General features: G+C 44.8%; 51 protein-coding genes, 9 tRNA genes, 1 rRNA gene, 2 riboswitches and 1 other annotated feature. Of the genes, 44 read left to right on the top strand and 17 right to left on the bottom strand.

Annotated elements, in window-relative coordinates; translation table 11 throughout:
• Nucleotides 1-179 precede the first annotated feature (179 nt).
• The 11 genes from rrf (at nucleotide 180) to rocF (ending at nucleotide 2,570) form a co-directional block, all read left to right on the top strand.
• A 5S ribosomal RNA gene (rrf, locus tag V8G47_RS17745) occupies nucleotides 180-296 on the top strand.
• A gap of 8 nt (nucleotides 297-304) precedes the next feature.
• A tRNA-Asn gene (locus V8G47_RS17740) sits at nucleotides 305-379 on the top strand.
• Between the two features lie 2 nt (nucleotides 380-381).
• Nucleotides 382-454 (top strand) — tRNA-Thr (locus V8G47_RS17735).
• 19 nt (nucleotides 455-473) lie between these two features.
• Nucleotides 474-548 (top strand) — tRNA-Glu (locus V8G47_RS17730).
• 33 nt (nucleotides 549-581) lie between these two features.
• Nucleotides 582-657 (top strand) — tRNA-Val (locus V8G47_RS17725).
• 74 nt (nucleotides 658-731) lie between these two features.
• Nucleotides 732-807, top strand: a tRNA-Thr gene (locus tag V8G47_RS17720).
• Between the two features lie 13 nt (nucleotides 808-820).
• Nucleotides 821-904 (top strand) — tRNA-Tyr (locus V8G47_RS17715).
• Nucleotides 905-972: 68 nt separating this feature from the next.
• Nucleotides 973-1,047, top strand: a tRNA-Gln gene (locus V8G47_RS17710).
• Between the two features lie 4 nt (nucleotides 1,048-1,051).
• A tRNA-Lys gene (locus tag V8G47_RS17705) sits at nucleotides 1,052-1,124 on the top strand.
• 44 nt (nucleotides 1,125-1,168) lie between these two features.
• Nucleotides 1,169-1,244: transfer RNA gene (locus tag V8G47_RS17700), tRNA-Ala, on the top strand.
• Nucleotides 1,245-1,667: 423 nt separating this feature from the next.
• The gene (gene rocF, locus V8G47_RS17695; RefSeq protein ID WP_034765818.1) at nucleotides 1,668-2,570 is read left to right on the top strand and encodes an arginase; all 903 of its coding nucleotides are present in this window, start codon (nucleotides 1,668-1,670) and stop codon (nucleotides 2,568-2,570) included.
• A 56-nt stretch (nucleotides 2,571-2,626) separates the two neighbouring features.
• On the opposite strand, the gene V8G47_RS17690 is transcribed toward rocF, so the two are convergent.
• Nucleotides 2,627-2,776, bottom strand: coding sequence for an aspartyl-phosphate phosphatase Spo0E family protein (locus tag V8G47_RS17690; RefSeq protein WP_257141040.1), 150 nt, complete (start codon nucleotides 2,774-2,776; stop codon nucleotides 2,627-2,629).
• A 178-nt stretch (nucleotides 2,777-2,954) separates the two neighbouring features.
• Here V8G47_RS17690 and sigW point away from each other — a divergent pair, with 178 nt between their 5' ends.
• From sigW to glmS, 6 genes are all read left to right on the top strand, one after another.
• Entirely contained in the window at nucleotides 2,955-3,518 is a 564-nt protein-coding gene (sigW, locus tag V8G47_RS17685) for an RNA polymerase sigma factor SigW (protein ID WP_336201246.1), read from the top strand.
• Nucleotides 3,519-3,533: 15 nt separating this feature from the next.
• Entirely contained in the window at nucleotides 3,534-4,163 is a 630-nt protein-coding gene (locus V8G47_RS17680; RefSeq protein ID WP_336201245.1) for an anti-sigma factor family protein, read from the top strand.
• A gap of 236 nt (nucleotides 4,164-4,399) precedes the next feature.
• Nucleotides 4,400-5,236: a diadenylate cyclase CdaA gene (gene cdaA, locus V8G47_RS17675; protein WP_336201244.1), complete on the top strand. Its 837-nt coding sequence runs from the start codon at nucleotides 4,400-4,402 to the stop codon at nucleotides 5,234-5,236.
• The gene (locus tag V8G47_RS17670; protein ID WP_336201243.1) at nucleotides 5,229-6,470 is read left to right on the top strand and encodes a CdaR family protein; all 1,242 of its coding nucleotides are present in this window, start codon (nucleotides 5,229-5,231) and stop codon (nucleotides 6,468-6,470) included. Before cdaA ends, V8G47_RS17670 begins: the two co-directional genes overlap by 8 nt.
• A 25-nt stretch (nucleotides 6,471-6,495) precedes the next feature.
• A complete protein-coding gene (gene glmM, locus V8G47_RS17665) occupies nucleotides 6,496-7,845 on the top strand; it encodes a phosphoglucosamine mutase (RefSeq protein ID WP_336201242.1) in 1,350 nt (449 codons plus the stop codon).
• Between the two features lie 505 nt (nucleotides 7,846-8,350).
• Nucleotides 8,351-10,153 (top strand): glutamine--fructose-6-phosphate transaminase (isomerizing), encoded by a 1,803-nt coding sequence (gene glmS, locus V8G47_RS17660; RefSeq protein ID WP_336201241.1) that lies wholly within the window; start codon nucleotides 8,351-8,353, stop codon nucleotides 10,151-10,153.
• 52 nt (nucleotides 10,154-10,205) lie between these two features.
• Here glmS and V8G47_RS17655 read toward each other — a convergent pair whose 3' ends face one another.
• A complete protein-coding gene (locus V8G47_RS17655; RefSeq protein ID WP_336201240.1) occupies nucleotides 10,206-11,708 on the bottom strand; it encodes a M1 family metallopeptidase in 1,503 nt (500 codons plus the stop codon).
• Between the two features lie 358 nt (nucleotides 11,709-12,066).
• Here V8G47_RS17655 and V8G47_RS17650 point away from each other — a divergent pair, with 358 nt between their 5' ends.
• Complete coding sequence (locus V8G47_RS17650) at nucleotides 12,067-14,250, top strand: FUSC family protein (protein WP_336201239.1); 2,184 nt, start codon at nucleotides 12,067-12,069, stop codon at nucleotides 14,248-14,250.
• Nucleotides 14,251-14,411: 161 nt separating this feature from the next.
• Entirely contained in the window at nucleotides 14,412-15,107 is a 696-nt protein-coding gene (locus V8G47_RS17645) for a YqcI/YcgG family protein (RefSeq protein ID WP_336201248.1), read from the top strand.
• Nucleotides 15,108-15,142: 35 nt separating this feature from the next.
• Here the strand turns inward: V8G47_RS17645 and liaG are convergent, their stop codons facing one another.
• Nucleotides 15,143-16,006, bottom strand: a complete 864-nt coding sequence (liaG, locus tag V8G47_RS17640; protein ID WP_336201238.1) for a LiaG family protein — start codon at nucleotides 16,004-16,006, stop codon at nucleotides 15,143-15,145.
• 244 nt (nucleotides 16,007-16,250) lie between these two features.
• On the opposite strand from liaG, the gene V8G47_RS17635 reads away from it, so the two are divergent.
• The 6 genes from V8G47_RS17635 (at nucleotide 16,251) to V8G47_RS17610 (ending at nucleotide 22,192) form a co-directional block, all read left to right on the top strand.
• On the top strand, nucleotides 16,251-16,835 hold the full coding sequence (locus V8G47_RS17635) for a DNA-3-methyladenine glycosylase (RefSeq protein ID WP_336201237.1): 585 nt from the start codon (nucleotides 16,251-16,253) through the stop codon (nucleotides 16,833-16,835).
• A gap of 104 nt (nucleotides 16,836-16,939) precedes the next feature.
• Nucleotides 16,940-17,020: riboswitch (cyclic di-GMP riboswitch) on the top strand.
• Nucleotides 17,014-17,802 carry an EAL domain-containing protein gene (locus V8G47_RS17630; RefSeq protein ID WP_336201236.1) on the top strand — a complete coding sequence of 263 codons (789 nt, stop codon included), beginning with the start codon at nucleotides 17,014-17,016 and terminating at the stop codon, nucleotides 17,800-17,802. It overlaps the preceding riboswitch by 7 nt.
• Before the next feature lie 130 nt (nucleotides 17,803-17,932).
• Nucleotides 17,933-19,912 (top strand): ABC transporter permease subunit, encoded by a 1,980-nt coding sequence (locus tag V8G47_RS17625; RefSeq protein ID WP_336201235.1) that lies wholly within the window; start codon nucleotides 17,933-17,935, stop codon nucleotides 19,910-19,912.
• Between the two features lie 14 nt (nucleotides 19,913-19,926).
• Nucleotides 19,927-20,388 (top strand): helix-hairpin-helix domain-containing protein, encoded by a 462-nt coding sequence (locus tag V8G47_RS17620; protein ID WP_336201234.1) that lies wholly within the window; start codon nucleotides 19,927-19,929, stop codon nucleotides 20,386-20,388.
• A gap of 137 nt (nucleotides 20,389-20,525) precedes the next feature.
• Nucleotides 20,526-21,311 carry a divergent polysaccharide deacetylase family protein gene (locus V8G47_RS17615; RefSeq protein WP_442970873.1) on the top strand — a complete coding sequence of 262 codons (786 nt, stop codon included), beginning with the start codon at nucleotides 20,526-20,528 and terminating at the stop codon, nucleotides 21,309-21,311.
• Nucleotides 21,312-21,436: 125 nt separating this feature from the next.
• Nucleotides 21,437-22,192, top strand: a complete 756-nt coding sequence (locus V8G47_RS17610) for a (S)-benzoin forming benzil reductase (RefSeq protein WP_336201233.1) — start codon at nucleotides 21,437-21,439, stop codon at nucleotides 22,190-22,192.
• Nucleotides 22,193-22,299: 107 nt separating this feature from the next.
• Here V8G47_RS17610 and V8G47_RS17605 read toward each other — a convergent pair whose 3' ends face one another.
• On the bottom strand, nucleotides 22,300-23,619 hold the full coding sequence (locus V8G47_RS17605) for a Na+/H+ antiporter NhaC family protein (RefSeq protein WP_336201232.1): 1,320 nt from the start codon (nucleotides 23,617-23,619) through the stop codon (nucleotides 22,300-22,302).
• An 82-nt stretch (nucleotides 23,620-23,701) separates the two neighbouring features.
• A riboswitch (SAM riboswitch) is annotated at nucleotides 23,702-23,806 on the bottom strand.
• Between the two features lie 260 nt (nucleotides 23,807-24,066).
• Between V8G47_RS17605 and V8G47_RS17600 the strand changes: the two genes are divergently transcribed.
• Together V8G47_RS17600 and V8G47_RS17595 are read left to right on the top strand one after the other, a co-directional pair.
• A complete protein-coding gene (locus tag V8G47_RS17600; protein WP_336201231.1) occupies nucleotides 24,067-25,239 on the top strand; it encodes an MFS transporter in 1,173 nt (390 codons plus the stop codon).
• 477 nt (nucleotides 25,240-25,716) lie between these two features.
• A complete protein-coding gene (locus V8G47_RS17595; RefSeq protein ID WP_051758445.1) occupies nucleotides 25,717-25,989 on the top strand; it encodes a DUF2187 family protein in 273 nt (90 codons plus the stop codon).
• Between the two features lie 86 nt (nucleotides 25,990-26,075).
• Here V8G47_RS17595 and V8G47_RS17590 read toward each other — a convergent pair whose 3' ends face one another.
• From V8G47_RS17590 to safA, 6 genes are all read right to left on the bottom strand, one after another.
• Nucleotides 26,076-26,333, bottom strand: a complete 258-nt coding sequence (locus tag V8G47_RS17590; protein ID WP_336201230.1) for a YpbS family protein — start codon at nucleotides 26,331-26,333, stop codon at nucleotides 26,076-26,078.
• 81 nt (nucleotides 26,334-26,414) lie between these two features.
• On the bottom strand, nucleotides 26,415-27,863 hold the full coding sequence (gene cls / locus V8G47_RS17585; RefSeq protein WP_336201228.1) for a cardiolipin synthase: 1,449 nt from the start codon (nucleotides 27,861-27,863) through the stop codon (nucleotides 26,415-26,417).
• A gap of 115 nt (nucleotides 27,864-27,978) precedes the next feature.
• Nucleotides 27,979-29,412, bottom strand: coding sequence for an alanine/glycine:cation symporter family protein (locus V8G47_RS17580; RefSeq protein ID WP_336201227.1), 1,434 nt, complete (start codon nucleotides 29,410-29,412; stop codon nucleotides 27,979-27,981).
• 332 nt (nucleotides 29,413-29,744) lie between these two features.
• Complete coding sequence (locus tag V8G47_RS17575; protein WP_160316896.1) at nucleotides 29,745-29,912, bottom strand: hypothetical protein; 168 nt, start codon at nucleotides 29,910-29,912, stop codon at nucleotides 29,745-29,747.
• Nucleotides 29,913-30,123: 211 nt separating this feature from the next.
• Nucleotides 30,124-30,537 (bottom strand): CBS domain-containing protein, encoded by a 414-nt coding sequence (locus V8G47_RS17570; protein WP_336201226.1) that lies wholly within the window; start codon nucleotides 30,535-30,537, stop codon nucleotides 30,124-30,126.
• A 104-nt stretch (nucleotides 30,538-30,641) separates the two neighbouring features.
• Nucleotides 30,642-31,274: a SafA/ExsA family spore coat assembly protein gene (gene safA, locus V8G47_RS17565; RefSeq protein ID WP_336201224.1), complete on the bottom strand. Its 633-nt coding sequence runs from the start codon at nucleotides 31,272-31,274 to the stop codon at nucleotides 30,642-30,644.
• Nucleotides 31,275-31,439: 165 nt separating this feature from the next.
• Between safA and V8G47_RS17560 the strand changes: the two genes are divergently transcribed.
• The 3 genes from V8G47_RS17560 to V8G47_RS17550 all read left to right on the top strand — a co-directional run bounded on the left by V8G47_RS17560 (nucleotide 31,440) and on the right by V8G47_RS17550 (nucleotide 33,031).
• On the top strand, nucleotides 31,440-31,589 hold the full coding sequence (locus tag V8G47_RS17560; RefSeq protein ID WP_098351100.1) for an Lmo0850 family protein: 150 nt from the start codon (nucleotides 31,440-31,442) through the stop codon (nucleotides 31,587-31,589).
• Nucleotides 31,590-31,674: 85 nt separating this feature from the next.
• Nucleotides 31,675-31,959: a hypothetical protein gene (locus tag V8G47_RS17555; RefSeq protein WP_286162901.1), complete on the top strand. Its 285-nt coding sequence runs from the start codon at nucleotides 31,675-31,677 to the stop codon at nucleotides 31,957-31,959.
• Between the two features lie 172 nt (nucleotides 31,960-32,131).
• Nucleotides 32,132-33,031: a diacylglycerol/lipid kinase family protein gene (locus V8G47_RS17550; RefSeq protein WP_336201223.1), complete on the top strand. Its 900-nt coding sequence runs from the start codon at nucleotides 32,132-32,134 to the stop codon at nucleotides 33,029-33,031.
• Nucleotides 33,032-33,076: 45 nt separating this feature from the next.
• On the opposite strand, the gene V8G47_RS17545 is transcribed toward V8G47_RS17550, so the two are convergent.
• From V8G47_RS17545 to V8G47_RS17535, 3 genes are all read right to left on the bottom strand, one after another.
• On the bottom strand, nucleotides 33,077-33,658 hold the full coding sequence (locus V8G47_RS17545) for a YqaA family protein (protein WP_336201222.1): 582 nt from the start codon (nucleotides 33,656-33,658) through the stop codon (nucleotides 33,077-33,079).
• A gap of 180 nt (nucleotides 33,659-33,838) precedes the next feature.
• Nucleotides 33,839-35,527, bottom strand: coding sequence for an arginine--tRNA ligase (argS, locus tag V8G47_RS17540; protein ID WP_336201221.1), 1,689 nt, complete (start codon nucleotides 35,525-35,527; stop codon nucleotides 33,839-33,841).
• A 47-nt stretch (nucleotides 35,528-35,574) separates the two neighbouring features.
• Nucleotides 35,575-35,779, bottom strand: a binding site (T-box leader).
• A gap of 52 nt (nucleotides 35,780-35,831) precedes the next feature.
• Entirely contained in the window at nucleotides 35,832-37,007 is a 1,176-nt protein-coding gene (locus tag V8G47_RS17535; protein WP_336201220.1) for an FtsW/RodA/SpoVE family cell cycle protein, read from the bottom strand.
• Nucleotides 37,008-37,283: 276 nt separating this feature from the next.
• Between V8G47_RS17535 and V8G47_RS17530 the strand changes: the two genes are divergently transcribed.
• From V8G47_RS17530 to sfsA, 3 genes are all read left to right on the top strand, one after another.
• Entirely contained in the window at nucleotides 37,284-37,406 is a 123-nt protein-coding gene (locus tag V8G47_RS17530) for a hypothetical protein (protein WP_336201219.1), read from the top strand.
• Between the two features lie 190 nt (nucleotides 37,407-37,596).
• Entirely contained in the window at nucleotides 37,597-38,370 is a 774-nt protein-coding gene (locus V8G47_RS17525) for a hypothetical protein (protein ID WP_336201218.1), read from the top strand.
• Nucleotides 38,367-39,110: a DNA/RNA nuclease SfsA gene (gene sfsA, locus V8G47_RS17520; RefSeq protein ID WP_336201217.1), complete on the top strand. Its 744-nt coding sequence runs from the start codon at nucleotides 38,367-38,369 to the stop codon at nucleotides 39,108-39,110. Before V8G47_RS17525 ends, sfsA begins: the two co-directional genes overlap by 4 nt.
• Nucleotides 39,111-39,152: 42 nt before the next feature.
• Here the strand turns inward: sfsA and V8G47_RS17515 are convergent, their stop codons facing one another.
• A complete protein-coding gene (locus V8G47_RS17515; protein WP_336201216.1) occupies nucleotides 39,153-39,641 on the bottom strand; it encodes a BsuPI-related putative proteinase inhibitor in 489 nt (162 codons plus the stop codon).
• 214 nt (nucleotides 39,642-39,855) lie between these two features.
• Between V8G47_RS17515 and V8G47_RS17510 the strand changes: the two genes are divergently transcribed.
• From V8G47_RS17510 to V8G47_RS17480, 7 genes are read left to right on the top strand one after another with little or no spacing between them, the layout of a single operon-like run.
• A complete protein-coding gene (locus V8G47_RS17510; protein WP_336201215.1) occupies nucleotides 39,856-41,085 on the top strand; it encodes an ABC transporter substrate-binding protein in 1,230 nt (409 codons plus the stop codon).
• Nucleotides 41,066-41,926: an ABC transporter permease gene (locus tag V8G47_RS17505; RefSeq protein WP_336201214.1), complete on the top strand. Its 861-nt coding sequence runs from the start codon at nucleotides 41,066-41,068 to the stop codon at nucleotides 41,924-41,926. Before V8G47_RS17510 ends, V8G47_RS17505 begins: the two co-directional genes overlap by 20 nt.
• A gap of 10 nt (nucleotides 41,927-41,936) precedes the next feature.
• On the top strand, nucleotides 41,937-42,734 hold the full coding sequence (locus V8G47_RS17500) for an ABC transporter permease (RefSeq protein WP_336201213.1): 798 nt from the start codon (nucleotides 41,937-41,939) through the stop codon (nucleotides 42,732-42,734).
• Nucleotides 42,731-43,699 (top strand): ABC transporter ATP-binding protein, encoded by a 969-nt coding sequence (locus V8G47_RS17495; RefSeq protein ID WP_336201212.1) that lies wholly within the window; start codon nucleotides 42,731-42,733, stop codon nucleotides 43,697-43,699. Before V8G47_RS17500 ends, V8G47_RS17495 begins: the two co-directional genes overlap by 4 nt.
• A 12-nt stretch (nucleotides 43,700-43,711) precedes the next feature.
• A complete protein-coding gene (locus tag V8G47_RS17490; protein ID WP_336201211.1) occupies nucleotides 43,712-44,371 on the top strand; it encodes a TVP38/TMEM64 family protein in 660 nt (219 codons plus the stop codon).
• 14 nt (nucleotides 44,372-44,385) lie between these two features.
• Nucleotides 44,386-44,967, top strand: coding sequence for a CDP-alcohol phosphatidyltransferase family protein (locus V8G47_RS17485; RefSeq protein WP_034763105.1), 582 nt, complete (start codon nucleotides 44,386-44,388; stop codon nucleotides 44,965-44,967).
• Between the two features lie 12 nt (nucleotides 44,968-44,979).
• Nucleotides 44,980-46,404 (top strand): dihydrolipoyl dehydrogenase family protein, encoded by a 1,425-nt coding sequence (locus V8G47_RS17480; protein WP_336201210.1) that lies wholly within the window; start codon nucleotides 44,980-44,982, stop codon nucleotides 46,402-46,404.
• 54 nt (nucleotides 46,405-46,458) lie between these two features.
• On the opposite strand, the gene V8G47_RS17475 is transcribed toward V8G47_RS17480, so the two are convergent.
• The 3 genes from V8G47_RS17475 to V8G47_RS17465 all read right to left on the bottom strand — a co-directional run bounded on the left by V8G47_RS17475 (nucleotide 46,459) and on the right by V8G47_RS17465 (nucleotide 49,426).
• Nucleotides 46,459-47,547 carry an NAD(P)/FAD-dependent oxidoreductase gene (locus V8G47_RS17475; protein ID WP_336201209.1) on the bottom strand — a complete coding sequence of 363 codons (1,089 nt, stop codon included), beginning with the start codon at nucleotides 47,545-47,547 and terminating at the stop codon, nucleotides 46,459-46,461.
• Between the two features lie 14 nt (nucleotides 47,548-47,561).
• Complete coding sequence (locus V8G47_RS17470) at nucleotides 47,562-48,113, bottom strand: GNAT family N-acetyltransferase (protein ID WP_336201208.1); 552 nt, start codon at nucleotides 48,111-48,113, stop codon at nucleotides 47,562-47,564.
• Between the two features lie 125 nt (nucleotides 48,114-48,238).
• Nucleotides 48,239-49,426 (bottom strand): dicarboxylate/amino acid:cation symporter, encoded by a 1,188-nt coding sequence (locus V8G47_RS17465; protein WP_336201207.1) that lies wholly within the window; start codon nucleotides 49,424-49,426, stop codon nucleotides 48,239-48,241.
• Nucleotides 49,427-49,725: 299 nt separating this feature from the next.
• On the opposite strand from V8G47_RS17465, the gene V8G47_RS17460 reads away from it, so the two are divergent.
• From V8G47_RS17460 to V8G47_RS17445, 4 genes are all read left to right on the top strand, one after another.
• Nucleotides 49,726-50,796 (top strand): D-alanine--D-alanine ligase, encoded by a 1,071-nt coding sequence (locus tag V8G47_RS17460; protein ID WP_336201206.1) that lies wholly within the window; start codon nucleotides 49,726-49,728, stop codon nucleotides 50,794-50,796.
• Between the two features lie 75 nt (nucleotides 50,797-50,871).
• Nucleotides 50,872-52,248, top strand: coding sequence for a UDP-N-acetylmuramoyl-tripeptide--D-alanyl-D-alanine ligase (locus V8G47_RS17455; RefSeq protein ID WP_336201205.1), 1,377 nt, complete (start codon nucleotides 50,872-50,874; stop codon nucleotides 52,246-52,248).
• A gap of 87 nt (nucleotides 52,249-52,335) precedes the next feature.
• Nucleotides 52,336-53,025 carry an alpha/beta hydrolase gene (locus V8G47_RS17450; protein ID WP_336201204.1) on the top strand — a complete coding sequence of 230 codons (690 nt, stop codon included), beginning with the start codon at nucleotides 52,336-52,338 and terminating at the stop codon, nucleotides 53,023-53,025.
• 261 nt (nucleotides 53,026-53,286) lie between these two features.
• A complete protein-coding gene (locus tag V8G47_RS17445) occupies nucleotides 53,287-54,807 on the top strand; it encodes a DEAD/DEAH box helicase (protein WP_336201203.1) in 1,521 nt (506 codons plus the stop codon).
• The last annotated feature ends 337 nt before the right edge of the window (nucleotides 54,808-55,144 follow it).

Below are 55,144 nucleotides of genomic sequence, written 5' to 3'. Positions count from 1 at the left end.
GATACTAATCGATCGAGGACTTAACCACAAAGAGTCATATTTATATGAACAACAATTGGTCGATATTCGGCTTTCTTGACATCAATTCTTTATCTAGTTTTCAGGGAATAAATTTTCATTTATACCTTGATTTTTACCGAAAATATTATATAATAATATTTGTCATTGTAAGCAATATGTCTGGTGATAATGGCGAAGAGGTCACACCCGTTCCCATGCCGAACACGGAAGTTAAGCTCTTCAGCGCCGATGGTAGTTGGGGGATCTCCCCCTGCGAGAGTAGGACGTCGCCAGGCCAAATCATTCCGCAGTAGCTCAGTGGTAGAGCTATCGGCTGTTAACCGATCGGTCGCAAGTTCGAATCTTGCCTGCGGAGCCATTGCTTCCATAGCTCAGCAGGTAGAGTGCTTCCATGGTAAGGAAGAGGTCACCGGTTCGAGCCCGGTTGGAAGCTTTTATTTTTTTTACAAACCGGCCCATTGGTCAAGCGGTTAAGACACCGCCCTTTCACGGCGGTAACACGGGTTCGAATCCCGTATGGGTCACCATTTTCTTTCAAGAAGAATTTAATTTTACATAGTGGAGGATTAGCTCAGCTGGGAGAGCATCTGCCTTACAAGCAGAGGGTCGGCGGTTCGATCCCGTCATCCTCCACCAAAGATTTTTGCGTCAGCGAAATATCTTTCCATGAACTGCTTTCATTACGCAGGATTCATCACAAGTTTATATATGCCGGTGTAGCTCAACTGGTAGAGCAACTGACTTGTAATCAGTAGGTTGGGGGTTCAAGTCCTCTTGCCGGCACCATTGTTTTTTAGCTGGAGGGGTAGCGAAGTGGCTAAACGCGGCGGACTGTAAATCCGCTCCTTCGGGTTCGGCAGTTCGAATCTGCCCCCCTCCACCATTTTGTATATTTCAGTGTAAAATGGACATCCTATAAATGTCCCTTTTTTATGCCATTCACGTAATTATTGGGCTATAGCCAAGCGGTAAGGCATCGCACTTTGACTGCGACATGCGTTGGTTCGAATCCAGCTAGCCCAGCCATTACGAGCCATTAGCTCAGTTGGTAGAGCATCTGACTTTTAATCAGAGGGTCGAAGGTTCGAATCCTTCATGGCTCATCACACATTTTCTCACATCTCTTGGTGTGAGAATTTCTCTATATGGGGCCTTAGCTCAGCTGGGAGAGCGCCTGCTTTGCACGCAGGAGGTCAGCGGTTCGATCCCGCTAGGCTCCACCAAAGTTATCTGCAATAACGAACTAACTATACATACGACATGATCAGACCTTGAATCTTTTAGGAGATTTGAGGTTTTTTTGTTATTTTTCAGAAGGATATTATCATTTTAGACAGATTTATTCTCAAAACTTCGGTTTTATTTTCAATTCGACATCTTATATTTTCAAAAACAGAATTTTATTTTCAAAACGAATCCAAATCGTCAGTACAGTCGTCATTCGACTCTCCCGTTAACTTTGATTTCCCTGATGTTCTTCAAACCGTTCTCTAGCAGATTCCCCTTTCCTACATAATCTTACAACCCTTACTACCAAAACCCTTCTGCCTACGCATATATATACACAATCCTGTCCAGTTGAGTCATCGGTCCTACTAGGGATACAATAGGGACAGGACGTAAATTTTGAATAGGGGGAATTTTTGATGAAAAGAAATATTTCAATTATTGGTGTACCGATGGATTTAGGTCAAATGCGCAGAGGTGTGGACATGGGACCGAGTGCGATTCGTTATGCCGGTATCGTTGAGAGACTTGAGAATCTCGGATATGACATCAAGGACCTGGGTGATATCGAGATTGGTCAAGCTGAGCGTGTACATAATAATCCTGATACAAATTTACGAAATTTGAAAGCGGTTGCTGAAGCGAGTGAAACGCTTGCCGGTAAGGTGAATGATGTCATCGGCAGCGGGGATTTTCCATTGATCTTTGGTGGGGATCACAGTATTGCAATTGGAACATTGGCAGGGGTTTCTCCTCATTATGAGAACTTAGGGGTGATCTGGTATGATGCCCACGGTGATTTGAATACGGGAGACACCTCCCCGTCCGGAAATATTCATGGGATGCCCCTGGCAGTGAGCCTCGGGATCGGCCATGAGGATTTAACGGGTATCGGACAAAGTTCGCCTAAGATCAAGCCAGAGAACATCGTCATCATCGGAGCGCGTTCTTTAGATGAAGGAGAAAGAGAGTTAATTAAGGAAAAAGGCATCAAAGTGTATACGATGCATGAAATCGACCGCCTGGGAATGACAAGGGTAATGGAAGAATCCATTGATTACTTGAAGGGAAGAACGGATGGGGTTCATCTATCACTTGATTTAGACGGGCTGGATCCAAGTGATGCCCCTGGAGTAGGAACTCCTGTCCTTGGAGGGATCAGCTACCGTGAGAGTCATCTGGCGATGGAGATGCTTGAGGAGTCTGGATTGATTACGTCTGCTGAATTCGTGGAGGTAAATCCTATCCTGGATGAGAAGAATAAGACGGCTACGGTTGCCGTTGCGTTAATGGGATCTCTTTTTGGAGAGAAGTTACTATAATTAGTTTCAAAAAAGGCTGGAACCCTCTAAGGATTCCAGCCTTCATCTATTTCCCTTTAATGGTGCTTGACCACTTGATATTGATTTAAAAGATCGTCAAGACGAGTACTCAAATCAACTACTTGCTCATCGGCAAAGGAAGACTTTAATGCTAGTTCGACCATTTGGCGACGGCAGTCTTCAATTTGAAATAATAAATCATTCATTCTTCTCCTCATTTCGAGATCCTCCCGCAATAGAAATATTAGTTCCTTTATACCCCTTTTCTAATAAATGTAAACACATTTCCCTAAAAATTTGTTAGGATAATAATATAAAAAAATTGAAACCTTTTGATAGGGTACTACGTATATAAATATAGCCGCATAGAGCGGAGGTTGTGAAATGGAAGCATTAGTGAATAAACGGATAAAACAAGTATTGAAAGGTGATCAAAATGCCTTTGCAGAATTGGTCGAGCTTTATAAAGATAAAGTGTTCCAAATTTGCTTCCGGATGCTTGGGAATCGTCATGAAGCAGAGGATATCGCCCAAGAGGCATTTATTAGGGCATATGTAAATATCGAAACTTTTAATCAAAAGAGAAAGTTTTCGACCTGGCTGTTCAGGATTGCGACGAATCTTTGTATCGACCGGATCCGGAAGAAAAAGCCCGATTACTTCCTGGATGCAGAGGTGGCAGGAACGGAAGGTTTGACCATGTACTCACAGGTGGCTGCTGATGTTCAGCTCCCGGAAGAAGAAGTGGAGAATATGGAGTTGCAGGAGACCATACAAAAAGAAATTTCCAAGTTACCGGAGAAATATCGATCGGTCATCGTTCTAAAATACATTGAAGAGCTCCCGCTTCAGGAAATCAGCGAAATACTGGATTTACCGTTAGGAACGGTTAAAACGAGAGTACATAGAGGGCGGGAAGCTCTCAGAAAACAATTACGATCACTGTAGAGAGGGTGAGTGAATATGAAGCCTTGTCCTGAAGAAATCATCGACTATATGCACGATTATTTAGATGGAGACTTAAATAGGGAAAATGAAGAAAAGCTGAAACATCATTTGCAGGAATGCAGCGAGTGTCAGCATCATTTCCATGAATTGAAAAAAGCGATTGCGTTTGTACAAAGCACATCTCATATCAGTGCTTCTGCAGACTTTACAGATAAAGTCATGGCGGGATTACCGAAAGAGAAGAAGAAGGTAGGTGTACAGAGATGGTTCCGTCACCACCCGCTACTTACGGCTGCGGCCCTGTTCCTGTTCTTTATGACAGGAAGTTTCCTTACCTCCTGGAATGATGAGGACTTCTCATTTACGAAAAATACTAAATTAGTCGTTCAGGATCATACGGTTGTCGTACCTGAGGGGGAAGTCGTAAATGGTGATCTGACCGTCCGGAATGGTGATGTGAAAATAGAAGGAAAAGTCACAGGGAACGTGACAGTCATCAATGGTAAGCAATATTTGGCTTCTGCAGGCAGTGTGACAGGAGAAATCCACGAAATCGATGAGGCGTTTGAGTGGCTTTGGTACCAGATCAAAAAAGGGGCTAAAGACACGCTGGATTGGGGAAATTCGCAACTTGAAGAAAAGTAGGATAAAATAGAGGGGATGGAATGTAAGGTCCGTCCCTAAAGGGCTGACACTTATGATATTCGTGTCAGTTTTTTTATGCAAAAACGTGAGTTCATGAAGAGAAATAGAAAGAATCATGAAGCCGTGGGTGTCTTTCATTTGACAGTGATAAAATGTGATATAATAGGAACGTTACGAAAATGGAGAAGCCACACATGGCGGCTTACGCTTTCGATTAAGCTATTGGAGGATGTAATATGCCGTTTATCGATATTTTTTCGGATTACTCCGCGCTGGATTATGTCTCTGATATTGTAGATATACTCGTTGTATGGTTTGTAATCTATAAACTGATCATGCTGATAAAAGGAACGAAAGCAGTACAATTATTAAAAGGTATTTTTGTCATCATCATTGTAAGGGGCCTGAGTAGTATCTTTGGTCTCGATACACTGGGGTGGATGATGGAACAAGCCCTCACATGGGGGTTCCTTGCAATCATCATCATCTTCCAGCCTGAACTCCGCCGGGCCCTTGAACAGCTTGGGCGTGGCCGTTTGTTCTCAAGGACAGGACTTCAGGAGGAAGAAGAGCAGGAACAGATGATTGAATCCATGACAAAAGCCGTAAGCTATATGGCAAAGCGACGGATTGGGGCACTCCTTACTCTTGAGAGGGAGACGGGGATGAGTGATTATATTGAAACAGGTATACCCCTTGATGCGAAAATTTCGTCACAGCTGCTCATTAATATCTTCATCCCGAATACACCACTTCATGATGGAGCGGTGATTGTACAGAAGAATCAAATCGCAGCAGCAGCTTGCTATCTTCCGTTATCAGAAAGTCCTTTCATCTCTAAGGAACTGGGAACAAGGCACAGAGCCGCACTTGGTGTCAGTGAAGTGACAGATAGTGTCACCATCGTTGTATCAGAAGAAACGGGAGCTATCTCCATTACGAAAAATGGGGAGTTGCATCGCGACCTCTCTCTGGAGCGCTTCAGGGAAATTCTTACGTTAGAACTCATTGGCGATAAGACGAATGCTTCCTCAACAAAATGGAGCTTTAGGGGGAAGAAAGAAAATGGATAAATTCATGGAAAGCCGTTGGTTCATGCGTATCGTCGGACTCATGTTAGCCTTCATTCTTTATCTATCCGTGAACTTTGATGATATTCAGAAGACGGCCAACAATAGTAACGGTACGTCCCAGGATGCGATTGAAACGATCCAGGATGTCCCGCTTGAAGTGTTCTATGATAGTGAGAACCTGGAAGTGTCAGGCTTGCCGGATACGGTGAATGTGACCGTGGAAGGGTCAAAAGCGATTGTCCAACAGACGAAAACCCTGAAAGACTTTCAGGTATATGTTGATTTAAATGATATCGGAATAGGTGAACACCGGGTGGATATCCAGATTCAGAACATTTCTGATAAATTGGATGTGAAGATCGACCCTGATTTCGCCAATATTTCCGTCCAGGAAAAGGTCACGGAAGAATTCAGCATTGAACCTAAATTCAATGAGAGTATTCTATCGAATGGATATGAGGCAGAAGGTCTTGCCGTTGATCCGAAATCTGTGAAGGTGACAGGTTCGAAGAATGAAGTAGAGCGGGTTGCCTACGTGATTGCCACACTCGATGTAGATGAAGAGATCAATGAAAATGTGACAAGGGAAGCCAGGGTACAGGTACTAGACCGGGATTATAACAAACTGGATGTCCAAGTGGATCCTGAAGTGGTGGATGTGACCGTTTCGGTCGTGAATCCGAGTAAGGCCGTACCAGTCACCATTAAGCAAAAGGGAAGTCTTCCGAAGGGTACTACCCTTGAGTCGATTTCAGTAGAACCTGAAGAGGCAACCGTCTTTGGAAGGCAGGATGTACTTGACACAGTGGAAGAACTCCTGGCAGAAGTCGATCTTTCCAAGATCACGAAGGATTCGACCATTACTGTTCCACTGGCCCTCCAGGAAGGATTGAATAAAGTGGCTCCCGAAGAAGTGAAAGTCACAGTTGATGTGAACACAACCGAGGAGAAAAGCTTATCCGGGATCGAAATCAAACCTGAAGGATTGGCAGACGAATATGAGTACACCATCATGGAACCTGAAAACGGAGTAGTGGACGTGGCTCTGAAAGGTGAGAACGAAGAAGTGAGTAGTGTGAAGAAAGAAGATTTTTCTCTCGCTCTCGATCTTACAGGGCTCGAACCCGGGGAACATGAGGTAGAAATAGAAGCGGAAGGGCCGGAGAATGTTGAATGGACCCTTTCGCAAGAAAAGGTAAAAGTAGAAATTAAAGAAAAGAACACATCAGCATAAGAGCTGTAAAAAGGAGAGAATGACAATGGGTAAGTATTTTGGAACGGATGGAGTAAGAGGTGTAGCGAATACCGAATTGACACCGGAATTAGCGTTTAAGCTCGGCCGATTTGGTGGATATGTACTGACAAAGGATGCTACACGTCCCAAAATATTGATTGGACGGGATACACGGATTTCCGGACACATGCTGGAAGGGGCTCTTGTAGCGGGACTTCTTTCAATAGGCGCTGAAGTGATGCGCTTAGGTGTGATTTCAACTCCTGGTGTCGCTTATTTGACAAAGGCGCTCGGAGCTCAGGCAGGGGTCATGATTTCCGCTTCTCATAACCCGGTAGCCGATAACGGAATTAAATTCTTCGGACCGGACGGCTTCAAGCTTTCCGATGACCAGGAAAGTGAAATAGAAGATCTGTTGGACCAAACCGTCGACGGGCTTCCTCGTCCTACCGGCGCAGACCTTGGACAGGTAAGTGACTATTTCGAAGGCGGTCAGAAGTATCTGCAGTATTTAAAACAATCAGTGGACGAAGATTTCGATGGTTTACATATTGCGTTAGATTGTGCACACGGTGCTACATCCGCTCTTGCCACTCACCTGTTTGCTGATCTGGATGCCGATATTTCCACAATGGGAGCATCCCCGAATGGATTGAACATCAATGAAGGTGTCGGGTCCACTCACCCGGAAACATTGGCTGAAATGGTGAAAGAAAAAGGCGCTGATCTGGGTCTTGCCTTTGATGGAGATGGAGATCGGATCATCGCCATTGATGAGCACGGACAGATCGTCGACGGCGATCAGATCATGTACATCTGCGGTAAGTACTTGAAATCACAAGGGCAATTAAAACAGTCTACCGTTGTATCCACTGTAATGAGTAATCTAGGGTTCCATAAAGGACTTGAAGAGAACGGCATCCAGAGCATCCAGACAGCCGTTGGGGACCGTTATGTTGTAGAAGAGATGAAGAAAAACGGCTACACACTCGGTGGTGAGCAGTCAGGCCATATCATCTTCCTGGATTACAATACGACTGGGGACGGACTTTTAACGGGTATCCAGCTGGTGAACATCATGAAGGTAACGGGTAAATCACTTTCTGAACTTGCCGGGGAGATGCAGAAGTTCCCTCAGAAGCTTGTGAATGTACGAGTGACGGATAAGCACCATGTGACAGATAACGAAACGGTGAAAAACGTCATTCAAAAGGTGGAAGAAGAAATGAACGGAAACGGCCGTATTCTTGTACGCCCTTCCGGAACAGAGCCTTTGGTGCGTGTAATGGCGGAAGCGCCTACGGAAGAACTTTGTGAGCGATATGTGAATGAAATCGTACAGGTCGTCGATCAGGAAATGGGTCTGAACGAATAGTTGATTTTTCATGCACAAGGGGTCAATATGAGCCTCTTGTGCATATTTAATTAGTAGGGTCCTTATGAAAGGGTTTATCACTGTACTGTGTCGGGAACATGACAATGGGATAACATCTTCTTGTTGTTGTCAGATTTATATTGACGAAGGGAAACCTGCTGGTGTATGATGATTTTGTTTTCGTTTTTCAAATAAAATGGGAATGTGATTCAAGAAGGAAAGGTGGATTGTAAGTAATAATCCTATAAAGCGCCAGGACTAAGCGATGGATACGTAAAGGATCGTTTAGTTGACGAGGTGGAGGTTTATCGAGTGTTCGGCGGATGCCTCCCGGTTCGTATATGTCACCGAACCGAAAGTTTCGTCCTTAAAACGTTAAGGCAACTTAATGCACAAAGGGAAGAAAAAAGTGACCTAAAATACTAATGACAAACAGAGATAAGGGGGCAAGTTGTCCCCAAAAGAGTTCTTGCCCCCTTGCATGTTCAGGGAGGATATATTAATTATGTGTGGAATTGTTGGATATATTGGAAGTTCAGATACAAAGGAAATTCTTTTAAAAGGTCTTGAGAAGCTTGAGTACCGCGGTTATGACTCTGCAGGCATCGCCGTTCAAAACGACGAAGGGATCCATGTGTTCAAGGAGAAAGGCCGTATTGCCGACCTTCGCGGAATCGTTGATGATAGTGTATCAAGCAACACTGGAATCGGTCACACTCGCTGGGCTACCCACGGTGTACCAAGCCAGGTGAATGCTCACCCTCATCAAAGCAATTCAGGCCGATTCACGATCGTTCATAACGGAGTAATCGAAAACTACTCCCAACTGAAGCGCGAATACCTGACAGACGTAACGTTCAAGAGTGATACGGATACTGAAGTCATCGTACAGCTGATTGAAAAGATCGTGGGAGAAGGAAATACAGTTGAGGAAGCGTTCCGTCAAACGCTGATGCTTCTTAAAGGCTCTTATGCGATCGCCCTTTTAGATTCTGAAAACGATGAAACGATCTATGTAGCGAAAAACAAAAGTCCACTGCTTGTCGGTCTTGGAGAAGACTTCAACGTTGTAGCAAGTGATGCTATGGCGATGATTCAAGTAACGGATCAATATGTTGAGCTGATGGATAAAGAAATGGTCATCGTAACGAAAGAAAAGGTCGAAATTCAAAACTTGATCGGTGAAGTAATGGAACGTGCTCCTTACACGGCTGAAATCGATGCCAGTGATATCGAAAAAGGAACATACCCTCACTACATGCTGAAAGAAATCGACGAGCAGCCATTAGTGATGCGTAAAATCATCCAGGCTTACCAAAACGAGAACAACGAGCTTCACATCGATGAGCCGATCGTCGGCGCGATGAAAGAAGCGGATCGTGTCTACATCATTGCATGTGGAACGAGCTACCACGCTGGCCTTGTTGGAAAGCAATTCATCGAGAAGAGCGCAGGGATCCCTGTAGAAGTTCATGTAGCAAGCGAATTCAGCTACAACATGCCTTTACTTTCTAAGAAACCATTATTCGTATTCATCTCACAAAGTGGTGAAACAGCAGACAGTCGTGCCGTACTTGTCCAGATCAAAGAACTTGGACATAAATCATTGACGATCACAAACGTAGCGGGTTCTACCCTGTCACGTGAAGCGGATTACACATTGCTTCTTCATGCAGGACCTGAGATTGCGGTTGCTTCAACGAAAGCGTACACAGCTCAGCTTGCAGTGCTTGCGATCCTTGCACACGTTGCCGGACAGGCTTGCGGAACCAACCAGGACTTTGACCTTGTTCAGGAACTGGGCATCGTGGCTACTGCGATGGAAGCACTTTGCGATACGAAAGAAGAGTTTGAAGATATCGCACGCGAATATCTTGCTACTACCCGCAATTGTTTCTTCATCGGTCGTTCACTCGACTTCTATGTAGGTCTTGAAGGTGCATTGAAGCTGAAAGAAATCTCTTACATCCAGGCAGAAGGATTTGCCGGAGGAGAGCTTAAGCACGGTACAATCGCCCTAATCGAAGAAGGTACACCGATCGTTGCCCTTGCAACTCAGGAAGAAGTAAACCTAGGCATCAGAGGGAATGTGAAAGAGGTAGTGGCTCGTGGAGCAAACCCTTGTATCATTTCCATGAAAGGCTTAGAAGACGAAGAAGATCGCTTCGTCATCCCGGAGGTTAACCCATTGTTAACACCTCTTATCTCTGTCATCCCATTACAACTGATCTCTTACTATGCTGCCCTGCACCGCGATTGCGATGTTGATAAGCCGCGTAACTTGGCAAAGTCCGTTACGGTTGAGTAAGGATTGATAATAGAAAACCGGTCAGTCCTTAAGGGCTGACCGTTTTTTTTCTTTATTCCTGATCTGAAAGCAGCACTCGATGCTCCCTGAAGAATGGCATCAAATCCCTGCCCGTTGATTTCTCCATGGAAGTGATAAAGTCCCGCGTGGTGGAAATGCCGAATTTCTGCTGCTTGAAATAGGTTTGCATGGCTGAGTAAAATGCCTCATCACCCAACAATTCTCTTAAGTCATTCAAGGTGCTGGATCCATAATTATAGATCATATAATAATAAGCACCTATTCCGCCTTCATCGGCTCTTGCCGTGAAATCGGAAATCTGGCTGGAAAGGTGATAGTACGTTTCTTCGGTAGGTTCAACTTGAAGTGAATCGAGTTCCCCATCATATAAAGCGGCGGCGAAACTGGCAAACGATTCGTCGAGCCAAGGCTCATCGTATTCGTTATTGCCGATGATGCCGTAGAACCATTGGTGACCGATTTCATGAGCGTTGACGGACTTAGCCCAATCTAGTGGACGGTCTCCTGCAAGGCTGATCATGACAAGCTGTGGATACTCCATCCCGCCGAACCAGCCTTCCATCGTGACGATATCAAGCTCAGGCCAAGGGTATTTGCCGAATTTTTCACTGAAGAGCTTGATGCTGTCTTCTCCAGATTCAAGGAGGGCGGCAGCATATTTAGAATGTTCTTCAGAATAATAGACATTGACTTTAATATTGTTGACTTCAGTAGAGATCACCCGGTAATTCGGATTCATTTCCAAGGCGAAATCACGGACATCCTTGGCTTTGTAGCGGTGGGTGGCTTTATCACCTGTAATCTTTGCTTTGCCTACTTCTTCTCCGGTAGCCGCAATCACCTGATTTTTGTCGGTTGTAACGGTTACGTCATATTTTCCTGATAAAGAGTAGAAGGATTCGCCATAGGGATAGTAAGGATCTACATTCCATCCTTCGTCATCATACACGGCCAGGATCGGGAACCAGTTCCCCATGGAAACCGTGTCGCCGTACCATCCGAACCGGTCCTGTTGTTCCGGCAGGCTTACTTCAAAATGCATGCTAACGGTCGCTTTCTTATTTTTGCTCAAAGAAAGTTCCTTGATATGTAACGCTGTCTCATTTATTTCAAAAGCTGCGTTATTCCCGTTTACTTTTACATTGGAAACATTCATTCCGCCGCCGTTCTCTTTAAAAACCTCGGCATTTCCCCAAAGATTGAAATACAATTCGCTTAAGTTGTTTTTAATATTATTTTTAAACGTCACTTCTAAGGTTCCTGTCGCTTTATGAGTGGAAGAGTTATAGTCTACATCGATGGTATAAGAAGGTTTAGCAGGACCAAGAGCTTGCTGATTCTTCTTATAGCCTTTCATGGAGAATGGGGAATTGAGTGTTGACAGGTCAGGTGTTCCGGATGGGATATAAGCCCCTTTAGGTTCTTGTTTCATAGAATCCGTTCCGGTGGCGGAAGCCGGCAAAGCGACTCCGATTGAACATACGAGTGCAATGACTCCCATTGATATTCGTTTCGTTAAACGACTCATCTTCATTTTTAACCCTCCTATAAGTTGAAAAATCCCATCGTACACTTAATGTGATTTTTCGGTTACTTAATGGATTCTGTAAAGCGGAGGATCTTCCCTTGATACTATTTTCTCGATTTTTGGAAATCCACAACCCGCATGGGAAGGGAGACTTATGTGTATTGGCCTAGGGAGAGTTGATTGGAGCACTTTCCTTTACCCACCCGCCCAAAACCCTTATAATCATACAAATAGATTCCGTTCTCTTCGTGCACCAGCGAATGTGAGTAACCTGCTGCTTCTTGCAGTACAGGTTACTTTTTTATTGGAAAGGGTACGATAAAAGAGAAGGAAAAACGGTTCGTAGATAAGGGTTTGATGAGATATGAAACATTTACATAGACAACATATATGGCTGGGGAGGATCCTTGCGTCCGATCCCGGCAGAAAAAGATTTCAGCAGGCGGGTAAAGCTACGATCAGCTTGATATCGGCTGTATTTACGATGCTTTTCTTATTGAAGCAGTTCGACCATCCTTCCATCACCCCGGCCATTGTGTCAGGTATGGTAGGGATGCTCGGGATATTTGTCGTCATGGATGATACGACGGGAAAAAAGAAGATAACGACCTTGCTGGTTGGTGTTTCAGTTGCCTCCGGGATCACTCTGGGTTCGGCCTTTGCCCACTACAGTCTCGTGGTGAACGCTTTATTGGTAGGGGTCATCTTTAGCGCATTTTACTTCTCACGATTTGCCATCCGCTATTTTTCCATGGGAATGGCAGGGTTTATGTCGATTTATATATCGTCGATCTTACAGCTGGACGTGGCCCATCTTGAATGGTTTTACCTCGGGATCGTCATTGGGCTCGTGTTCGCATTTCTTTATAACTTCATCATTTTTAAAGACTCTGTCCATATGTTAAGAAGGAGTATGCGTTCGTTTCATATTCAATCCAACTTGACGTTTACCATCTTAATGAAGATGATAGAGGATCCGAATACGAGCGGTAAGCGGAGGAAGCAATTGGACCAGAATGTAAGAAGGCTGAATGAGTATGCTAGAAGCGTAGCGGGTGACATTAATGAGAATGATTTAAAGAAGCTGTGGCCCGGCATTGAAGCTTCGCAACTTCGTTTATACGTCTTTGACACTGAAATGCTCATTCAGACTCTCACGGATTCATTGAAAAAGCTGAAGGACCTGGAAGCTTTGGAGGTCATGGAACTGAGGCGCCTGCTCGTATGGGTCATTCGTTCTCTCCGTGACGCCGAGGTACTCGCCCAGGATTATGATCCCCGTTCCCTTGAAGAGGCAGAAAAAGCCATCCAGGCCCTGCGTCTGGTATTGTCAGAGGTTTTGAATCAAGAAGAGAAACCTGAAGGCTGGGTGTATCTCCTGAGACGGATCGAGTCCATTGCGAATCATGTCCTGGAAGCGGCCATTACGATTCAGGAATCACTGAATGTGTCAGAGTACAAGGGGTCGACTGTAGAGAGCGATGCTGAGCCGGAGGAAGAAGACAAAGAAGATGAGTCTGAAGATGACAAAAGTTTAAAACCGTCTACGCGTAAAGCGATACAAGCCCTGGTAGCGGGAACGCTTGCGATTATCGTCGGGGTGCTGATTGCACCTGCACAGCCGTACTGGGTCTTGCTTACGACCTTTATTGTTCAAATCGGGACTGAAACGGTAGGCAGAACGTATATGAAGGCTTTCCAACGATCGATCGGGACGGTGATCGGGGCCATCATCGGATTCGGTGCCGCAAACCTTGTATCAGGAAATTCACAGCTGGAGGTTGTTCTCCTGTTTGCGGTCCTGTTCCTCGCCTTTTATCTTTTCCCGGTTTCCTATACTTTGATGAGCCTATTCATTACGATGCTGATCGCCTTTATGTATGACCTCCTCCTCGGTGGAATCAGCATTCAGCTCATGGGGGCACGTGTCATCGATACGATTGCAGGAGCCGTGATTGCCCTGATCGTCTCAGCGTTTGTATTTCCAAAAAGAACAAAAGACAAAGTCGCCGATAGCTTTGATGATTTCTTTGGGGATCTGGAAGGGTATGTATCTTCCTATATTAAAACCTTTACGGTCCCGGAAGATAAAGCATTGACAGATCAGGCATTTGATCTGGATCAGAAGCTTCAGGCGATCAAGGATGAGGCACAATCGCTTCTGCAAAGACCTGGATCTTTGACGAGGTCGGGAGTCGGGCGCTGGATCACAGTGGTGACGGCCATTAATTATTACGCAAAGCACCTGCTTGCTTCCTCCCATCGAAAGGTGCCGGCAACGGTTTCAGAGGAGCTTAGCAGTGCGTTTTCAGAAACAGAAGAAAAAATCTCTCAAAACATCGAGACACTTCGACAATTGTTAAAAGAACAGGGAAGTGCTCCCGTTATGTGGGATTTAAGCCCGGAGCGGGAAAGAATTGAAACCCAGGCTCCGAGCTGGCGTAAGTCCCAGATGGACCTTATTCACCATTTCTACTATGTGTGGAGGATCAATCAATCGATCGTGGCACTTGGAGTGGAATTAGGGGCGGAGGTAAAGAAAGGGTAAAGCGGATTCCGCTTTACCTTTTTTAATGATGGAAATAAGAAATAAGGTGTTTTTTGTCGGTAATTGTTTTAACCTGTCACAATTCGGGAAGAGCATACCATTGACATAAATTTGAGGTGGAAGAATTGACAACGAACAGTTTATTGCTGACAAAAGAAGATATGACAAACCCTGAGATTGTCCCTCAATGGGTTATAGAAGAATATAAGAACTTTCATGAGGTTGTAACTGACCGCACTTTCCCTTGTTACTTCGGGATGACCGGAGAGAAGAAGGGTGAGCTTCGGTATTCCTATATCAGTCATGACAATTGGGAGCATCTTCCCCAAACGATTCAAGAGTTCATCGACTTGTTTGATGTACCTGAAGGAGAGCGTCTGATCCGTCACGGCTTCTTTTTATTTGTGGAACCTGAAAGGGAGGAGAGGTCCGTCCCTCATTACAGGGATTATTTCTGGAGAATCCTGCAGTTTCTCCATGGTGAGGATAAGGAGGATTGGCCGGAAGATTATCCAGAGGATCCGGATCATCATTTGTGGGCTTTTTCCTTTGCAGGGGAACCTTTCTTCGTGTTTGGGAATGCTCCTGCCTACAAGCAGCGTAAGACGAGGGATCTTGGGAATAGCTTAGTACTCGGATTTCAGCCAAGAAGGATTTTTGAAGGTTTGGAGGGTACGTCCAAGGGGGGTATCATGTCCAGGGAAAAAGTAAGAGAGCGGGTCGAAAAATGGGACGGCTTACCGAAGCATCCTAATATCAGTCATTACGGGGATCCTGAACACCGTGAGTGGAAGCAGTATTTTATTGGGGACGATGTGGAGCCGATTGAAGGGAAATGTCCATTCCATCATAAATAATTGAAAGAGTGCCGGGATGTTCCCGGCACTCTTCTTTAATATATATCCACATTTCCACTGGATACTGAAACATCAATGGTATATTGCCCTGAGCCTGCAACCCCTGATATATCCCCATTTTCTATCTTTTGATCTTTTAGAGGAAGATTGCAGGAAATATCTCCGCTGCTCGCCTGCCCCTTCAGTTTAAAGCTTGCTTTCTCCGGCAGGTCAAGCTTCACTCCCCCTGAGCTGACATCGAATGTCATGTCTCCCTTTAAGGAGTCCATGGTGACCGTTAATTCCCCTGAGGATAAGTCGCCTTCGAGGGGACCTTCAAAGTTTGATAATTCTACATCCCCCGAACTGATTTCCACTTTTCCATCCTTTGTTGTGAAGCTGTTGACGACCAGGTCACCTGAAGAGCCATCGTGTTCGAACACATTTGTCTCGATGTTTTCAAGCTCCATATTACCTGATCCCATGTCGATGGACAGTTCATCCAGCTTCCATTTCTTTGAATGGGATCCTCCCGCCATCACGAAATTGCCGGAGCCGATGTCGATTTCCATGCTGTTCTTATACTCTTTCGGAATATAAACCGTAACGTTTGATTTGCGATTGAATCCAATCCATTCATACCATTTATGCTTGACCGCAACGTCAATCGTATCTCCGTTCCCCGCCAATGTCATCGTCCCTTTTCCCTCTATATCGACCTGTACTTCACTTTTGTCTGAGGGTATGATTTTTGTGTCGCTGTTTTCCAAATCCAGATCGATATGTTTGATTTTATTCGTCACTTCAATCCGTTCCCCTGACTGACTTTCTTTTGCAAACAATGATGTATTGTCATTTAGGATGACATAGAGCGTCCCCAATGCAAGCAGTGCAATAATAACTGCAAACGCGTTCTTCATTCGAATCCCTCACTTTGGTTTGTTTTTCCAATTGATACTATTATTTTAATGCAGTGGAGAGACTACTACAATGAGCCATAGGATTATTTTTGAATGGGACCAGAGGCGTAGGGTAGTCGGAATCGAGAATATCGAAGCGGGGAATCCGCTGCCATTACCTTAGGAGACGATCGTGGATTCCTGATTTAAATAAGCAAAGGTAGGGTACAAATAGATTAGATAATGTAGATAAGGAAGTGAAATCATGGAAGGTACACCTATGCCCCCAACCTTTTACGAACAGCCGACACTGGAGCTTGCCAAATCTTTGTTGGGGTGTGTGTTAGTGAAAGAAACAAAGGAAGGGATCGCTTCAGGTTATATTGTGGAAACAGAAGCATATATGGGGCCGATAGACAGGGCCGCCCACAGTTACGGAAACAGGCGCACAAAGCGGACGGAAGTGATGTTCCATGAACCTGGCCGCATTTATACATACGTCATGCATACTCACTGCCTCGTCAACGTGGTGAGCGGAGAAAGGGAGAAGCCTGAAGCGATCCTCATCAGAGCCGTAGAGCCTCTCCATGGACAGGAGCTTATGGAAGCGAGGCGCCCCGGTCATGTTAAGAAGAATTGGACGAATGGGCCGGGAAAGTTGACGAAGGCTCTAGGCATTACCATGGAGGATTACGGGGGGAGTTATTTACAACCGCCCCTCATGATTACAGAGGGGTATCAGCCTAAGAACATTTCGTCAGGGAAAAGAATAGGGATCGATAACACGGGGGAAGCCAGGGATTATCCATGGAGATTCTGGGTTAGTGGTAATCCATTTGTCTCAAGGTGATCCCTCTTTATGAATTTTCAAATAATTTATAGTAAATATACCCCATAAGTACTAGTTATGTGGTATATTTTTCTTATAAGACAAATATCTTTATAAGCTGACCATTCGACTGGGGGCTTTGAACCTAAATGATAGATGGGCGCTTACATTTAGGGGAGCCAGTAGCGCAACCGACCACATGCGAACGCGGATAATGCGTTTTTGTGTGGTTTTTTTGTGGGTAAGACCAAAACTAAAGAGAGAGTATAGGGGTCCTATGAACATCTTTACTATTTTCCAAGACGACTTTATCTACCATGATTTTCAGCCATTATATGATATGGGTGAACATCGAACCCTCTATGCTTATGAGGGTCTTTTGCGAAATAAGTATAATGAAAATCCCGAAAGTGTATTTCAATCGGCCATGAAGGCAAATATCTTGTACAAACTGGATACTCTGTCCATTTCAAAAGCACTTGAAAGTTTTTCGGAAAACGGGATCGAGGACTGTAAACTGTTTCTCAATATTTATATCACCACGATGTTGCACCCGAGCTTTCACACCTATTTTTCCGATCTTATGGACCGCCACCCTGGCATGAAGGGCCGACTTGTGCTTGAAATTAATGAGTCCAGTGCGGAAGAGCTTTGGCAGAATCCGTTGTTAAAAAAGTCTTTGAAAGAACTGAAGCAATATGGTGTGTGGTATGCGATTGATGATTTCGGGCAGGGGACGTCTTCAATCAAGAAATCCATTGAATATGAACCGGAAATCATCAAGCTTGACCGCTATTTTGCCATGAACCTGGCACAGGATGAAAAGAAACAGCGGTTCCTCTCTTTTTTCAACCAATTTTACGGAAGTGATACGTTGATTGTCTTAGAAGGGATCGAAACAAAACAGGATATGCAGGTGGCAAGGGAAATAGGGATAACGATTGGACAGGGCTTTTATTTAGGAAAGCCGAGCCGATTATTGGCTTAGACCTGAAGAGTGACTCTGACTTACCGGGGTCACTCTTTTTGTTATCAAATTGTCAGATTTGAAATAAAATTGAAAAATTTTTACATTTCTATTAAACTGAGGAAAAAGAGAATAAAGGGGGATTCAATGTATGAAATATCTCAAGTTTCCGATCAGGTTCGTCTTTTATTATATTCTCGGTTTAATTGGGATTCTAGCCGTGAGTATTGCTCCAGAAGTGTTCAGGGAAAGAGGGCTATATAATGTTGTAGGCTACTTGGAGGAGTTTATCAAGTTCATCTTTGTTTTCATGGATGAGGCCAACTGGAGTTATTCATATAAGGGAATTACCGTCGATTTCCTCGATATGCTTTGGGGACCATACCTGTATTCACTGCAAATTATTGGGGGAGCTTTGGGCATAGGGCTGGGTATTGCCTTTATTCTTACCGTTTTCACCGTCTTTTTACCACGACCGATCACATCGGCTCTGAAGAAAGCATTAAACCTCTTGGAGACGGTGCCGGATTTAATGTTCGCGTTCATGCTCCAACTGATGATTGTCTATGTATTTAAATATTTCGGTGTGGAACTGATGAATTTTACAGAGTTCGGGGAGGAGAAGATCTTTCTTGCCCCGATGATTACGTTGTCGATCATTCCGATGATCTCTTTCTTCCGGATCCTCATTTTCATTATGGAAGAAGAGTTGCTGAAGCCACACATCGAATTTGCCCAGAGTAAGGGGATGTCGAAAGGGCGGATCCTATTTTCACATGTTTTGAAAAATATTTCACCGAGTCTTTTCTATCATGGAAAGCTGATCATATGGGGGATGCTGTCGAGTTTATTCATCATTGAAACGATTTTCAATATGAAGGGGATCACCTATTATATCATTCAAGATTTCAGACCGATGGTGATTGCCATCTCATTGATTATGATTTACACACCTTTTTTCATCGTGTACCAAGGTGTGTATCTGTGGATCAATCATGAGAGCAGTGAGGATCACACGAAATATAAACGAGATAAAACAAAATGGACTGAATGGAAGATATGGGGCTTCCTTTCAACCATTCGCAGGCTGTGGTGGCAGCATATGCATAATGGCAAGTTCGCCACCGGATTCATTGTGATATTTGGTTTAATCGCGGCCAGCTTCCTCTATTCAGCGTTGAAGGAAGAGCCGATCAAACAAATTCAATTTATGAAAAATGAAGAGGGACGGATCATCAGTGCCCCTCCTCATAAACCATTTGGGGACATGATTCTGGGATCCGACTTCTTCGGTTACAGTATTCTCGATCAGCTTATTGTGGGGGCGAAGTATACCCTGTTGTTTGCTTTGGTTGTAGCTTCCCTGCGGGTGATCGGGGGATTCTATCTTGGTATTGCTTATCATTTCCACTTGAAAGAAGGCAGGAAGAACTGGCTTGACCGGATGGTGGATTCGATTCATTTCCTGCCTTTAAGTCTTATCGCTTATCTCTTATTAAGACCGGTCCTTTGGGGGCTGCCTGTGTTAGGATGGGATCACTCGATCTTTGAGAGGCTTGTGTTCGAAGCCGTTGTCTTAACAATCCTTGTCCTGCCGTTGACCACTGTGTTAATCGGGAATGAACTGAAACTCATAGGGAAGCAGGACTTTGTTCTGTCTGCGAAGCTCCTTGGAGGAAGTAACAAGCACCTGCTTTGGACGCATCTCTTCCCTCACTTGGCTCCGAGGCTGTTTATTATATGGGGACAGCAATTCATCCAGACGCTACTTATCCTCGTCCATCTCGGATTATTTCATCTTTTTCTGGGAGGGACGATCATAACCGGTGGGATGGTTCCGGATCCTCCGAAATCAGGAACGTTTGAATGGTCCGGCCTGATCAGCTCCACGAAGAATTCACTTATGACAGGCAAGTACTGGATTGTCATTGCTCCACTCGTTGCCTTCATGATCGCGATCATCGCCATGCAGCTGATTGTTCAGGGCGTGAAGGAAATCCAGCAAACGAAAGTCGGGGTGCTGGTGAACAACAAACCAATCAAGACGAAACAAAAAATAGCAAAAAAGAAAACCAACCGTCCCGCGGTGGAAGACTTCCAATTTGTCCGCCAGCAAACCTTTAAAGGATAAGGAGGAGACTAAAGGTGAGCAGAAAAAGCCCTAAACTTCCATTGACTGATCAGGAGAGGTCAGCCCTTCGCAAGGCTAAGATACGACTCGGGGATCTACATGAATGTTCTCCTGAATTTCTCCGGGAGAAACTTAATATTACGATGGAAAGATCCCGTTACTTAGTCGGGATGTCCATATTTCAACAGATTCCTTCTATTGGACCCAATATGGCTCACAATGTTGTAGAGGATCTTGGATTTTATACCCTTGAAGAAATCAAGGAAGAGAAGGGGGAAGACATTATCATCGACTTAGAAAAGAAGTACGGTGTTTGGATGGACCCATGCGTAGAAGACTCACTCAGATGTGTCGTCCACCACGCCAATCACCAGGGAAGCAGCAAGAACTGGTGGGACTTCACAACACAAAGAAAAACATATCGCCAAACTCACGGCTACCCTGGAGACCGTCCCACCAAAGCCTGGGATCAATAGGTCCGTCCCTCCTGAAGTCCAAGCCGGGAAGCGCATTTACGCTTCCCGGCTTTCTTTTTTGCTGGTTTTTGAGGGACGGACCTCATTCGTATTTCCTCCTTAAAATGGACATCATAAAGAAAAAGGAGTGATGCTATATGAGAACCCTTGTTATCTGTTTACTTATGACTTTTTCTATACAGATGTCCGTTTCAGCAAGAAACATCCTTCCCCTTCCGGCACATCAGAATGAACTTGCGATTGTGATCGATGATTTAGGAAACGACATGAAAGGGACAGAAGAAATATTAAGCCTTCCCGTCACTTTGACGATCGCGGTCATGCCTTTTCTCCCAACGACCAAGGCAGACGCGGAAAAAGCCCATAAAAGTGGACATGAGGTCATCGTCCACCTTCCTATGGAACCGATGTCTGGAAAAGCGAGCTGGCTCGGTCCGGGGGCAATCACGACTTCGCTATCCGATGAAGAAATCAGGAAGAGAGTGGAGCAAGCCCTGGAAGAGGTTCCTTATGCAGTGGGAGTCAATCATCATATGGGATCGAAGGCAACCGCCGATGAGCGGGTCATGAGGATTGTCCTCGGTATATGCAAGGAAAGGGGTTTATTTTATCTGGATAGTAAAACAACAGGAAAGAGTGTCATTCCGAAGCTTGCAAAGGAAATGGGCGTGCCATATCTTGAAAACGAATTATTCTTTGATGACATCTACACCATTCAGCACATCGGGAAGCAGGCGAGACTCCTTTCAAAGGCATTGGATCGTGATGAAGCAACCATCGCGATCGGGCATGTTGGGGTTACAGGCATGAAGGTGGCCACCATGTTAAAAGAATTTCTTCCCCTTTATGAGAAAAAAGCATCGATCGTGCCACTGTCCGATCTCATTCCAGAATATCATTTGATTGATGAGAGCATGCCTTGATGGTGTGCTTTTTTAATGAACATTAAAAAATGAAAATGTGGAAATAATCTGTTAATCGATGCTTAATTTTTTGAGGAAAGGAAACTCTCCTTTATAATCAGTAGGTAAGAAGGAGATGATTCGAAATGGATTACGCAATCGTGACAGGAGCAACAAGGGGATTAGGGGAGTCCGTCGCCAGGCTCTTTATTGAAAAAGGCATCGGCATTCTCAATATATCCCGTTCGGATAATGACAGCTTACAAAAGCTTGCACAGGAAAAAGAAGTATCGTATGAATTCTTTCCCTGCGATCTATCTCAATCAGGACAAACTGAAGCGGTTTTCCGTGAAGTAGGGACAAAGGTATTTGGATCTGAAGCCGAGACGATATATGTCGTTCAAAATGCCGGCGTGGTGACACCGATCAATACGTCGGGTGAAGTGGAAAATAACGCATTGGAAACGAGTGTGCACGTCAATCTCCTTTCACCTATGATCGCCACCAATGAATTGCTCAAGGCAGCCAAAGGCTCTGAATCGAAGATGATCATGATCAACATCAGTTCAGGAGCGGGAAGCCGTCCCGTTTATGGCTGGAGTACGTATTGCGCGACTAAGGCGGGGATCAATATGCTGACTGAAACAGTTAGCCTTGAACTTTCAAATACGCATAGCCGTCATCAGGTCATCGCTTTCAGTCCGGGAGTGATGGATACGGATATGCAGGGGGAAATCCGCTCGTCCTCCAAAGAAGCCTTTGCCGAGGTTGAATCGTTCCAGCGCTACAAAGAAGAGGGGATGCTGCGCAGCACGGACACGGTAGCGGATGCACTGGTGAATCTCATCACCAAAACCGATATAGAAAGTGGCAAACTGTATCATGTGAATGATTTGTTATAAGAAGAGAGCAGATTCCGGAAAGCGGGGTCTGCTTTTTTAATGGTGTTTGAAAAATCCGGACATAAAAAGAGACAAACCCAGACAGATTTGTCTCTTTTCAAATAAAATTAAGAAGAACGGACCGGATCTCCATCTGAAGCGGTTCTCCGGGTGAACTTCGGAAGGGCGAATTGAATCGCAACCAGTCCGCAAACGGCAATCAGGACAGGGTAGAAGGCATAAGGGATGATGCTGACAGGTGATATGCCGGCTACTTCCGCCACTAACAGTGCCTGTGCACCGTATGGGATCAACCCTTGAACGGCACAAGAGAAAATATCGAGGATACTGGCTGACTTACGGGCATCTACGCCATACTGATCGCTAAGCGTTTTGGCCAGTGGTCCTGCGATGATAATGGAAATCGTGTTATTGGCTGTGCAAAGATTCGTCGAACTGACCAAGCCTGCTGTAGCAAGCTGTGCTCCCTGAGGAGATTTAATCTTACGTGTGGCATGGTAAAGGATCGCTTGAATCCCACCATTATGACGAATGAGTTCGACGACTCCGCCTATCAGGATGGAAAGGATCACAATCTCTGCCATGCCCGTCATCCCGTCGGCAACACTGCCAAAGTAACTCGATGGGGTAAAGCTTCCATCCATAAATCCGATAACCCCTGCCAACACAATCCCGCCTATTAAAACGACAAATACGTTCAATCCTGCAAGGGCCCCAATGATGACTCCGAGGTAAGGGATGATTTTAACCCAATCGAAGCTTCCTGCGTCGACGGATGATGGAGTCCCCATGGTAAGGACAAAAAGGGTGACCATAGTGATGATGGCTGCGGGTAATACAATGAAGAAGTTCACCTTGAACTTGTCCTTCATTTCCGTTTTCTGTGTGCGTACGGCTGCAATCGTTGTATCCGAGATGAACGATAAATTATCCCCGAACATCGCTCCCCCGATGACGGTGGCCATAGCAAGAGGCATGGAAATGTCTGCTCCTGAGCTGATGCCCACTCCGATCGGGGCAAGTGCTGCGATCGTCCCCATGGATGTCCCCATTGATAGGGAAATGAAAGCGGCGATGATGAATAATCCAACAATGATTAGATTACCAGGAAGCACGGATAGGGCAAAGTTGACGGTTGAATCAACGGCCCCCATCTTTTCTGCTACACCGGAAAACGCGCCGGCTAATAGGAAGATAAAGACCATGATCATAATATCCGGGTGCCCGGCACCTTTTGCGAACCGTTCAACCTTAGAGGTTAACGATTCTTTTCGATTCATCGCCAGGGCTACAACCGCTGCAATGATGATAGATACGAGAACAGGGAATGCATAAAAATCTCCTGAAAGGATCCCCGCTCCAAGGAACAGTGAAACAAATATGATCAAGGGCAATAAAGCCAGTAAATTACCTTTTTCTTGGTTCATGCCAAACACTCCTTTGTCGTGTGATATCAAATAAAAAAACCTCTTCCAACATAAGAAGAGGTTTCATTCAAACGAAACACTCCTCTTATCTTTCAAGCATTACGCTTGCTGGATGTGGCACAGCACTCATTATAAGTCCGCTGCCGAGACATCAAAGGGCCAGTCCCTCCGTCTCTCTGGATAAGAAGATATGTTATTCAGTTCATTTAAAATATACTTCCATACTTTAATGGGTTTAATCGAAAAAGTCAAACGGTAATTTATTGGAAATAAAACGATGAACCTGGCTGCCGTTGCTGGATCAATCAAAAGCGGGGGGAGATTACCGTATCAAGGCATGCTTTATAAAACGCGAGACTTTATCCATAAAAAGGCATAAATTCATAGACAATTGAACGGTCAAGGTCTACTATAAGATAGACAAAAAACATCTTGGGGGATACGGTAGTGGAAAGAAATGTGCGAAATCAAATTTTTACGTTACAAGGGTTTTATCTATTAACCTTCTTCGGGGTTGGAAGTTTATATCCTTTACTCAGTGTATACTTAAGTGAAAGTGTGGGGTTAAATGGGTATCAGATCGGAACCATCATGTCCGTCGGCCCGATCATGATGATTTTCTTTCAGCCGATATGGGGGATGGTCAGTGACACAACCAATAAGCCAACCGTCGTGTTAGGATTAACTTCCTTAGTTGCAGGGATCTTTGCCCTTGGTTATTTATTCATGGATGTTTACTATGGATTGCTGGTAGTCGCGATTTTAGTTGCGATCTTCCAAAGCGCCATCATCCCCGTATCCGACAGCATCAGCTTGAAGTATACAAGTAAAGTCCGTTATAACTACGGAAATATTCGTCTGTTCGGCTCATTGGGATTCGGGATTGCCGTGTTCATCATGGGGAGGCTTTCAGAAGGATTCATCGGACCCACGATCATTTTCTACTCCTTCTTTATCTGTCTGGTACTTTCCGGTTTCCTATCCTTCCGCTTTCCTAAAGAGAGAGCGGCAGCTAAGCTTGATCTAAAAGCCGGGATGAAGGAATTATTCACGATGAAGAAATTTCTTATCTTTCTGGCCGTCACGTTCCTGGTGTTCGGCCCGAATTTAGCCAACAACGTTTATTTCGGATTATTCGTGGAAGATTCAGGTGGTACGTACGCCGGAATTGGTCTCGCATTTCTGATTGCCGTCCTATCAGAAGTCCCGTTTATGAGAATCGCTGGAGGGTGGATTGATAAGTTCGGTCTCTTGTCCGTAGCTGCGCTGGCAGGGGCTGCATCCATGATCCGCTGGCTTTTTTACTTCACAGAACCAAGTTTATGGCTGGTCTATTCTTCAGCAGTGATGCAGGGTCTTGCCATCGGATTATTCATTCCTGCGGGGCTCCGCTACATTAAAGAAATCACGCCGGCACATATTACAGCTACTGCCGTCACCGTCTATTCCGCCATCGGAAATGGCCTCGGGAATTGGTTCAGTACCTTCGTGGGAGGTTTCATCTATGAAACCTATTCCATTTACACGGTATACCTCTTCTTCGCAGTCCTGTCACTCCTTGGCATCTTCCTCTGCTTCGTCCTAATGAAGGAAGAAAAAAAGAATGCATTAGCTTACTAAAAAACAGGCATCCGCTACCAACGGGTGCCTGTTTTTTATATGAATTAATAAAAAGGAAGGATTTTCCTTTTGGGATGTATAAGTATATAAGAGAAATGATTTTACTTTGAAAGTGGTTATCTTAAAAGGCACTGCTAAATAAGTTTTTAAACTTCACTTTGACGATGATTGTAGCGGAAGGTGCTCGACTCCTGCGGGAAATGCAGGAAAGTTGAGACCCCACAGGGCAAAGCCCGAGGAGGCTCAACTCACGCCCCGCGGAAAGCGAGCACCTGGAGCGAAAATCAGCCAGGCATCGCTTTGGCTTTAAAAGATTTTGAAAAAATACATCAAAAGGTTTTGACTTAATGTAATTGTGGTACAAAAAGGATAAGTCATTCATTGAAATTTATATAAATACAAGTTAAAATAATATTATTAGAAAATTCTTTCAATTAAAAAGAGAACAATCACTTTAACTAAAAAGGGGACTTTAAAATGGAAAATACATTCGTTTACTCAAAAGAGAATGCAAACCTTGGGGATACGATTCAATTTAAAAGAAAGAAACATGTCATCAATGGTGTCGTCACGACCTTGAGAGAAAATACCGTCATCGTCAAAATGGATAGGGAAATTGCGAAGAAACTGGACTTACCCGATGATCAAACTGTCGTAGCACATAAAAACTATGTAGTGACAGAGCGAGCAGAAAACGATACACAGCCTGTATTTGTTTATGATGGGTGGAATAGCGCATTAAAAGCCTAAATATCAGCCTTCCAATAAAGTAACCCTGAAACGGCCTAACCATCAAAATGGTTGTAGACGAATCAGGGTTATTTATGTTGTGCAGCTTATTTTAGTCTCGCGACATATTCCTCAACCATTTCCGTTGTCACAAGCTTTCTTTGCGGAACTACCCCACGTCTTGCCAGGGCATTGATTTCATTCGTTACTTGATTAATTTGATCCGTTGTAAAAGGTTTTCCGGCAGAACAAAGCTGAACAGCTTCATCAATCGCTTTTTCTCTGCGCTCATCCAGTATCATAAATTGCTGAACAAGCTGATTTTGCATGTTGGAATGCTTGGAAATTTCTTTGTGCACACTCATGGTCTCATTCCTCTCTTTTTCCTTCGCAATAAGTCTATTATGCCTTTATCTATCCACAGATGGCAATGTCCAATCATCCTTCTATAAGATGGGGGACAACAGCCTTGATATGGATTCCTTCACTTTGATCGTCAAAGGCCTTTGATGATAGTCTTCCAATGTTAATTCCCTGCTCTTTTCAATGTCGTTTCTAAACACAACCCCCAAATTTTCAGAGAGTGGCTGATCATATAAAAAGGCATTGACCTCGAAGTTTAAACGAAAGCTTCGTACATCGATATTGGCTGTACCGACAGAAGAAATGACCTCATCGACGACAATGGTTTTGGCATGTATAAATCCATTATCATAAATATAAATCTTCGCTCCGGCTTTCAGGAGCTCCCCGATATAGGAATATGTCGCCCAATAGACAAATAGATGGTCCGGTTTATTCGGGATCATGATCCGGACATCCACCCCTGTAAGAGAAGCAATCCTCAAAGAATCGAGGAGACTGACGTCTGGAATGAAGTATGGGGTCTGGATGTAGATGGATTCCTTGGCTGATGAAATCATTTTGATATATCCGTTTTTTATCTGCTCCCATTCCGAGTCGGGGCCGCATGTGACAATCTGAACCCCTGCATCCCCCGTGAAAGAAGGCGGGGGAAAGTATCGCAGATCATAGGCGATCTTCTTCGATCGGCTGGCCTGATTCCAATCGAGGATGAACCGTGTCTGCATGGCGAGGGCAGAGCTGCCGGTGATTCTGAGGTGGGTATCCCGCCAATAACCGAACTTGGGGTTCAAGCCCAGGTATTCATCCCCGATATTAAAGCCGCCTACATAGCCAACTTTTCCATCAATGATCACAAGCTTCCTGTGATTACGATAGTTTAAGCGGAGGTTGATAAAGGGGATCTTCGAAGGGAAAAACACTTCCACCTCACCACCGGCAGAGAGGAGGTCTTTAAAGAATCCCCGCCTCGTCCGCCTGGACCCCATTTCATCGTATAGGACCCTGACCTTAACGCCTTCTTTCGCTTTTTCCGTGAGCTCATTCAAGATGCGCTTACCTAACTGGTCTTTCTTGAAAATATAATATTGTATATGAATATGATCATCTGCTGACTCGATGTCTTTTAACAGCGCTTCAAACTTATCTTCTCCGTGTGTATAAAAGGTGACCTTATTATCCTGGGTCAGTAGAGCCTCATTATTGATCAGATGCATATAAATAAGATCCTGATAACGAAAGGCGATTTCATTTTTAAAAGGAAAACGATGTTCCTTCAATGATTGAATCTGATTGTGAATCAAGCCTTCGATTCCGATCTTCTTCATATCCTCCCAGTCAAATAACCTTTTCCTGCTCAAGTTTTGCCCGAATATCAAATAGAGGATGAACCCCAGAAATGGAATGAAGAACAACACCATCAGCCAGGCCCAGGTCGCTCCCGCATCTTTCCGCTCTAAGAATATGATAACAGCGGCGAGGATCAGGTTAAGAAAAAATAATACCCCCAGTAGAGCAGATAGGATACTCATCATGTTATGGCTCCTTTGACTAACTTTCTATCAATAGTATACCTGAGAATGGTATAGAAAAAAATGACAAGAAAAAAGAGCAGGGACCTGCTCCTGCTCTTTAGTGTAAGGATAATTATTCATTTACTGCTTTTTTAGGCATGTCACTTTGGCGCTTTGGCCAGCATTCGACATTCTTTAAACCAGGAATGTCATCGGCATAGAACACAGGGTCCAATCCTTGACGACGCTGCGTCATATAGTTGTCCAAAGCTTTAAAGGCAATCGGTGCCAGGATACCGATGGCAGCCAAGTTCGTAAGGGCCATCAAGGCCATTGAAAAGTCAGCCAGGCTCCAGACGATATCAAGACTTGCGACAGACCCGAAGATCACCATGCCCAGTGCAATGAAGCGGTAGATCAGAAGGCCGGTCTTGCTTTTATTAATGAATGGGAGATTGGCTTCACCATAATAATAACTCCCAATGATGGAACTGAAGGCAAAGGTAAAGATGGCAATCGCCAGAAAGATTCCTGCCCATGAATTAAAATGTTCAGACATGGCTGCTTGAGATAGTTCGATTCCCGTCAAACCGGAACCGTAGGCGTCGGACGTTAATATGATAAACGCCGTCGCGGAACAGACGAGAATCGTATCAAAGAATACCCCCAATGCCTGGATGAACCCCTGCTTGACAGGGTGGGAAACCGATGCCGTAGCCGCCGCATTCGGTGCACTACCCATTCCGGCTTCATTGGAGAACAGCCCACGCTTTACGCCATTCATAATCGCAGCTCCAATACCCCCACCGACGACTTGTTCAAAGCCGAAGGCACTCTTGAAAATCATGGCGATGACGCCGGGCATTTCAGTAATATTCGTAATGACTACAAATAGAGCGAGTACAATATAAAAGCCTGCCATGATCGGTACTATGAAAGATGAAAAGTTGGCTATGCGTTTAACACCGCCAAAGATGATGAGTGCAGTCAATCCGGCCAGTACAATTCCAATGACAAACGTATTGATGCCAAATGAATTACTGAAGGCCGTTGCGATGGTATTACTTTGGACAGCATTAAAAGTTGTCCCAAAGGATAGGATGATGGTAACCGCAAAGATCGAACTCATCCAGGGCTTGCCCAGTTGTTTCTTCATATAGTAGCCGGGGCCGCCCTTGAATCCTACCTTATCCTTTTCTTTATAAATCTGTGCCAATGTGCTTTCGACAAAGGCGCTGGCTCCTCCCAGAATGGCAACGAGCCACATCCAGAAGACCGCTCCAGGTCCCCCAATTGCTAAGGCAATGGCTACTCCTGCTAAATTACCTGTACCAATTCGGGTACCTGCTCCAATAAAGAATGCCTGTAAGGAAGAAATCTGCTTTTCCCCTTCTGCTTCGACGACATCTTTATCCCCTAATAATCGAAACATTTCACCTATGTGGCGAATTTGAACAAATTTAGATCCGATTGTGAAGTATAATCCTAAAATGAGCAGTACACCGATTAAAATATACCCCCATAATATGGAGTTTGCTTCCGTAACTAAATTGTTTAAAATATCCATGATAACCCCCTCGAAAATTTGTGTCGGTTACATGTATTATTATCTGAAAATTTAAAATGAAAGTCAAGTTATTATCTGAATATTTAAATTTTACCAGATTTTATTTAGAGAGTCGAACTATTTTATCATAGTAATAAAGGGTTTCGGGATGGGGGTGAGACTAAAGTAGTAGATTGAATTATTATCTTGGAATAACTTACTTGTGTTAATTTGAATAATGTTTTTTATGTGGTGTGTATAGCTCGGAACACAAAAAAAGCCATAGTCATCCATGGCAACGGTTAAGTGTTCAAGCTATTAAAATAGGATAAATAATGGCAGTGGTCATTTGATTAATAAAAATCCCAAAATCCTAAAACAAACAATAAAATCCCCGTGATCATTGAAATACCAAATAACATAAATAAGAAATCAAGAATGCTGTCGGCGAAGACTCTTTTGCGGTTCTCACGTTTAAAATGACGAACTTCCTTACGGTACGATCGTGCAGCACGACTCATACAAAACCTCCCCCTCCATAAACACCTTTTGCATTAATCACATATTCGTCACAAATAAAGAAAATCCTCCCTTAACATGAAAAAAATGATGATATACCCATCTCTTCGTCACAATAAGTCGATTAATACCTCTTTACATGCCGAATAAGGGGCTCTGGAGCCCCTTATTCAGTGAAAGAAAGCTTTTGAAGTTTATGCCTTTAAGCCTTTATTAACGAAGGTGATTCTCAGAGATTCCGCTTAGGGCGCTTCCGGCACTTTGATCGGATTTCTGCTGTACTGCCAAATCCCCTAAAGCCAGCATCCCGACCAGCTGACCGTTTTCCACAACTGGTAAACGGCGCACCTGATGCTGGGACATCAAAGCCGATGCTTCTTCTACGGATGCATCCGGAGAAATTGTCACAACTTGCTGTGACATAACCTGTGAGACATTTCCCTGTGCACCTTGAGACAGTCCACGAGTCGCAATATCACGGTCAGTAATCATACCGACAACCTGTCCATTTTCAACGACAGGAACGGAACCAACGTTTTTGGAACTCATCTTGGAAGCGACGCTCTCAAGTGAATCCTGGTTAGAAGCTGCTTCCACATTAGTCGACATAATATCACGTACTTGCATGAAACATTCCCCCTTGATCATAATGGCAGTACACACTTATTATCCGACATATCCCTCTCCATTATTCTGAACATGTATTTCCAATTTGGAGGGACGGACCTTCATCATTCCACTGTTGATTTCGCTATAAACAGCTGGGTCCAGTACGACCCGTAAGTCCCACCCTTGGCATATCCGACGCCAACATGTGTATAGGACTTGTTGAGAATATTTTTACGGTGAACCGGACTGTCCATCCAGTCCCTGACAACTTTTTCAGGACTCATTTGCCCGGCGGCAATATTTTCACAGGCTTCGCTATATGCGATGTGGAAACGTTTCATCATCTCTTCGGGAGTTCCGTAGGTCGGGCTTCTATGGGAGAAGTACCCGGCATCCCTCATATCCCGGGACTTATACAAGGCGACCCCAGAGAGATTTCTGTCAGCCTGAAGAGGAGGGAGGCCGTTTTTTTTCCGTTCCATATTTGTTAATTCAGTGACCCGGTTTTCGAATGAACTTTGAGATGTGGTGCTGGGGATCTTGATGTTCTGACCCGGATAAATGATATTTGGATTCGTCACCTGGGGGTTCGCACGGATCATTTCAGACAATCCGATCTGAAACGCCCTGGAAATGGTCCAAAGTGTATCTCCTTTTTTCACAATATACGTGCTTTCGGCGATTGTTTTATGTAGACCAAATAGACTAAAGAGAAGGGACGTTGTGATAAAGGTACATATTAGTTTAGTTTTCATGAATATAAATTGTGTAATTCGAAACGAATTATTCTTCTGAAATGTGTAAAAGTAGGATTATCGTTTCATTTTTAGGGAAAAGGAAAACCATATAACAATTAGTGAAACCTTTTACGGAGTAAAACGTACAAATAGGTAACGATATTTTAAAAAGAGGTGAATAACGTGGTAAAGGAGAACGATCGCTTTAAAAAAGTGATAACGAAATTGTCGAACGTCGGTGTGAATATTTCAAAAACGAAATCAAGACGGGAAATTCTTCATTCACTAAAGCAGTATCAACCATTACCTAAGACGTTAACACAAGATTCATAATCCACGCTTATCCGAAATATTGGACAGACATATTTCCCGATTCTTCCCGATATACTATAGCTAAAGGTAAAGGGGAGGGTTAGGCATGGAGAGAATGATGTTTGATCCACAGGCATTAAAGGAAATCAGAAAGAAGGCAGATGAGATTTCATACTACTGTATGAGCAGGGAGCAGCCTTCAGATCCACATCGTGTAAGCATGGCATTGGATCAGGTTTGTCGTGCACTGGCTATGTTTGCGGAAATGGAGCTTCATCGCATGCAGCATCAGCATATTCCCTATGACCCCCAAAGCTATATCAAAGGGCGTCTCGGAATTGCCTATCGATCTGTACTCCAAGTCCCCCAGGAAGATTCGAATACGGCATAGTAAAAGAGGTTGACCCAAGATTCACTGGCTTCCAAGCCAGTAAGTACGCATGATAGTATGAAACATTTTCAAATCATATGGCCTGGTCCGATAAGGATGATAACCACTCATCGTTTTGGGTCAGCCTCTTTTTATGTACCATACTAAATCTATAGGTTAGGTGACGATATTCATGGCGAGATTTTCGGAAATATTGCTTATATGCAATGGCAAGGCAGGTCAAGGGACACTCGAGATCCTGTTAAAGGATGCCGTACCCCCTTTATTGGATATTTGCAACGAACTGATCATTCATAAAACAAAAGAAAAGGGAGATGCCGAAAGGGTCTGCAGGGAATCAGGGAGTCGCTATGAGCTGGTGGTCACCATGGGCGGGGATGGTACGATCCATGAAGCCATCAATGGGCTGTCTGCCCTCGAGAATCGTCCGCTTGTTGCCATTCTCCCTGGTGGAACATGCAACGATTTTGCCCGCTCCCTGCGAATTCCAATGAATATTGGACAAGCTGTCCGTCTTATAACCGAAGAGCCTTTTGAACAGGAAATCGACATTGTGAAAGCAGGGGAGAGGTATTTCAGTAATTTCTGGGGCACGGGATTGGTTGCTCAGACGAGCGATAATATTGATGTCGGATCAAAGAGCGTCCTCGGGAAACTGAGCTATTATATCAGTGCTTTCCAATCGATTCAGGATTCACCTATCTTGAATGTGAAGGTCACGACGGAAAATGAAGTAGTGGAAGAAGAGGTCGTCATGCTGTTGGTCGCAAACGGCCGTTCGATCGGATCTAACCCACTGCCTACATGTATCAATATGGACGATGGATTGATGGACATATATGTAGTGAAGAAAAGTGGATTTCCATTGCTGAAGGAATTTCTCGTCATTAAAAGTACAGGAAATATCAGCGAAGAATATGACGATATCATGCACATTCAAGCAAAAGAAGCCCATATTGAACTCGGGCAAAATGAGAAGCTTGATATGGATGGGGAACTCTATGAGGGCAGCAGGCAGTCCCTACGCGTGTTACATAAGCATCTGCGCTTTGTCGTGGGAGCTTCCGAATAAAAAAGGAGCATGGGATCATCCCATGCTCCTTTTTAGATCAGCTGATCAAGGAGTTTGTTTTTTCTTTCTGATGAACAAGTAGACGAGATAGACAAGAATCAGTACACCGCCTGCTGCAAGTGTCAGTAAAGTGAAGTTCTCTTCGATAAAAGGTTTTGCTTTTGCTCCCAGTGTCAGAATGATCGCTCCTTCCAGGAAAAAGCGGATTCCTCTGCCGATGATCGACCAGATCACTAACACCCGGATCTTCACACCGGAAACCCCTGCGAATATCGTGAAAATCTTATAAGGGACCGGTGTCAGACCTGCAATCAGTAATGCCATTGGGCCGAACTTTGTGAAGTACTCTTCTACTTTTTGAATTCTTGCTTCAGAGAATAGACGAACAAGAATCGGGCGACCCAGCTTTTTTCCGATCCACCATCCAAAAAGGGCCCCGATGACGGAAGCGATCGTCGTATAAAGCGCGTAAAGCAGGGCACTCCCAGGATTAGCAATCGCCAATGGAATCAGTAATACATCAGGTGGGATGGGGAAGAAAGATGAATCTGCGAAAGAGACGATGATCAGTCCCCATACACCGTAATCCAATAACCATGCTTCGAACGTGTGAAGTAGTTCAGACATAAGTAATCTCCTTTATGAATAAAGCGTTAGTTTCGAATTTAATAGAACATAAGAAAGTATATCACTTTTCATAAAGGGAGTCATGAAATATCCTATTCATCCTGACTTAAAGAACTGAGTCAGACACATTTTCGAAATAAATCTATTTCTCGGGAAATAGTGACAGTATTCTTTCGGATTCTACATTTCCGTAGGAGATTTCATCCCCAATAATCGCAATCCTTCGGCAAGGACAATCCCCACTGCATGAACCAAGGCAAGACGGGAAACTTGCTGGTTGTCATCTGAAATGATTTTGGTTTTAGCATAATAACGGTTGAAGCTTTGTGAGGTGACGATTAAATATTTGGCAATGACAGAGGGCGCATAATGCTGCCATGATTTTTCGATCGTTTCCGGAAATAATCGCAGCTGCTTTATCACGTCCCAGCTTTCGGCATCTTCAAGGCCTTCAAATGTCAGTGGCTCGATCTGACCAGCTTTTCTGAGAAGGGACTGGGCTCTCGCATACGTGTATTGAATATAAGGACCGGTTTCACCTTCGAACGTGAGCATATGTTCCAGGGAGAATTCAATATCATTGAGACGATCATTTTTCAGGTCATGAAAAATGATTGCCCCGACCCCGACATCTCTTGCAACTCTGTAAGCATCCTTTAAGTCAGGGTTTTTCTCCTTAATGTTGTCCTCTGCCATTTTGATTGCTTCGTGAAGCACTTCTTCAAGGAGGATGACCCTTCCTTTTCTTGTAGACATCTTCTTTCCACCCTTTAAATACAAACCGAATGGAATATGCTTCATTTCATCCGCCCATTTGTACCCGAGCTTTTTCAACACGTTCATCACTTGCTTGAAATGGATGGTTTGCTCCTGACCTACAATGTACAGGGCTTCATCAAAGGCATATTGACGCTGACGATAAAGGGCAGCAGCCAGGTCCCGTGTGGCATAAAGGGTTGCTCCATCAGATTTCTTGATCAGGCAGGGAGGCAGATTCCCATCATCCATCCGAACGACTTGAGCCCCTTGGGATTCCTCAAGAAGATGGTGTTTCTGAAGCAATGTCACGACTTCTTCCATCTTGTCATTGAAGAATGCTTCACCGTTATAAGAATCGAACTCCACTCCAAGTAAAGAGTAGATCGTCTTAAATGCTTGGAGTGATTCATCCTTAAACCATTTCCAAAGCTCGGTAATCTCTTCATCCCCGTCTTCGAGGAGCTTAAAGGCTTTTCTTCCTTCTTGCTCAAGGGAGGCATCGAGTTCTGCTTCTTCATGAAACTTTTTATAAAGAATGAACAATTCGGCAATGGGATTCTCTTTAACCTTTTCAGGATCTCCCCATTTTTTGAAAGCGACGATCAGTTTGCCGAACTGTGTTCCCCAGTCTCCGATGTAATTGATTTTTTCGGTGCGATAGCCGCATTTTTCCGCAATGGTGGCAATGGCATTCCCGATGACCGTTGAACGGAGGTGTCCCATGGAAAACGGTTTGGCGATGTTGGGGGAGGACATGTCTAATACGACGGTTCTGTTTTCTCCAAAGGTGTGGGTTCCATATTCCTTTCCTTTCGCCAAAATCCCCGACACGATTTCTTTTCCTGCTTTACCCCCGTCAAAGTGGATATTGATATAAGGTCCAACCGCCTCCACCTTGTTGAAAAGGGGAGAGGTAATCGCAGCGGCCATTTCCCTGGCGATCTGTGGAGGAGCTTTTTTCATAGTTTTGGCCAGCTGGAAGCAAGGGAAGGCTAAGTCCCCTAAATGACTATGCTTCGGAGTTTCAATCAAATCGTATAGATCCTTCTCGCTCCAGTCCTGCAGGAGCTGAGTCTTTAATTCTTGAGCAAGTATTGATTTCAAGTCCATCTTGTTACACCTCCCATTAGTATAAAACACAAAAAAACCCGTCTCTATACAGAGACGAGTTTAGCTCGCGGTACCACTCTTATTCCCGATTAAGGACACTCATTGTATAACGGGAGATCCCGGTCCTTCCCTACTGATTTCAAGAAGAACTTCTCAGAAGTGCGGTTCATCCAGGGCTTCATACCGGGCTCCCACCGCCCCCGGCTCGCTTATGATCCACGTCGGGATTACTCTCTTCTTCACAGAATATTCCATATCTAATTACTATTATTTTACACATTCCTGGGATGAATGCAACCGGTAATTAAGAATCTTCTGAAGAAAACATATACGTCTTATGATGAAACCTCATACTGAACACAAGGCCGAGGGCCAGCATATTCCCCATGAGGGAGCTCCCTCCATAACTGATGAACGGAAGGGGGATACCAGTGATCGGCAGTAACTGGATCGTCATTCCGATGTTCTGGAACACATGGAACGTGATCATACTGATGATCCCTGCACACACATACGCGTTGAAAGGCTCTTTCGTATCAAGCGCCGTCTTGGTTAGATGGTAGATCAGCAGAAAGTATAAACTGATGACGACACTTGCGCCGATAAATCCGTACTCTTCACCGATGACACTGAAGATAAAGTCTGTATGATTTTCCGGGATATACACTTCCCGGTCACTGTAGCCTTTCCCGAAAATCTGTCCAGAACCAATGGCATTAAGGGAGTTGATCAAGTGAAATCCTTCTAATTTCGCGTAATTGTATGGATCGAGCCAGGCATAGATCCGTCCGAATTGGTAAGGTTTCACGTTTAAATATTTCTCCAATAATTGTGGTGCCCATATGACCAGTGAAAGGATGCCCGCACCTAAGACTCCGATCGAAGCGTAGATAGGCACAATCAGCTTCCACGTAATACCTGAAACGAGGATGATACCCGTCATGATGGCTAGTATGACCAGTGATGTCCCTAAATCCGGCTGCTGCATGATGAAAGCAAGGGGGAGAAGGGTGGTCAAGCCGATTTTAATCAATAATTGAAAGTCTGTCTGCACTGTTTTACTTGGATTAAGTTCATGATGATTGGTAATGACACGTGCCAAAGCAAGGATTAAGAATGTCTTCATGAACTCTGAAGGCTGTATCGATCCAAGCGGTCCCAGCATGAACCAGCTTTTGGCCCCATTCCGGTGAGGTGCAATGCTTTCCGGAGAAATCAATAATAAAACGAGCAAGAAGATTCCTGCGCCGTATATGTACCAGGCAAGCCGTTTATACTGATCTGAGTCGAGAAATAACGCAGCGCCGATAATGATACCGCCCACTCCGTACCAAAAAGCCTGTCTAATCACAAAGTTTGTCCCATATTGCCCTGAGGTCTGGGCGCTGCTGATTCCCATTGCACTTACAATAAAGAACAGCATCAATAAAAAGAGAAGACCCCAATCGATCTTATCAGCAAATCGCTGGCGAGTTTCCATAATCTATTCACCTGAATTTCTAAAGATTTCACATTCCTAGTCTAATAGAAATGAAAGGAAATTTCTACTCATGACCCGAGAAATTCGAGAACTTCTGTCGAGATATGACAGGTATTTGAAACAGGTGAACAATTGAACACATTGGGAGGAATGTTGATAACAGAAGGAATCAGTAGAAAAATAGGAAGAATATATTCCATTTATTACATATTTATAGTGGGTATTTGTTATTGAAATAGATTATATTCATCAATAAGTGGTTGGGAGGTAATATCTATGAAAAGTGGTGGAGTGGATATTCTGAAAATGACACTATTAAAGTTGATTGGAGTGAGAGGCTCACCGCCAGCCCCGCGGAAAGCGAGCACCTGGAACGGAAATCAACCGACGCAATTCTAAATTACAGCAACAAAGTAGGAAATAGAAGTAAAACTTCCACTCATACCACTCAAATATGACTATTTTCGACAATTCCCTGCGACTTTTGTCATCATTTTGAAATGAAATAGAAAAGAACAAGTATGTTCTATATTTGATAAAATAGAAAATATGAACTATGCACCGTGTTAATCAGATGGAGGGAATGTTCTTGAAGGCAAATAACCAAGTTAAAGATATCATCTATGTTCACAAGAATCCGGATCGCCACTATGTCGTTTCTTACGGAATCCATTTCAACGAGTTTGCAATGAATGCCCGTAAACCCTTAAAGAACTTACTTCTCATCAAGCATCAGTACGAGCATGGTGCTTTCAATATACATACCCATATGGAATATGTAGAACAGGACGAAATGAAGAAGATCATCGATGACGGGGTTCAGAGCTATGGAGACTTCTGCTGGATCGATTTTGAAGAAGAGGTCGGAGTCGATGAATTGAACGGACAGGAAATTGCAGAACTCCTTTATATGGGTCATATCAAACAGCCGTTAAACCCTCCATTTTATTCCAAACTGAATAACCGCTACGCCTATCTCTCCCATGATGACGGCTGGTTCAATAAGGTTTATTACCGGGACTTTGAGGACTTCTATCATATGCTGGGGGCGACCCTTTCATCAAAGCTCAGTACGGTGAAGAGTGGGAAGGGCCTCTTCGGTATGAAGAAGGAGAAACCCTACCCAGTGATCGGAAAGGAAGTCATTCATTCCTTCCAGGATAAGTTAAAAGAAGGAATGGTCATCTCCCTTGAAAAAGCAGTATTAACGAGAGGGAAGATCGAGATTCCCATATGGGTGATCGGTGATTATTATGACATGGATGAAATGACAGAGGATTATAAGCAGATTCGCAAATTACCGGCGAACGGGTTACTATCATATGACCGTAAAACCAAAAGCTGGAGCGCCTTACTCAAATGAGGGACCGTGACGTTTTTGCAGATATTTCATTCCATGACACTTTGGTTCAAGCCGTCTTTCTTGAACGGCTCAATCGGTTTGTGCTGGAGTGCGAACTCCCATCAGGTTCAAAAGAAAAAGTCCACTTACCTGATCCGGGCAGGCTGAAGGACTTGCTGGTACCTGGAGGGTCGATCTGGCTCCAGGAATCCAAAGATCCAAAAAGGAAAACAAGGTGGTCAGCGGTCATGACCCATGATCCCGTAAACGATATGTATGTTTCCTTGAATACTCAATATCCAAACCGCTTGGTACTGGAAGCCCTGCAGTTGGAAGTGCTAGAGGAGCTGAAGGGTTGGCGCCTGGAAAAAGCTGAATATAAGGTGGGAGGTTCACGTTTTGACTTCCTCCTCAAACATAAACAAAATGATGAAAAATTACTACTCGAAGTCAAAAGTGTCACGATGGTCGAGGGCGGAATAGGTGAATTTCCCGATGCCGTCACAGCAAGGGGAGCGAGGCATGTAGAGGAACTGACCCACTTGCAGATGAAGGGAAGCTATCAAACAGCGGTCTTATTCATTGCCCAGCGCACAGATCTCCGGGGAATCACTTCCGCTCCTGAAATCGATCCCCATTTTGCCGGGGTCATGGAAGAAGCCGCAAGGTACGGGGTCAGGTTCTTCGGAAGAAAATGCATCGTGACACCTGAACGCATCTCCCTCAGTGGGTCTATCCCCGTTTACACAGAAAAGGATTAATCTCGGGCGGGGCACGCCCGAGATTAATCCTTTTGTGTGTCCCTATTCAACCACAACCTCAGCCGTCGCTTTATAGTTCTGTTCCCCCTTGGCGGTCATCCAGACGGTCAATGTATAAGAACCGCTTTCAACCTTCGGAAGGACAATTTCACGGGAAAATTCTTCCCCTTGCTTCACAGTGATTTCCTGTAACGCCTGGGTATACATTTTATTCTTTGAATCTTTATAAACGATCACGCCTTTTTCGTTGCGAAGTTCATAGTCGATTGTCTGGCCGGATGAGAACGAAAATGTTTTCTCCTGCTCTGTTTGGTTTTTCACACTATATATATATACACTTTGACCATCTGCCTCTTTCTTGGTTAATGAAGGTACCATTTCTCCTGCAACAATTCCTTTCTGTACAGAAATATCTTCACCCGCTCCCTGTTCGGTCTCTTTTTTTACCGGCTGGCTGTCGTTTTCATCAGCTGTTCCACAGCCGGCCATTCCCGTTAGTAGAATGATTATGATCATCATGAATCGCTTCACGCTAGAGTCACCTCCTTACTGTATTAGACAGAGTTTGATCAAAAAGGTTACAAGCCTTCGGAGAAGATGAGCACGGAAGGCATGGGGGATGTGCTTTTCCGGTTTCTTTCACCCACTATTCGGGCATTCATTTACATATGTAAGGCAGATTACTTTTTTATATTATACGGTTTAGTACTATATAATTATAGAAAAGCGCAGAGGAGCAGGATGGATGAGAATATGGTTAGCTATTGTAAGCGTATTATCCTTACTATTAGTATCGGCTTGCGGTTCGACAAATGCAAACAATAGCGGGGAAATTCCTGATGAAGAGTGGGGAACGATCACGTCGAAAGCAGAAGGGACCACAGTGAATATGTTCATGTGGGGAGGGGATGACGGGATCAATCGATATATCGATGAGGTCATGGCCCCCATGTTAAAAGAAAAGAACAATATCGAATTGAACAGGGTACCTTTAGACACACCTGAAATCCTGCAGAAGCTGCAAACCGAGAAGCGGGCAGGAAAAGAAAAGGGAACGATCGACATCGTCTGGGTCAACGGTGAAAATTTTAAAAATGCGAAAGAACAAGATCTGTTGGCAGGTTCCTTTACTGACAAATTGCCTAACTACAACAACTATTATGATACGGACAGTGACGCGTTTCAATATGACTTCGGAACGGAAACAGAAGGATTCGAAGCCCCTTGGGGAAAAGTTCAATTCGTTTTTTTCTATAATAGTGAAAAAGTGAAAAACCCGCCGGCTACCTTTGAAGAGTTGAAAATATTCATGAAAGAGAATCCCGGGAAATTTACATACCCAAGCCCAAGTGACTTCACTGGGAATGCATTTCTAAGACATCTCCTCTATGCCAAAACGGATTCGAATCTGGCCCGGGACGGGTTTGATGAGGAAAAGTCGGAAGGAATTGGAGCGGAAGTATGGGACGAATTAAACACCATGAAGCCTTATCTGTGGCGAAAAGGGGAGACGTATCCATCCACCTTGACGGATCTTGATAAGCTGTACAGTCAGGAAGAGGTATGGATGACGATGGGATATAACGAGGCAAGGGCGGAACATTTGATCAAGGATGGCGTGTTTCCGGCAAGCACGAAGTCGTTCATATTGAGTGACATCGGATCCATCGGGAACACTCATTTCCTGGCCATTCCTTTCAATAGTCCCAATAAAGAGGGTGCCCTGGTGGCCATAAATGAGTTTATGTCCCCGGAAGCGCAGTATGAGAAGCTCAACCCGGATTATTGGGGGGAGAGTTCGCCCATTTCCTATGACAAGCTTGATGAGGAGTGGAGGAAGAAATTCATGGAGATCGATCGCGGTGAAAGTGTATTGGAGGCCTCAAAGCTTGAAGAAAACTTTAAGGGTGAGCTTGATGCTGCCTATGTTGAATGGTTGAAGGAGAACTGGATACGTGAAGTGGCCAGCCAATAACGTACTTCTCCTCCTGCCGGGCCTCCTCTTTTTCCTCCTGATCCCGGGACTCGGGATCGTTCTTGCGATGATGGAAAGTGTAAGGGGCGGGGGAGTCTTTACATTCGAACATTACCGGGAATTGTTTGAGAAAGATCGTTTTATCACATCTGTCCTGTTCAGTCTGACAGTGACAACGGTCTCAACGATCCTGTCCCTTTTCATTGGATTGGGTATCGTCAAGACCTTCTCTCCATTGTTAAAGGAAACCAGGAATAAACTGCTGGTGTGGATCCCGATGCTCGTCCCCCATTTTGTATGGGCGTATCTGGTTTACTTACTCTTTAATCAGAGCGGGTTTACTTCAAGTATTGCCGGGGTGATGGGTTGGATTGACGATCGCAGTCAATTTCCCATATTGGTACAGGACCGGAGTGGGATCGGGATCATATTGACTTATGTGTGGAAAGAAGTTCCCTTTGTGACCCTGATGCTGTTGCCCGTGTATGCCACCCTCTCCAAAGGGTATAAAGAGGTCGCTTCGTTATTGGGAGCGGGTTTCTATCAAACGTTCAGAGTGGCAGAATGGCCCTTTATCTATCCTGTCCTCATTGAAACAGGGGCGATTCTTTTTGCCTTTATCTTTACCGCCTTTGAAGTTCCACGCTTGTTGGGGGTAACGTCTCCACAAATGCTCGCGATCCTTGCATACGACTGGTTTTATAGCGGTAACTGGAGTGACCGTCCATTAGCGTTTGCCTCCCTTGTCATGACAGGACTCGGCATCGGTTTCCTCATGTGGCTCGTTCTTTACTTCACGAACAAGAAACGGATGCACATTACTAAAGGGATTGGGAATTAGGGGTGTCATGATGAAAAAAACGTTATTTTACAGCATATCCTTTATCCTTTTTGTCTTTCCCCTTTTCTTTTTAGGGTATAAAAGTTTTTACGGTGTAGCGGCATGGGGGAGTCCTGCTCTGGGTGAACCAAGCGTAAGGGCGTGGGAACTCTTGATGAACGAAGGGAAGTTTCTGAATTCAGTAGGGGTGTCGGTATGGATTGCAGCAGTCGTGTTGGGTCTCAATCTTCTGATCGGCATCACAGCGGGAAAAGTGTTCTCCTTTTCTTCTTTCAGGGGAAAAGCGTTGATGGAAGCGCTCATGATGCTGCCTCTGTTCATTCCTGTGTTGGTCGTTGCCATCGGACTTCATATTACCTTCATACGATATGGCCTCTCCGATCACTGGCTCGGGGTCGCCCTCGTTCACCTGGTGCCGACGATTCCTTACAGCATTAAAATGTTTAAAACAGGCTATGAGCGGATCGGTGCGAAATTACTCGAACAATCAAACATCCTGGGAGGGAGTGCCATCAAGCGCTTATACCATATCGAATTGCCTTTGCTCCTTCCAAGCATACGCAGTGTATTGTTCCTGACGATTGTCATCTCCCTAAGTCAATACGTGTTGACGGCAATCATAGGCGGGGGGAACGTCGTAACCCTTGCAATAGTCTACTACCCATTTACCGATACGGCAGATGAAGCGGTCATGGCGGCATTCTCCATCGTGTTCGCCCTTATTCCCATCATCTTATACATCATACTTGAGGGGTGTTTGAAAATCATACTCCCTTACCAGCATCCAAGAGGGAGGAGGAGGAAATGAGGCCATTTATAAATATCCAGGGAGTGTCCAAAACCTTTAAAGAGAAAGAGATTTTAAATGATGTAACCTTCTCCTTGAAAAAAGGGGAGATCCTCTCATTGGTAGGAGCATCGGGTTCAGGGAAATCAACCTTTTTACGGATTCTCGCAGGCTTAGAATCTACTCCAAAGGGAAAGGTATTAATAGATGGTAACGATATTTGTTCAACCAAGCCTCAAAACCGCCCGATTGGGATGGTCTTTCAGCAGCCTTTGTTATTCCCTCATATGAATGTTCTTGAAAACGTCATGTACGGTCTGGAAATGAGGGGGGAAAAGAAACGTGAAAATAAAAGGAATGCGAAAGACTATATTCAAAGAGTCGGTTTAGGTGAAGTCACGCATCATTACCCCTCTGAGCTATCGGGAGGCCAGCAGCAACGGGTTTCCCTTATCCGCTCCCTCATTCTGAAGCCGAAGCTGTTACTCTTAGACGAACCTTTCAGCAGTCTCGATCTGCAACTGAGGAGAGAGTTGAGGCAATGGGTATTGAACGTATTTAAAGAAGAAGGAACCACAGTCTTGTTCGTCACCCATGACCGAGATGAAGCATATGAGGTGGGAGACCGGGTGGCAGTATTACACGAGGGGCGGTTCCTGCAGGTGGGGACACCGGAGGAAATCTATTATCGCCCGGGCACCCCCTTCGTCGCTTCTTTCATGAGTGACGGACTCACACTGTCTCCTAGACAGTTCATTCATGCTTCCCATCTGTCCATAAGCTCTTCGGGACACGATCTGCCTTACCCTAAGTGGAAGGGCACGGTCCAGCAAAAGCTGTTTGTAGCAGGAACGAACATTTATGAAATATGGGTGGAAGAATTGAAACAGAAACTCCATCTACCCCTTGAACGGGAATCCTCCAATGGGACGGTTTGGGTATATGCCAAGGAGGAGAACATCCAAACGTTTCAGAACGAGGAATAGGAGGGAAGAACATTGAAGAAGAAGGAAATCGGCAAGATCATTCTATTCATCGCGATATTACTGTTCCTCATGTGGCTTAGCCGTCATTTCTTTCATGTGAAGCCCCATGATATCAGGGATTGGATCGTGTCATTCGGCATTTGGGCACCGATCGTATTTATTGTCGTCTATACGGTCCGCCCATTGATCCTTTTTCCGGCTTCCATCCTATCGTTCTCGGCCGGCCTTGCTTTCGGTGCGGTGGAAGGTTTCTTTTATATTGTACTCGGGGCACTGGGAGGTGCGACGGTTGCCTATTATGCAGCAAGCATCCTGGGGGCGAAACTGTTAAAAAGACCATCACCCCGCATCGTGAAAATACGGGAAAAGATGGAGGAGAGCGGCTTCATCTATGTCCTTGTATTGCGTCTGGTGCCGTTCTTGAACTTTGATTTGATCAGTTACCTGGCCGGAATGGGGAAAGTGAGATACCTTCCATTCATTCTCGCCACTGCCATCGGAATATTACCAGGAACGTTTGGCTATGTCTTTTTAGGGTCAAGCTTGGTAGAAGAAGATCGGACGAATTTATATATTGCCATTGCGTTTTTCTTGGCCATGATCATCGTACCACTCATTTTTAAAAAGAAGATGAAAGCATGGCTTGGATTATCGGGCAAAGAAGATAAGTAAAGGATGGGAAGTACATGTTAGACACGCATGCCCGCAAGTGGGTGCAGCCAAGTATAGAGGGGACGGCGCGTCTGTTCCTGAACAAAGGATTAACGGCCAATCAAGTAACGGTCACCGCCTTCATCATAGGTTCTGTGACAGGTCTGGTCTATTACCTGGGTTTCCCGATCATGGCCGTCCTTTTATTATGGTTGTCGGGATTCCTGGACGCCGTGGATGGAACCATGGCCCGATTGACCAAGCCATCTCCCTTTGGCACCGTCATGGATGTCACGTTTGATCGGATCGTTGAAATCAGTGTCATCCTCGGGGTTGCTTTCCTTCATCCTGACATCATGTGGGCCCTCCTTTTACTCAGTGTCTCCATCATCATTTCCATGACCATTTTCCTGACCGTGGGAGCTGTATCAGAGAAGCAGGGTATGAAGTCCTTCTATTACCAAGCGGGACTGGCTGAAAGAACGGAAGGATTCATCCTGTTCAGCCTTATGATGATATTTCCATCGATTGTCTTGTGGACCACTCTCCTGTTTTTTGCAGTGGAGTTATACACGGGTATCCAACGATTTCTAGAAGCCAAACGACTACTTTCATAAGGAGAGATTCAGATGGAACAATACGATTTAATTGTCATAGGAGGAGGGGCAGGCGGATTGACCGTCGCCTCGGGGGCTGCTTCACTGGGAGCAAAAGTGGCTCTTGTTGAAAAAAGCGGTCTTCTGGGCGGGGATTGCCTTCACTTTGGCTGTGTTCCGTCCAAGGCATTCATCCAATCGGCAAGAGAAGTGGCGACCATACGTGCCGCCGGGGATTACGGATTCGAAACAAAAGGATCTGTCGATATGAAGAAGGTAAGAGAACGAGTCAAAGGAGCCATTTCTCACATTCAACAGCACGATGATCCCGAGCGCTTCCTGGAGCTTGGGGTCGATATTTATTTCGGAGCAGCCGAGTTTCTGGATCCCCATACTATTTTGGTGGAGAAAGAGGACCGGATCTCCGGGAAGAGGGTGGTTGTGGCGACAGGGTCAAGTCCCCTTATCCCGGAAATCGATGGCCTTGCTGATGTTGAATACCATACGAATGAAACAGTATTCGAAGTGGAGGAACTCCCCCGCCGGGTGGTCTTCATCGGCGGAGGTCCAATCGGTCTTGAACTGGCACAGGCTTTCTCCCATTTAGGCTCAGAAGCCATGATCCTGGAACAGCACGATGAAATCCTGGTGAAAGAAGATAAAGAAATCCGGGAAGTGGCCACCGGGTTATTGGAAAAGGATATTCAGTTTGTGTTTGGAGCGGAAATCAAATGGGTGTCCAAGCGGGATGGACAGAAGGTGGTTCATTACGTAAAAGATGGAGAAGAGCAGTCGGTTGAGGGGGACCTTTTATTTCTCGCGACAGGTCGCAAGCCGGGTACAGAATCCTTGAATCTTTCCAGTGCCGGAGTTGAGACAGACGACCGGGGATTCATCAAAGTGAATGATGAACTAAGAACGAGTCAATCCCATATTTTCGCCATAGGAGATGTGAACGGGCGCTATCCATTTACCCACGGTGCCGGAATGGAAGGGAAGCTGGTCGTCCAAAACGCCGTATTCGGATTGAAACGAAATGTCTCTTATAACAAGCTGCCCTGGACAACCTATACGACACCGGAAATCTTTCATATCGGCTTGACCGAGGAAGAAGTGGTGGGAAAAGGAATGGAATACAAGGTCTATAAGAAAACGTTAGACGAGGTCGACCGGTTTGTGGCAGATCAGAGGACAGAGGGACTTGTCAAAATCATCACAGACCCGAAAGGCAAGATCCTCGGTGCCCACGCAGTCGGCGCCGGTGCAGGGGACTGGATGCAGCCGGTCGTGTTCGCAATGGAAAAGGGAAGCAAGATCGGTGCCCTTTCCAACATGGTCTATCCTTACCCGAATCACGCAGCAGCCGTCCAGCAGACAGCGGACCTGTACTGGAGAGAGAAGCTGTTCGACGGGGTATTGCCTGTGATTAGTAAGAAGTATGTGGAATTGTTTAGATAAGGTGTTTAAAGCGCACGACTGCTGGGAAGTGGTCGTGTTTTTTTGGTGAGCAGCTTAACGCTCTCCATATTTCCCTATAAACCGCTGATCGATCCAATTCTTCAGCCGCCAGGCCCATCCGCTGACCAATGAAAAGGATCCATAGGTTAGGAAGCCGTGCTTGTCCCCGACAGACATGATGGCGAGATATCGTTTCTGGGGCTCAAAGGGAATGATTTTCCCATTGGCTGCGGCGCCTTTGAGGTTTTCCCATAGGACGGGCCCTTGTCTGACGGCTGTTACGCCGTTTTTAGGAACATCGGGAAAGTCTTGTAAGGTAGCGCAATCACCGGTACCGAACACGTTTGGGTATTCCACTGATTGAAGGTAGCTGTTCACGAGCAGATATCCTTGTTCATCTGTTGGCAATACACTGCTCCCGAATAGGGGAGGTGCTTTAGGTCCTCCTAAGAAAATCACTTCTTCATAATCGAAGATCTCCCCTTTATCTGTATACAGTTGGGCCTCCTCTACTTTCGTCACACGCCCTGGATGCAGGTCGATGCCTTTTGCAATGGCGATTTCCGTCATTTTTTTAGACGAAAAGATACCTGCTTTTTCTAACAGTGGAGAGGAGTGGACGACTGTGACAGCATGATTGTCGTACCCTTTGTCCCTTTTCCATGCTTTCAGGGATAATGCCATTTCAATACTTGCTGCACCGCCACCGATGAAAATGGTTTTTCTGCTTTTCTGCAGTTTTCGGATTTGCTCGGGGAATCGGTAATTTGGTTTGATAGGCAGGTTGTGTTTATGTAAGCCTTTGATCTCCATTGAGTCATTTCGGGAGCCAATGTCGAATGAAACAAAATCGTAGGTAAAGATCTCCCCTTTGTCTGTTAACAGATGCTGCTGATCGGGATCGATGGAGAGAACGGTACTCTCGACAAAGTCACAGCCGGCGGCCTTACATAAGGTCTCTAAATCGATCCGGGTTTCTTCCAATGAATAGATCCCTTCCGAGTACCCGGAGAACATTCCTGAATAATATTGATAACGGGAGGAGGAAATGAGGACCCATTTCACGTGTTTCTCCTGATGTTGACTCTTTTTTATGCAGTGGAGGTGGCTGTGTCCGCCACCGACTAAGATGATTGTTTTCATAGTGGGACTCCTTTTTAGAGAGAGCGTTTTTCTTCCCATTCTTCCCTGATCATGCCCATGCGTATGGAGTCATAATAAACACCATTGTAGTACCGGCATTTTCTCATACGTCCTTCAAGCTGCATCCCGATTTTCTCTGCAGCCTTCATCATCCGTTCATTCCCTGACCACGTCGTGATGCCGACCCGCCCGATTTCCTTCGTCATAAAGAGGTGATCGACCCATAGGGATAAGGCTTCGGTTCCATATCCACCGTTCCAATAGGCAGGATCGTAGATGACGATTCCCGCTTCAAGCCATCTGGTGGGCTCGTAATCCCAATAGTATCCGACGGTTCCGATGATGGTACCATCGACCTCGATGACCCGTTGGAACTCATCGCTGCGACTTTTGTTTCTGATGGATGATTCCATATACTCTTCAAAGGGGACGTACGTATGTTTAAAATAAGGGGCATCCCATTTTTTCCACTCGGGGGAAGGGTCGCCGTAAATATAGTCCCAAAGACGGGGAAGGTCTCTCTCTTCTATTTTTCTAAGTGTTACACGCTGACCAGTTAATTTCAATTCATGAGCACTCCTTTATTGTGTTACTATTTCCATTATACAGAAAATACCCTGAATAATCAGAATAAATAGTAAGAAAAAACAGAGGTCCGTCCCTCTAAAGTGAGGGACGGACCTCTGTTTGGTTAACTTGCTTTGATGGACGAGACCCGTGCTTTTTTCTTTTGGGTCAGTTTGTCGACGATGGATGTGATGGCACCGTCGCCTGTTACGTTGCAGGCAGTTCCGAAGCTGTCCTGTGCAAGGTAAAGGGCAATCATGAGAGACGTCATAGTCGGTCCGAATCCAAGCATCGTTTCAAGTAATCCAAGGGCTGCCATAACGGCTCCACCGGGAACACCAGGTGCTGCAATCATCGTAATGCCGAGCATCAAAATGAATGGGAACAGCTGAGTGAATTGCAGAGCTTCACCCTGGATGAACATGACTGCCATGGCGCAGCTGACGAGTGTGATAGTGCTTCCTGATAAATGAATGGTGGCAAGGAGCGGGACAGAGAAGTCTGCAATCCGTTCTCTTGAACCGATTTTTTTGGAACGTTCAAGAGTGACGGGAATCGTTGATGCCGATGACTGTGTTCCGAGTGCCGTGAAATAAGCAGGGAGCATCCCTTTCATCATGGAAAGCGGATTTTGCTTTCTCAGTGTACCGGCAGCTGTATATTGAATGACTAAAAAGACAAGATGTAAAAGAATGATCATGACAAAAACTTTTGCGAATACAGACATAATGGCACTCACTTGTCCACCTTGTGTCATATTGGCAAAGATCCCAAGGATATGAATCGGTAATAGAGGAATGATGATCTTTTCAATGACGAGTTCCACGATGTTCCTGAATTCATCCATCCCTTTTTGAAGGGTATCCCCTTTAATGGCGGCCATTCCCAGTCCAATGGTGAACGCGATGAGAAGTGCCGACATCACGCCCATGATCGGAGGCATGTCCACTGTGAAGAACCCTTTAAGAAGAGCTTCTTCGGGGTTTTCAAATGATTGGGACGTTTGATTAGCGAGTAAAGTTGGGTAAATAGACTTCGCAACCGTAAAGGCGAGTAAGCCGGCTAATACGGTGGAACCATACGCAAGGGCAGTGGTCAATCCAAGAAGTTTCCCTGCACCTTTACCCATGGAGCCAATCCCCGGAGCGATAAAGCCGATGATGATCAATGGAATCGCAAATCCGAGGAAATTACCGAATAGTCCATTGAATGTAGCGAAGATTTTTACAAACCATTCTGGTGCATATGCTCCAATGACAATACCTAACGCGATACCTAAAAGGATCTTAGGCAGTAAACCGAGCTTTCTCATCTGGGTGTCCTCCTTGAAAGTACAAATGTTTTTAATACGAGGATTATACACCTAATAGAGTGATAACTTAATAGCTTTTTAAATAGGCGAAATCTTAAGTGTATTCAGAATAATAATTGAAAGAACTGTCGCCGGACTGGTTTTCGTTTGCATACATATATAATGGGCCGTAATCCTAATGCCATTTGAATCAAGACAAATGTGGTAATTTTTATTTTCCAAAGGAATCATTCTTTCCCTTTCCGGTGAAAGTGATAAAATAGAAACATCTATTGTGAATATTGGAGGTAACGAAATACATGAAAACGAAGTTGTGCTTACTGTACGGCGGTAAATCCGCTGAACATAATGTTTCCCTGCAAACAGCCAAGGCCGTGATCGGTGCCCTGGACTTAAATAAATATGAAATCCACCCAATTTTTATTTCGACGGAAGGTAATTGGATAAAAGGACCACAATTGAATGCCCCTGTTGAAGATGTGAAAGCATTGCAATTTAAAGAAGGGGAAGAAATTGCTCCCAATGCGTTGAGTACGTCCATCGCTCCTTCTGAATCGGAAGGCTATGACATGATCTTCCCATTGCTTCACGGACCGAATGGTGAAGATGGAACGGTTCAAGGCATGCTTGAGCTATTGAATCTTCCATACGTAGGAAACGGTGTCCTTGCTTCATCTGCCGGAATGGATAAAGTCATCATGAAGAATCTATTTGCTCAGGCTGGCATTCCTCAAGTCAACTACACGTGGTTCATCCGCAGTACGTGGAAGGGGAACCCTGACGCTGCTTATAAGCAAGTGGAAGATGAGATTGGGTATCCTTGTTTCGTGAAGCCGGCAAACCTGGGTTCGTCTGTTGGAATCAGCAAGTGCACGTCCCGTGAAGAACTGGAGACGGCTTTTAAAGAAGCGTTCCAATTCGACCGTAAGATCATCATTGAAGAAGGCGTGAAGGCCCGGGAAATCGAGCTTGGCGTACTTGGCAACGATCAGCCCGAATGCTCCGTGGCAGGAGAGATCGTACCTAAGAAAGATTTCTACGATTATAAAGCCAAATATGAAGATGGGGATACAGCCCTCATCATTCCTGCAGAAGTAGAAGGAAGCATCTACAATGACATGAAGGAAATTGCGATTCAGTCATACAAAGCCCTGGATTGTTCAGGACTTGTGCGTGCAGACTTCTTCTTGACGGAAGACGGTCAGATTTACATGAACGAAGTGAACACGATGCCAGGTTTCACACCGTACAGCATGTTCCCGCTTCTCTGGAAACACACTGGAGTCGATTATCCTACTCTGATCGGGAAACTCGTGGAGCTTGGTTTGGAACGCTATCAAGACAAACAAACGATTAAACATACAATGTAAACAACTTGGGACTGACCACATCTAGAGGCAGTCCCTGGTCTATTTTGATGAATAATGAGTAAAAGGAGAAAACGAATGTTCGAAAAGACGATTAGAGAGATCTGTACCATGCTTGATGTGAAAAATGACCCTTCTGCATTTGATCCGGTGATTGTAAAAGGCGTTTCCATCGATACGAGAAAAATCGGGAGTGGCAACCTATTTGTTCCTTTTAAAGGAGAAAACGTCGACGGTCACGAGTTCGTCCGTCAGGCGATCGACAATGGAGCATCCGTTGCCTTATGGGATATCAATGTCCCTAATCCCCCGGAGGACATTCCGGTCATCGTAGTGGAGGACCCACTTCTTGCCCTTCAGGCTTTAGCGAACAAGTACCGCCATGAGCTGGATCTAAAGGTGATCGGTATTACAGGAAGCAACGGGAAAACGACGACCAAGGATATTGTGGCCAATCTGTTATCCGTAAAGTACCGAGTGCATAAAACACAGGGGAATTATAATAACCATATCGGTCTGCCGTTAACGATCCTTTCCCTGCCACAGGACTCGGAAGTGGCTGTACTTGAAATGGGGATGAGCGGATTTGGCGAGATCGAGCTCCTATCTAACATTTCTCAGCCTGATGCTGCCATCATCACGAACATCGGAGAATCCCATCTTCAGGATCTTGGCTCCCGTGAAGGCATCGCCAAGGCAAAGCTCGAGATTGTCAAAGGCCTTAAACCTGACGGGCTGTTTGCCTACTACGGAGATGAACCGCTTCTGCAGGAAGGCGTGAAGGGAATTGGCATCAAGAATATGGAGACATTCGGAAGAAGTGAATCCAATAATATTTACCCGACAAAGATCGAAATGAACAATCAAGGAAGTTATTTTGAGACTTCTGTTGCTGAAGGCGAAACGTTCTTCCTGCCTGTATTGGGACAGCATAATATCCATAACGCCCTGGCCGGTATCCTGATCGCCCGTCATTTCGGACTCAGTGTGGATGAAATGAAAGAAGGCCTGCGATCATTGAAGCTGACTCAGATGAGGATGGAAATGGTGGAAGGGAAGAAAGGCGAAAGCATCATCAACGATGCCTATAATGCGAGCCCCACTTCCATGAAAGCGGCCATCGGACTGGTGTCAGAGCTGGAAGGATTCCGCACAAAAATCCTTGTCCTCGGTGATATGCTCGAACTTGGAGATGACGAAGAAGAATTCCATCAAGAGATCGGACGCTTGATCGATCAGGAAAAGGTTCAGCAAGTGTTCACGTTTGGTAGGCTTGGAACGTTCATCGCAAAAGGGGCACTCGAGAATTTCCCTGAAGAGCGCGTGCACTCTTTTATGGACAAAGAGAGTCTGGCTCAGGAACTGTCTTCCTTGATCAAAGGGGATGAATTGATTCTATTTAAGGCTTCCAGAGGAATGAAACTGGAAGAAATCATTGAAGGATTAAAGGGATAAGTTTAAACCTTCATTGAAATGAGCAAAATGAGCTTAAGCCGGGAGAGTGGCTCGCTCCCTACCTTTTAATAAGTAAGAGGGGATAACATGATCGGTTGTTTATTAATCCATGGTTTCACCGGGAGTCCGTTTGAAGTAGAACCCCTGGCTGAATTCCTCCAGGACAGAACCGATTGGAAAATCGTCGTGCCGACTCTTCCGGGTCATGGGGAAACCCTCGAACTGAAAGGGATTAAGCATATCGAGTGGATCGAACATGCCGAGTCCGAGCTGAAAGCCCTGTTGGACACATGTGACGAAGTGTACGTAATCGGATTCTCAATGGGCGGATTGATTGCCTCGTATCTTTCGGTCAAATATGATGTAGATAAGCTCGTCCTGTTAAGTGCGGCGGCCTATTATATAAATGCCAAGCAATTACTGAAAGATATTGGAAATTTAATTAAAGAAGGAATACAGGGAAATATACTGGAAAATGAGCTGTACAAACGGTACAAATTCAAAGTGACCCAAACCCCGATCCTGTCCACATACGAATTCAGGAAAGTCGTCCGTATTGCTCGTCCGCTCCTTCGGGAGGTAAGCATCCCAACCTTTATCGCCCAAGGAAAGAATGATGGAATAGTCCCCCCTAAAGCTGCGAAATATATATATGAGACTATTTCCTCAAAGAAGAAAAACCTATTTTATTCCCCTGAAGCCAAACACTTGATATGTCACAGCCAAGATAAGCACGAACTTTTTGATAAGATCTACCAATTCCTTCAAATTGAATAGATTGACTATTTGACATTAGATTGAAATTCATTTCTAGAAGTGGTAACATAACTACAACATAGTTCTTAATTTGTTGGACGTGCTAGCTCTTCTATTTTGAAGAGTGTATTTTTTTGTACCAAACATAAAACTAAACATCTCATATAGACGGTTTTAGATTAGATACCGAAGTCTTTCGGTGGGTAAGATTTCGTTCCGACCTAAAAATATAATCAGATATTGATTAGTTATAAAAGATGTAAATTAAAGGAGAATGTAACATTGACTAAGTTTGCAGATTTAAACTTAAGCGCATCTACGTTGAAATCAATCAAACGTATGGGCTTTGAAGAAGCAACACCAATTCAGGCAAGTACGATTCCAGTCGGTTTAGAAGGTAAGGATATCATCGGTCAGGCACAAACAGGAACAGGGAAAACGACAGCATTCGGTATTCCGATGATCGAGAAGATCGATGTCAAGAACCCTAAAGTCCAGGCCCTTATCATTGCACCAACACGTGAACTTGCGATCCAAGTTTCTGAAGAGTTATACCGTATCGGAGCTGACAAGCGTGCCCGCGTCCTATCCGTATATGGAGGTCAGGACATCCAGCGTCAAATCCGTGCGATGAAAAAGAACCCTCATATCATCGTCGGTACACCAGGTCGTCTACTTGACCATATTAAACGTAAAACACTCAACCTTGAAAACGTTGAAACTTTAGTACTTGACGAAGCAGACGAAATGCTGAACATGGGCTTCATCGAAGACATCGAAAGCATCCTTGAGACTGTACCAAGCACAAGACAAACACTTCTATTCTCTGCCACAATGCCGGATCCGATCCGTCGCATTGCGAACCGTTTCATGACAGAGCCGGAAGTAATCAAGGTGAAATCAAAAGAAGTAACGGTTTCGAATATCGAACAATTTTATACAAAAGTAAGCGAAAAAGAAAAATTCGATACACTTTCCCGTTTAATCGACGTACAATCACCTGAACTTGCGATTGTATTCGGCCGTACAAAACGCAGAGTAGACGAATTAGCTCGTGCTCTTAGCATCCGCGGCTACCTTGCAGAAGGTATTCACGGAGATCTTTCTCAAGCCCGTCGTATGACGGTCCTTAAGAAATTCAAAGAAGGACGCATCGACATCCTGATCGCAACAGACGTTGCTGCCCGTGGATTAGATATCTCAGGCGTAACGCATGTTTACAACTTTGATATTCCTCAAGACCCTGAAAGCTACGTTCACCGTATCGGACGTACAGGTCGTGCAGGTAAGAAAGGTATGTCCATCACTTTTGTTACACCAAGAGAAATGGGTTACCTGAAGATCGTTGAACAAACAACGAAGAAAAAAATGACGGCCCTTAAGCCACCTAGCTTAAACGAAGCACTTGAAGGTCAGCAACGCTTGGCACTAGAGAAGCTGGTTGAAGCTGCGAAGGAAAGCGATCTTAAAGATTACTATCCATTAGCAGAAGAATTCCTAGGAGATCACGATTCTGTTCAAGCAGTTGCTGCAGCAATCCGTGTATTGACGAAAGAGCCGGATACTACTCCTGTTGAAATCACGGAAGAACGCCCATTGCCATCAAGAGGCGGCGGCGGAAATCGTGGTGGCGGAAATCGCGGCGGTGGATACAAAGGTGGAGCTCGCAGTGGAAGTCGCGGTGGATCTTCACGCAGCGGCGGTGGAAATCGCGGAGGCGGAAGCCGTGGCGGAGACCGCAACCGTACTGGCGGCGGCAGACCACAATCTTCAAGCAAGCGTAAATCTTATAACAATTCTTGATTAGATAAATAGGACACGATGACCTTTAGGGGTTGTCGTGTTTTTTTTGTTTGGGTTGGGTCTTTAATTCCAATTTATGTTAAAAGACGCAATTACCACCTGAAAGGACGCAATAATTTAAAAAACGACGCAATTATCCGGAAAATGATGCAATCACTTTACGACCCCCTAATTCCTTTGGACACTTTTGTACCTAAAACAGTACACTAGAACCATAAATACAGAGGGATTTTGGAGGGCTGTTCCATGTCAAAAAAGATTGAAGCCTTAGAGGAAGTAAAAAGGAATTATGTTCGGATGGCTTTAGAGAGTGGGAATTACTCTTCCATTTCTCGAA

This window comes from Rossellomorea sp. LJF3 (assembly GCF_037046045.1).
GTDB lineage: Bacteria > Bacillota > Bacilli > Bacillales > Bacillaceae_B > Rossellomorea.
Note: the sequence above shows the minus strand (reverse complement) of the source record. Positions and strands in the feature narration are given on the sequence as shown.

Bases quoted from the DNA above. Each gene is read 5' to 3' on its own strand.
- V8G47_RS17570 (WP_336201226.1), bottom strand. From the start codon at position 30,537: ATGCAAGTACGTGATATTATGTCGACTAATGTGGAAGCAGCTTCTAAC.
- sigW (WP_336201246.1), top strand. From the start codon at position 2,955: ATGGAAGCATTAGTGAATAAACGGATAAAACAAGTATTGAAAGGTGAT.
- V8G47_RS17635 (WP_336201237.1), top strand. From the start codon at position 16,251: ATGGAAGGTACACCTATGCCCCCAACCTTTTACGAACAGCCGACACTG.
- V8G47_RS17450 (WP_336201204.1), top strand. From the start codon at position 52,336: ATGATCGGTTGTTTATTAATCCATGGTTTCACCGGGAGTCCGTTTGAA.
- V8G47_RS17615 (WP_442970873.1), top strand. From the start codon at position 20,526: ATGAGAACCCTTGTTATCTGTTTACTTATGACTTTTTCTATACAGATG.
- glmS (WP_336201241.1), top strand. From the start codon at position 8,351: ATGTGTGGAATTGTTGGATATATTGGAAGTTCAGATACAAAGGAAATT.
- V8G47_RS17590 (WP_336201230.1), bottom strand. From the start codon at position 26,333: ATGAGTGTGCACAAAGAAATTTCCAAGCATTCCAACATGCAAAATCAG.
- V8G47_RS17670 (WP_336201243.1), top strand. From the start codon at position 5,229: ATGGATAAATTCATGGAAAGCCGTTGGTTCATGCGTATCGTCGGACTC.
- cdaA (WP_336201244.1), top strand. From the start codon at position 4,400: ATGCCGTTTATCGATATTTTTTCGGATTACTCCGCGCTGGATTATGTC.
- V8G47_RS17530 (WP_336201219.1), top strand. From the start codon at position 37,284: ATGAAAAGTGGTGGAGTGGATATTCTGAAAATGACACTATTAAAGTTG.
- argS (WP_336201221.1), bottom strand. From the start codon at position 35,527: ATGGACTTGAAATCAATACTTGCTCAAGAATTAAAGACTCAGCTCCTG.
- V8G47_RS17485 (WP_034763105.1), top strand. From the start codon at position 44,386: ATGTTAGACACGCATGCCCGCAAGTGGGTGCAGCCAAGTATAGAGGGG.
- V8G47_RS17460 (WP_336201206.1), top strand. From the start codon at position 49,726: ATGAAAACGAAGTTGTGCTTACTGTACGGCGGTAAATCCGCTGAACAT.
- V8G47_RS17455 (WP_336201205.1), top strand. From the start codon at position 50,872: ATGTTCGAAAAGACGATTAGAGAGATCTGTACCATGCTTGATGTGAAA.
- V8G47_RS17645 (WP_336201248.1), top strand. From the start codon at position 14,412: ATGACAAACCCTGAGATTGTCCCTCAATGGGTTATAGAAGAATATAAG.
- V8G47_RS17555 (WP_286162901.1), top strand. From the start codon at position 31,675: ATGGAGAGAATGATGTTTGATCCACAGGCATTAAAGGAAATCAGAAAG.
- V8G47_RS17500 (WP_336201213.1), top strand. From the start codon at position 41,937: ATGAAAAAAACGTTATTTTACAGCATATCCTTTATCCTTTTTGTCTTT.
- V8G47_RS17625 (WP_336201235.1), top strand. From the start codon at position 17,933: ATGAAATATCTCAAGTTTCCGATCAGGTTCGTCTTTTATTATATTCTC.
- V8G47_RS17475 (WP_336201209.1), bottom strand. From the start codon at position 47,547: ATGAAAACAATCATCTTAGTCGGTGGCGGACACAGCCACCTCCACTGC.
- V8G47_RS17610 (WP_336201233.1), top strand. From the start codon at position 21,437: ATGGATTACGCAATCGTGACAGGAGCAACAAGGGGATTAGGGGAGTCC.
- V8G47_RS17595 (WP_051758445.1), top strand. From the start codon at position 25,717: ATGGAAAATACATTCGTTTACTCAAAAGAGAATGCAAACCTTGGGGAT.
- V8G47_RS17580 (WP_336201227.1), bottom strand. From the start codon at position 29,412: ATGGATATTTTAAACAATTTAGTTACGGAAGCAAACTCCATATTATGG.
- V8G47_RS17690 (WP_257141040.1), bottom strand. From the start codon at position 2,776: ATGAATGATTTATTATTTCAAATTGAAGACTGCCGTCGCCAAATGGTC.
- V8G47_RS17630 (WP_336201236.1), top strand. From the start codon at position 17,014: ATGCGAACGCGGATAATGCGTTTTTGTGTGGTTTTTTTGTGGGTAAGA.
- sfsA (WP_336201217.1), top strand. From the start codon at position 38,367: ATGAGGGACCGTGACGTTTTTGCAGATATTTCATTCCATGACACTTTG.
- V8G47_RS17510 (WP_336201215.1), top strand. From the start codon at position 39,856: ATGAGAATATGGTTAGCTATTGTAAGCGTATTATCCTTACTATTAGTA.
- V8G47_RS17550 (WP_336201223.1), top strand. From the start codon at position 32,132: ATGGCGAGATTTTCGGAAATATTGCTTATATGCAATGGCAAGGCAGGT.
- safA (WP_336201224.1), bottom strand. From the start codon at position 31,274: ATGAAAACTAAACTAATATGTACCTTTATCACAACGTCCCTTCTCTTT.
- V8G47_RS17680 (WP_336201245.1), top strand. From the start codon at position 3,534: ATGAAGCCTTGTCCTGAAGAAATCATCGACTATATGCACGATTATTTA.
- V8G47_RS17535 (WP_336201220.1), bottom strand. From the start codon at position 37,007: ATGGAAACTCGCCAGCGATTTGCTGATAAGATCGATTGGGGTCTTCTC.
- V8G47_RS17655 (WP_336201240.1), bottom strand. From the start codon at position 11,708: ATGAAGATGAGTCGTTTAACGAAACGAATATCAATGGGAGTCATTGCA.
- V8G47_RS17605 (WP_336201232.1), bottom strand. From the start codon at position 23,619: ATGAACCAAGAAAAAGGTAATTTACTGGCTTTATTGCCCTTGATCATA.
- V8G47_RS17480 (WP_336201210.1), top strand. From the start codon at position 44,980: ATGGAACAATACGATTTAATTGTCATAGGAGGAGGGGCAGGCGGATTG.
- V8G47_RS17575 (WP_160316896.1), bottom strand. From the start codon at position 29,912: ATGAGTCGTGCTGCACGATCGTACCGTAAGGAAGTTCGTCATTTTAAA.
- V8G47_RS17545 (WP_336201222.1), bottom strand. From the start codon at position 33,658: ATGTCTGAACTACTTCACACGTTCGAAGCATGGTTATTGGATTACGGT.
- V8G47_RS17650 (WP_336201239.1), top strand. From the start codon at position 12,067: ATGAAACATTTACATAGACAACATATATGGCTGGGGAGGATCCTTGCG.
- glmM (WP_336201242.1), top strand. From the start codon at position 6,496: ATGGGTAAGTATTTTGGAACGGATGGAGTAAGAGGTGTAGCGAATACC.
- liaG (WP_336201238.1), bottom strand. From the start codon at position 16,006: ATGAAGAACGCGTTTGCAGTTATTATTGCACTGCTTGCATTGGGGACG.
- rocF (WP_034765818.1), top strand. From the start codon at position 1,668: ATGAAAAGAAATATTTCAATTATTGGTGTACCGATGGATTTAGGTCAA.
- V8G47_RS17465 (WP_336201207.1), bottom strand. From the start codon at position 49,426: ATGAGAAAGCTCGGTTTACTGCCTAAGATCCTTTTAGGTATCGCGTTA.
- cls (WP_336201228.1), bottom strand. From the start codon at position 27,863: ATGAGTATCCTATCTGCTCTACTGGGGGTATTATTTTTTCTTAACCTG.
- V8G47_RS17495 (WP_336201212.1), top strand. From the start codon at position 42,731: ATGAGGCCATTTATAAATATCCAGGGAGTGTCCAAAACCTTTAAAGAG.